Below are 57671 nucleotides of genomic sequence, written 5' to 3'. Positions count from 1 at the left end.
GGTGACCGTACGGGAGACATGGACCCGCAGGTCCCACCCCCGCCGGTCGGAGATCTCGTCGAGCTGGCCGGCGGCCAGCTCGCACCAGGGCCACTCGGTGGCCCAGTGCGCCGCGTCGAGCAGCGCGAGAGGTGAGTGGGCGCCGTGGGCGCGGTCCGCGATGAACTCCGACGCCGGGTGATGGCGCAGGTCCGCGGTGAGGAAGGCGTCGACGCCGGCCGCCCGGACGTGATCGAACAGGCTGTCGCCGGAGCCGCCGCTGACGGCGACGGTCCGCACCAGCGCCTCCGGGTCCCCCGCCGCCCGGATGCCCTGCGCGGTGGCGGGCAGCCGCTCGGCGGCGCGGGCGGCGAACTCGCGGACGGTGAGCGGGTGGTCGAGTTCGCAGACGCGCCCGAGGCCGCGCCGCCCGGCGGGGTCGCTCGGATCCGGCACGAGAGGCCGTACGACCCGCAGGTCGAGCGCGCCGGCGAGGGCGTCGCTCACGCCGGGATCGGCGGTGTCGGCGTTGGTGTGGGCGACGTGCAGGGCGATGTCGTTCTTGATCAGGGTGTGCACGACACGGCCCTTGAAGGTGGCGGCCGCGACGGTCGTCGTCCCGCGCAGATACAGCGGATGATGGGTGACGAGCAGATCGGCGCCGAGCTTCACGGCTTCCTCGACGATCTCCTGGACGGGATCGACGGCGAACAGAACCCGGGAGACCTCCTGCTCGGGGTCGCCCACGACGGTGCCGACCGCGTCCCAGGACTCGGCCCGCTCGGCGGGCCACAGGTTCTCCAGCGCGGTGATGACTTCAGACAGACGGGGCACGGGGAAAGGCTACCTGGCCGTCTCACCGGCCCGTACCCGTGCCGCCGACGCCGCCACGACCACCGCGGTCGCCGACCGGCGGTGAGCGGGGAGCCGATGCACACGCCTCCCGCCACCCTCAGGCGAATCGCTTCTGCGCCACTCTTATGAGGGAAGTAGACCGCCCGGCGGTCCCACGCCCGTGCGTACGAAAACTAGCTTCGTCGCCGGAGGTGACCGAACGATGACGATGCCGGCCTGTGCGATCGAGCCCACCGCCGCGGACGGGGAGGACCCCGAGGACGGCGCCACCGAGCCCACGCCACCCGCGGAACCGCACCCGGAGGAGCACACGAGCCACGCGATCACGGCCGCTCCCGCGCTCATGGCCGCTCCCGTGAGCACGGCGGATCCGGTGAGCATGTCCGACCCCGTGAGCGCAGCCGATCCCGTGAGCATGCTTGATTCCGTGAGCGCGGCGAATCCCGCGAGCGCGGACGATTTCGTGAGCGCGGCGGAACACGCGATCGCGGCGGATCAGCTGATCATGGCCGATCTCATGACCGTGGCCGACCGTGGGAGCGGGGCGGACCAGGCTCTCATGACCGACCGTGGAAGCGCGGCGGGCAGCGCGATGACGGCCGGCCACGGGAGTGGCGCGCACAGCGCGATGGCGGCCGTCGCCGGAAGTGGGGCGGACGGCGCGATGGCGGCCGGCCGGGAGAGCTACGCCGACCACGGCATCACGCTCACGGCCGACCGCATGATCACTACCGGCCGTGTGATCACTACCGGCCATGGGAGCGAGACGGACTGTGTGATCACGGCCGGTGGTGCCTACGCGGCGCGGCTCGCCCGGGCCGGTGACTCCTGGTTCCCCGAGCGGTGGACCCTGGACGGCCCCGAGCCGTACGCCGTACCGCTGCCCGGGAACCAGCCGGAGGAGCCCGGCACCGAGGTGCAGCCGATGGCCGACGGCCGGGTCCTGATCCGGCGGCCCATCGAGGGGCGGCACGCCTTCTCGCTGCTGTATCCGACCGGTCCCGGTACGGGTGAGCTGCCGCTGGGCGCCGTCGAGTGCCCGGACGAGGGCACCCGGCTGCACCTGCTCCCGCCGGCCCCCTGCGGCGAGCGCGCGTACGCCCTCGCCGTCGGTCACGGCACGACGACCGTGTGGCTCGTGGCGGGCGGCACCTTCGGGCCCGAGTACCTCGCCGAGATCCCCGGCCGCTGCTCGGGCGGCGTCTGGCTGGACCGTACGGGCCGCATGCTCGCGCTGGACCGGGAGGCGGGCGGTCGCACCAAGACGATCGTCGTGGATCTGGAGCGCGGCGGCGAGGTGTCACCCCTGTTGCAGATCGCCGCCGACAGCGACGACCGCCTGCTGCTCGCCGACCCCGACAGCGGGCTGCTGCTCATCCGCTCGGACGCGCCCTCGCCGGGCGAGGCACGCCTGGGCTGGGGCGTCCTCGGCAGCACGCTGCCGATCCGCTTCCCGGAGTCGTTGCACCCGCCGGACCTCGCCCTCACCCCCTTCGCGAGCCAGCCGGGTCAGGCACTCCTGCCCGAGGCCTGCGCGGTGGCGCTCCGCATCGACAGCCCCTTCGGCACCTGGGTGGGCGTATGGCGTCCGGTCGAGCGCCGACTGCACCAATTCCCGGCGCCCGACGGGTGGTTGGCGGGCAGTGGACTGTGGACCCCGGAGGGTGTGCTCCGGCTGCCGTACGCCACGGAGGCGGAACCGTGCGGGGTGGCGCCGCTGACGGCGCCGATCATCGCACCGCCGTCGTCGCCCTCACCGTCTCCCTCGTCGATGTCCTCCGAAGAGGCCTCGCCACGCGTCGAACCGCCGCGGTCCACGCCCGCCGTCGCCCGTCCGGTCCCCCTTCAACAAGCCCCGCTCGGCCGACTTGTAACGAAGTCGCAGCGGTTGGCGTGGCCGCCTGGATCACCCCCTCGGTGTGCCGGATAAAATCGCCCGGCTGTAAAGAAAGATCATGTTGACGGGGTGAATTCTTCCGATGAGCGACACAAGCACCAGGCATCCGCTGTCCGCCGCCTCCCAGGAGACGGCCGGACACGGCCGGCACCGGGGTCCGGTCTCGTCCCAGGACGGTGACTCGGCCCCGCACGGCCGACACCGCAAGCCCGCCGAGAACAGGCCCGACAACCGGGCCGACAGTCGGGCCGAGAACAGGGCCGAGGCGACTGTCTGACGGTACGCCGTACACCGAGGGGCTCCGGTCGTCCATGGACGACCGGAGCCCCTTCGCGTATGTCTCACCTGGCCCGCGCACCACGCCCTGGACGGTAAGTCCCGCCCTACTCCTGCCCTCGCCGTAGTCCCAGCACCTCCGCCGCGGCGAACGTCTCCCCGCGGGGCCGGTCCGCGAAGTGTGCGCCGAGCACGGCGTCCAGCTCCTCGTAGCCGAACACGTCCTCCTTGCTGTCGAACTTCGCCCGTACACGCGGCCGTTCGACGACGGCGACCATGCCACCGTGGGCGACGAGCAGCTGTCCGTTGATCCGGGCGGCGGCCGGCGAGGCCAAGTAGCCGACCAGCGGCGCCACATGCTCGGGCGCGAGGGGGTCGAGTACGCCCTCGTCCGGCTGCGCGATCCCGGCGAAGACGTCCTCCGTCATCCGGGTGCGGGCGCGCGGGCAGATGGCGTTGGCCGTCACGCCGTACTTGGCCAGCGCGAGCGCCGTGGACGTCGTCAGCCCGACGACTCCGCCTTTGGCCGCCGCGTAGTTGGGCTGCCCGGCCGAGCCCGCCAGGAACGCCTCCGAGGAGGTGTTCACGATCCGCCCGTACACCGGTCCGCCCGCCGCCTTGGACCGGTCGCGCCAGTGGGCGGCGGCGAAGCGGGTCGTGTTGAAGTGCCCTTTGAGGTGGACCCGGACGACCGCGTCCCACTCGTCCTCGGCCATCGAGAAGACCATGCGGTCCCGCAGGATGCCCGCGTTGTTGACCAGAACGTCCAGCTTGCCGAACTCGCCGATCGCCAACTCGACCAGTGCACAAGCCTGTTCGAAGTCGGCGACGTCCCCGGTGTGGACGAGCGCGGTGCCGCCGGCCGACCGGATCTCCCGCACCACCTCCTCGGCGGGGCCGGCCGACGCCTCGCCCGAACCGTCCCGGCCGGGCCGGCCGTAGTCGTTGACGACGACGGCCGCGCCCAGCCGCGCCAGCTCCAGTGCCTCGGCCCGGCCGAGCCCGCGACCGGCGCCGGTGACGATCGCGCTCAGCCCCTCAAGTGGCAGTGCCATCCGGACGGTCACCCCTCAGATCTCGATGCAGGTACGGAGCGCCGCCCCGGTGCGCATCTGGTCCAGTGCCTCGTTGATCTCGGTGAGCGCCACGCGGTGGGTGATCAGGCCCGACAGGTCGATCCGGCCGGCCCGCCACAGGCCGATCGTCCGCTCGTAGGAGCGCAGGACGTCCCCGCCGCCGTACATCGAGGGCAGGATGCGCTTCTCGTCGAAGAACAGCTCGAACATGTTGAGCTGGAGGAAGTCGTCCATGGCGCCCGCGCCGACGACGACGAGGGTGCCGCCGCGCCGCGTGTTGTCGTATGCGGTGCGGGCGGTGGCGGAGCGGCCGACGACCTCGAAGACGTAGTCGAACCCCTCGCCGCCGGTGACCAGTTGCTTCGCTCCGGGCAGCTCCTCCGGCGAGACGGCCTGCGTCGCGCCGAACGCGAGGGCGGCCTCCCGGCGGGAGGCGACCGGGTCGACGGCGACGATCTCGGCGGCGCCCTTGAGCCGCGCGCCCTGGATCGCGGAGATGCCGACGCCTCCGCAGCCGATGACGGCGACCGACGAACCGGCTTCCACGTCCGCCGTGTTGAGGGCGGCGCCCAGGCCCGTGGTCACGCCGCAGCCGATGAGCGCGGCGATGTCGAAGGGCACGTCGTCGGGGATCGGGACGGCGCAGCCCGCGTCGACCACGACCTCCTCGGCGAAGGTTCCGGTGCCGGCGAAGCCGAAGATGTCGCCGCCCGGGCGGCGGAAGTTGGGGGTGCCCGCGTTCATGAACCCGGCCAGGCACAGTTCGGTCTGGCCGCGCCGGCACGCGGGACACGCCCCGCAGGCCGGCAGCCAGCAGACAACGACCCGGTCGCCGGGCTTCACCCGGGTGACACCCTCCCCCACCTCCAGCACCTCGCCCGCCCCCTCGTGACCCGGCACGAAGGGCGCGGGCTGCGGCAGTACGCCGCTCATCGCGGACAGGTCCGAGTGGCACAGGCCCGTGGCCCGCACCCGGATCCTGACCCGTCCGGGGCCGAAGCCCACCGCCTCGACGTCGTCGAGGACCTCCAGCTTGTCCTGGCCGATCTCGTGCAGTACGGCTGCGCGCATGGTGCGGCTCCCCTCGGGTCCCCTCGGATGCTGGGCGGTTCTGGAGGTGAATCAGCTGCTGCCGGAGGTGAATTCGGCTACTGCCGACGCTGCTTCAGGTGATTCGGGTGGTTGGTCAAGGCTGTTCAGGTGATGCGAATGGTCGGTCCGGGCCGGTCAGGCGGTTCAGGAGTGGTCGACGAGGGTGTCGGCGAGGACGGGCGCGTCGGCCCGTTCCACGGCGCTCACGGCCACCCGGAATGTCCCCTCACCGCGCCACATGCGGATGCGCAGCGTCTCTCCCGGGAACACCACCCCGGCGAAGCGCGTGGCGTAGCCGCGCACCCGGGTGACATCGCCGTCGAGCAGCGTGTCGACGACCGCCTTGAGCGTGATGCCGTAGGTGCACAGGCCGTGCAGGATGGGCCGGTCGAATCCGGCGAGTTCCGCGAACTCGGGGTCGGCGTGCAGGGGGTTGTAGTCCCCGGAGAGGCGGTAGAGCAGGGCCTGGTCCTCGCGGACGGTCCGCTCGACCAGCTTGTCGGGCTCGCCGGCGGGCGGGTCGAGCCGGGTGGAGGGGCCCCGGTCGCCGCCCCAGCCGCCTTCTCCCTTGACGAAGATCTGGGCGTCGTTGGTCCACAGCGGTCCGTCCGGGTCGGCGACCTCCGTGCGCATGACGAGAACGGCGGCCTTGCCCTTGTCGTACACGGCGGCGATGCGTCCGGTGGCGGTCGCCCGGCCTGTCACCGGGATGGGACGGTGGATCTCCAGACGCTGGCCGCCGTGCAGGACGCGGGCGAGGTCGACCTCGACGCCGGGCATGGACAGTCCGCTGATCACGCCGGGCGAGCCGGACCCTGCGACGGTGGCGAAGCTCGGCAGGACGTGGAGCCGGGACTCCAGCGTGTAGCGGAGTTCGTCGGGGTCGGTGGCCGGGACGCCCGCGCCGATGCCGAGGTGGTACAGCTGGACGTCCCGGCGGTCCCAGGTGATCTCGCCGGTCCGGGGTTCGGCGGCGAGCGCCTTGGCTGCGTCGATGGGCATGGAGCTCCTGATCGCTCGGATCGATCGGATCGATCGCATCGTTCAGAGACCTCGGCACGGCCGTCCGCACCGATCGGCCGCACCGAGGCCGTCACGGGGCCGCGGAACCCGCCCTGCCCAGAACGGATCTAGAACGCGTTCCAGTGCGGCGACCCCCTGTATAGCCCAGGCCCCGGCAGTTGTGAAGACACCTGACGGCATGTCAGATAAGGGTGCCGATGACATTTGTCCTGCCCGACCGCGTACATCCGGCACTGCCGCGAGCCGACGCCGGGACGTAGCGTCGAAGACAGGCACACCGCCCGGCGCGGAAGGTGCGCACGCAGAGACGGGGGACGGACATATGACCAGGTCATTCGAGGACCGGCGCCGCGCGGCGGCCTGCCGACGGGACTCCTGGCGCTCGGCGTTCCGTGCGGCGCGGGAGCACCGGCGGAACTGGAGGGCGGACAAGGAGCGCTGCAAGGCCGAGCTCCGGAGCGCCCGCCGGTCCGGGCACGTTCCCGAGGACCCGGGTCCACCGGCCAACGGCTTCACCCTGCTGCCGTGGCTGCTGATGGGGATGGGCGCGTTCTCCAACCTCTTCCAGGGCGAGGCGAACCCGTGGATCGGCGGCCTGGGCCTGCTGACGTTCAACTCGCTCTACATCTACGTCTCTTTCCGTGCCTTCGTGAAGCAGACCCGCGAGGCGCCCTCCACGCGGGTGGCGCTGGTCCTGCTGGGCCTCGTGACCTGCGGGCTCGCCCTCGGCTACGGCGGCAGCTGGCTGCTCTTCCTCCCGCTGTTCGGCCTCGCGACGGGCGCCGTACTGCGCGGCCCCCAGCTGCGGACCATCGGCACCGCCGTCGCCGTCCTGGCGGGCGCGGTCGCCTGCGCCCGGGACGGCTGGGACGGCCTCACCATCGCCTACGCGACCTGGATATCGACGATGGTGACGGCCGCGATCCTCTCCCTCTCCGAGGCCGTACGGGAGCTGCGCGCCGCCCGTGAGGAACTCGCCCGCCGGGCCGTGGAGGAGGAGCGGCTGCGCTTCTCGCGCGATCTGCACGACCTGCTCGGCCACACCCTGTCGGTGATCGTGGTGAAGTCGGAGGCGGCCCGGCGGCTGGCACCGCGCGACATGGGCGCGGCCCTCTCCCAGGTCACCGACATCGAGGCGGTGGGCCGCCAGGCGCTGACCGAGATCCGCGAGGCGGTCACCGGCTACCGCGAGGGCAGCCTGGCCGGCGAGTTGGACCGGGCCCGCTCGGCCCTGACGGCGGCGGGCGTCGAACCGTCGGTGAGCCGGTCGGGGCCACCGCCGGACCCGAGGACCTCGGCCCTGCTGGGCTGGGTGGTGCGCGAGGCGGTCACCAACGTCGTCCGGCACAGCGAGGCGAGCCACTGCGGGATCACCGTGTCGGGCACATCGGAGCGGGTCCGACTGACGGTGACGGACGACGGCGGTACCCACGGCACCGGCAGCCACAGCCCCGGCACCGGCAGCCCCGGCATCGACCGCGACTGTGGCGACTCGGGCGGCGACAGCTGCTGCGCGCCGGGCGGCGGCACCGGACTCACCGGCCTGCGCGAGCGCCTCGCGGCGGCGGGCGGCACCCTGACGGCGGGCCCGGGACCGCGCGGCGGCTTCACGGTCACGGCGGAACTGCCGGTGGAACTCCCGACCTCCCACACGGTCACCGACACCGACGCCGACACCGGCCATGGCGCCGGCTGCCCTGGTACCGGCGGCGGTGCCGCATCCGAGGGGATACGGTCCCCCGCGGTGGCTCGGCCCTCCGCGGTGCGACCCGCGAAGACCGTGCCGTCCGTGGCCGGCGGATCTAACCTGGGCCCGTGACCGAGATGCCGGGTTGGCCCGTGGACGAGATGCCCGACGACCACCGCCCCACCAAGTCGATCAGGGTGCTGCTCGCGGAGGACCAGGGCATGATGCGCGGGGCCCTGGCCCTGCTGCTGGGCCTGGAGGCGGACATCGAGGTCGTCGCGCAGGTGGGCACCGGGGACGCGATCGTGGACGCGGCCCTTCTCCACCGGCCGGACGTCGCGCTCCTCGACATCGAACTCCCCGGCATCAGCGGGCTGGACGCGGCCGTCGAGCTGCGCGACCAGGCACCCGGCTGCCGGGTGCTGATCCTGACCACGTTCGGCCGGCCCGGCTATCTGCGCCGGGCCATGGAGGCCGGGGCCTCGGGGTTCCTGGTCAAGGACGGGCCGGTGGAGGAGCTGGCGGCGGCGATCCGCCGGGTGCTGGCCGGCGAGACGGTCGTGGACCCGGCACTGGCCACGGCCGCGCTGAGCGCCGGCCCGAACCCGCTCACCGCCCGCGAGTGCGACGTCCTGAAGGCCTCGGTGGACGGCGCGACCGTCGCCGACATCGCCGCCAGGCTGCACCTCTCGGAGTCCACGGTCCGCAACTACCTGTCGTCCGCGATCGGCAAGACGGGCACCCGCAACCGGATGGAGGCGATGCGCGAGGCCCGGCAGCAGGGCTGGCTGTAGAGGTCTGGACCGCCGCTGGCATAGTGCCCGCATGCCCTCACCGATACGGGCCCTCCGGGTCCTCAGGCTTCTCCGGGGCCGAAGGCTCCTCAGGCGTCCGGCCGCGCTGGCGGCGAGTGTCGCGGCGCTGTGCGCGACGGCGGTGGCGCCTGCCACGGCCGACGGCTCCGAGCAGGTCGTGATGCGGTTCGAGACCCCGGCGACCTACGTCATGTACAACGCCGATCAGGGATCGCGTGCCTCGAACGGCGACTTCCCCGTCCCCGTCTTCGTCGAGGCGAGCAAGGGCGGCGAACCGGCCCGCAACGTCCGGGTCGTGGTGGACGCGTCGGGTCTGGGGAGCGTCGCCCGGCTCGGCGACGGGGGAATGTGTAAGGCCGAGGGCCCGGTCTACACCTGCGAGTACGGCGACCTTCAGAACGGCGACGGCGAGAGTTACAACCCCCTCCCCCTCCTCGGCGTGGACGGCATGGAGCCGGGCGACAGCGGGACGGTGACGTACACCGCGACCGCCGACAACGCGCCCACCATCACCGGCACCACCCGGATGACCGTCGGCGGTCCGACGCTGACCGCGCCCGGCCAGGAGAAGGGCGTGAGCGGGCTGGCGCCGGGGAAGTCCGCGAACGTGACCGCGCGGCTGGCCGACAACACCCGCTTCCCCACGGAACAGGGCGTCGCCCTCCAGGTCGACGTGTCGGAGGGGCTGACACTCACCGCCCTGCACGGCAACTGCTTCTACGCGGGCCCCGCGCCCACCTCCGCCTGGTGCACCTTCCCCACGAAGGCCGCGGCGGGCGCCGCCTACCGCACCAGTGCGCCGCTGGTGTACACGGTCACCGGGGCCGGGACGCTGGCCGGCGAGGTGACCTACACCTGGTCGTCGCCCCCGGTCCGCCCCGCCGACCACACCGTGCGCGGCACCGGCGCCCCGCTCACCCTGGTCCGCACGGCGCCGCAGGGCTTCGCCGACAGTCACGGCAGGATCGGGATCACCACCACCGTGCAGGTCGACTACCGTCCGGTCACCGCCACCGTGCGGGGCCGGGTCGGCGACACGGTGAAGGTGCGGCTCGGGCTGGAGGACCTCGGCCCCGGCCGGATACGGGACGCCGAGGATCAGGGCCGTTTCGAGGTGGTCCCGCCGGAGGGCACCACGGTCACCTCGATCCCGTTCAGCTTCGAAGGAGACCCCGGGAAGTGGGCTTGCCGGCGGCCGGAGAAGCCGGGCGGGGCGTTCGTCTGCGAGATCGGCTACGACGGGCTCTACGAGGCGCGGCGCGAAGGGGGCACGACCGCGATCGACTTCCACATCCGCATCGACCGGCAGGTCCCCGGTGCGAAGGGCAGCATCCGCACGTACAACCCGTTCGACCGCACCCCTGCCGACGACGTCGCCGTCATCGCGCTCGACGCCTCGCCCGCCTCGCCCTTCCGCGTCTCCAGCCACCCCTGGGCGTGGACCGCGGGCGCCCTGACCGTCGTACTCCTGGCGGTGGCCTACCGCCGTCACCGCCGCAACGCGAAAGCGTCGTGAGCACGACCCACCCGGAGCGCTTCCGCCGGGGTGTCCCGCCCCGGAGGTGTCCCGCCCCGGAGGCGTCCTAGATGCCCGCGCCCGTCCGGCGCAGGACCCGCAGGGAGCCGGTGTCCGAGACCTCGGTGAAGGCGCCGGATGCCAGGGCGCGCAGGTAGACGCGGTAGGGGGCCTGGCCGGTGAACTCGTCGACCGGGTCGGGGAACACGTCGTGGATGACGAGGAGCCCGCCCTGGGCGACGTGCGGCGCCCAGCCCTCGTAGTCGGAGGTGGCGTGCTCGTCGGTGTGGCCGCCGTCGACGAAGACAAGGCCGAGGGGCGAGTTCCAGAAGGCGGCGATGCGCGGCGAACGCCCGACCAGCGCGACCACGTGCTCCTCCAGGCCCGCGCGGTGCAGGGTCCGGCGGAACGTGGGCAGGGTGTCCATGAGGCCGACCTCGGGGTCGACGGTCTCCGGGTCGTGGTACTCCCAGCCCGGCTGCTGCTCCTCGCTGCCCCGGTGATGGTCGAGCGTGAGCGCGCTGACCCCGGTCCGGCGGGCCGCGTCAGCGAGCAGGATCGTGGATCGCCCGCAGTAGGTGCCGACTTCGAGCAGCGGCAGCCCGAGCGCACCCGCCTCGACGGCGGCCGCGTACAGCGCGAGTCCCTCGTCGGCCGGCATGAACCCCTTGGCCGCCTCGAACGCGGCCAGGATCTCGGGCTTGGGTGCCGCGGGCATGGGGTCCTCCGGTGGTACGAGCGTGCGGGTGCGCGAGGGTGCGGGTGCTCCGTGCGTGAGGGCGCCCATGCTGCCGCACCCCCGGCCGCCGAGGCGACAGGGGGTGCGGAAACGGCTAGCCGGGGCGCGCGGAGGGGGCGGGGCGGCGGGGTCAGGCGTCGACCGTCTCGCCCGGCAGGGCGAGGTCCAGGTCGACCGTACGCTCGTCGCCCGCGTGGCTCGCGGAGCTGGCCAGCGGGCCGTGACCGGCGGCCTTGGCGGCGAGGACGTAGGCACCCTGAGTGGGGACGGCGAGGGCGTAGCTGCCGTCCTCCTGGGACAGGGTGGCCCCGGCCTGCCGGCCGCGACGGTCGATGAGCGTGACCTTGGCGCGGGCGACCGGGACGCCGCCGGCGTCCAGGACCCGGCCGCGGAAGCCGCGCAGGACCTCCTCGGCGCGCTCCAGGTTGGCGTCCTCCTCGCTGCTGGCGCGCAGCTGCGACACCGTCGAGGCGCGCTGCTGCCGGGGCAGGAAGAGGGCGAGGACCAGGCCGACCGCGACGGCGGCCGTGGCGATCAGGAAGGAGACGCGGAAGCCGTGCATGGTCGGTACGGCGACTCCGCCGACGTCGTTCGCGGTGTTCGCCAGCACCATGCCGATGACGGCGCTGGACACCGAGGTGCCGATGGACCGCATCAGGGTGTTGAGGCCGTTGGCCGCGCCGGTCTCCGAGGCCGGGACCGCGCCGACGATCAGCGCGGGCAGGGACGAGTACGCGAGGCCGATCCCGGCGCCGAGGACGACGGCGATCACGAGGCTCTGCCAGGCGGCGCTCATCAGGCCGAGGCCGGCGCCGTAGCCGATCGCGATGATCAGCATGCCGAGGATCAGGGTGAACTTGGGGCCGTACTTCGCGGACAGCTTGGCGTAGACGGGCGCGGTGAACATCATCGTCAGGCCGAGCGGCGCGACGAGCAGACCGGCGGTGACCATCGACTGGCCGAGGCCGTAACCGGTGGCCTTCGGCAGCTGGAGCAGCTGCGGCAGCACCAGGGAGACGACGTAGAACGAGACGCCGACCATGATCGAGGCGAGGTTGGTGAAGAGGACCGCGGGACGGGCCGTGGTGCGCAGGTCGACGAGCGGGGCCTTCAGCCGCAGCTCCATCACGCCCCACAGGACGAGGACGACGGCCGCGGCGGCGAAGAGGCCGAGGGTGGTGCCGGAGGTCCAGCCCCAGTCACTGCCCTTGGTGATCGGCAGCAGGAAGAGCACCAGTCCGGTGGAGAGGCCGAGCGCACCCGCGACGTCGAAGGTGCCCTCGGCGCGCGACGGGGACTCGGGGACGACGAGGAGGGTGAGGGCGATGGCGAGGGCACCGAGGGCGGCGGCGCCGTAGAACAGGGCGTGCCAGTCGGCGTGCTGGGCGATCAGGGCCGCGAGGGGCAGGGCGAGGCCGCCGCCGACGCCGATCGAGGAGCTCATCAGGGCCATGGCCGAGCCGAGCTTCTCGCGCGGCAGCATGTCCCGCATCAGGCCGATGCCGAGCGGGATCGCGCCCATCGCGAAGCCCTGGAGGGTGCGGCCGACGATCATCGTGATCAGGTCGCTGGTCAGGGCACTGACCAGAGCGCCGACGACCATCACCGCGAGGCTGGCTATCAGCAGCCGCCGCTTGCCGTACAGGTCGCCGAGGCGGCCCATGATCGGGGTGGCCACGGCGCCCGACAGCAGTGTCGAGGTCAGGACCCAGGTGGCGTTGCTGGGCTCGGTGCCCAGCAACTGGGGCAGGTCCTTGATGACCGGGACGAGCAGGGTCTGCATCACCGCGACCACGATGCCCGCGAAGGCGAGCACCGGGACGACGGCTCCGCTCGCTTCGCGGGTGGGCCGGTCGGTCGTCGTGTGCGTCATGAGGTGGGGCCTCCGGGACAGGTCGTTCGGGGATTACATGCGAACTGAACCTGTATGCATGGGCAACTATTCCGATGCTTTGGCGTACTAACGATTTCTTTATCGTCTCTTGAACAAAGCACCCGGCAGACGACCGCGGCCCCAGCGGTCGCGGTCGCGCTGGGGGCTGGCGGTCGGCAGACGGCGGTCGGCAGACGGCAGGCGGACCGCGAGCACTTCAGGGGGCAGGTCGGCAGGTCAGCGGGCCGGTCAGCGGGCCGGCGTCTGGAGGATGCCGCTGAGCAGGACGTCCAGGGCCCACGTGTCGCGGTCGCCGGGCGCGAACAGGGCCGGGCGCAGCGCGGTGATCATGGGGTAGCGGTCGGCGGGCAGGGCCGCGTAGTGGCGGTCGGCGTCCGCGACGGCGACCTCCTCCTTGCCCCCCTTGGTGTTGTAGGCGCTCTGTTCGGCGGCGGCCGCCGCGCTGTACATGTGCAGCAGATCGACGGCCCAGGCGGCGGTGACGTCGTCCAGGCCGCCCTCCTTGAGCAGCGCGAGCATGCGGTCGATGACGAGCAGGGCGTTGGCGCCGGTGGGGATCGCGCCGAGCGCGACGGCGGCCAGCCCTTCGTGCCGGCTCATGGCCTCGACCGTCGCCGCCACCAGGGTGTGCAGCCGCTCCCGCCAGGTGCCCTCCGAGGTGAGCGGGACCCGGGCGAGCGCCTCGTCCAGCATCGCGGCCATCAGGTCGTCGCGGTTGGCGACATAGACGTAGAGCGAGGCCGGTCCGGTGTCGAGCTCCTTGGCGACACGGCGCATGGTCAGCGCGTCGAGCCCGTCGCGGTCGAGGATGGCCAGCCCGGCGCGCACGATCGCCTCGCGGCTGAGGGGGGCCTTGGCGGGCCGCGCGCGGCGGCTGATCGGCTCGGGGGTCACGGAGGTCACGGGGAGAGGGTATCCGGCACGAACGTCGATCGCCACGAACGACGATTGCCACGAACGCCGATCGCGACGAACGCTAAACGTGACGAACGCTGTTTGACACGAACAGTGTTCGTTCCCTAGTGTCTGGCCATGGAAGCTTCACGAACGCCGTTCGCCACGAACCTCGTTCGCGCATCGAGACTCGCCACTCGCCGTTCGCACCGTCCAGCAGAGGACCCGTCATGATCCTGATCACCGGAGGCCGCGGCGCGGTCGCCACCCGGCTGCTCGCCCTCCTCCACGCCGACGGCGTACCCGTCCGGATCGGCTCCGCCGCCCCCGCCGACCTCGCCCCGCCTCCCGGCGTCGAGGCGGTCACCCTCGACCTCGGCGACCCCGCGACCTTCCCCGCGGCCCTGGCCGGCGTCACCTCCGTCTTCCTCTACGCGAACCCCGCCCACGTCACCGCCTTCGCCGACCACGCGCATCGGGCCGGCGTCACCCATGTCGTGGTGCTGTCCAGTTCGAGCGTCCTGGGCGTGCTCGGGTCCGAGCCGAAGGACGACCCGCTGGCCGGCTCCCATCTGGCCGTGGAGCGTGCGCTGCTCGCCTCTCCCATCGCCACCACCCTCCTGCGGCCCGGCTCCTTCGCCTCCAACGCCGCGTCCTGGGCCTGGCCGGTCAGGGCGGGACTGCCCGTCAGCCTGCCCTTCCCCGGCGCCCACACCGACCCGCTCCACGAGACGGACCTGGCCGAGGCCGCCCACGCCGTCCTCACCGACCCCCGCCACCGCGGCGGCCGGTACACCCTCACCGGACCCGAGTCGCTGACCTTCGCCGAGCAGATCGACCGGCTCGCCACCGTCACCGGGCGGGACATCGCGGTCAAGCACGTCACCGCCGAGGAGTGGAAGGCGGAGACCGACGGCCACATCCCCGCGGTCTACGCCGACGCCCTCCTCGCCTGGTGGGCGTCCACGGACGGCAGGCCCGTCGCCCTCACCCGCACCGTCGAGGAACTCACCGGCCACCCCGCCCGCCCCTTCACGGTCTGGGCCGCCGACCACATCACCGACTTCACCGCCTCCTGAGCCGCCCGCCGACCCGGGACGACCTCATCCCCGCACTCGGATCCATCTCCGGACGCGAGGGACGCCCTTCCACCCGGTGCGGGCCGCCCGACCAGCCGCCCGCCCGGCCGACCGACCGCCCGATCGAGCAACTGGTCGCCCCCGGTCGACCGTCCGGCGAGCCGCCCGTCATCCGTCCGGCCTCGTCCCGCTGAGAGCTCGTCGGGGTGGCCGTTAGGGTGGCAGACGTGTCGTACGCAGGCTCGAACCCCGGTCCCTTCGATCCCTCCGATCCCTCTGGCTCCTCCGACCCCTTCGGCCCCTCGCGGCCGCGCCGCTCGCCGCTGCGCCGCCCGCTGACCGTGGCGGTCGCCGCGCTCGTGCCGGTGGCGCTGCTGGGCTGGCTGGCGTACGACGCGCTGGGCGGGCCCGGGAGCGGCGGGGGGAACGGGACCTCCGGGTCGGGCGCGGCGCCGAGCGTCCTCAGCTCCCCCGCGGGCGACGCGGACAGCGCGGGTGGCGCGAACGGTGACGGGAAGACGGGGGCCGGTTCGGGCGCCGCGTCCGCCCCGGCCGGTTCCGGCGCGGACTCGCTCCAGGGCAAGGTCGTCGTCATCGACCCCGGTCACAACCCCACCAACTACCAGCACACCGCCGACATCAACAGCAAGGTGGACATCGGCACCAACCGGAAGGAGTGCGACACGACGGGCACGTCCACGAACTCCGGTTACAGCGAGGCGCAGTTCACGCTGGACGTGGCCCACCGGCTGCGCGCCCTGCTCCAGCAGCAGGGCGCCACGGTGCGGCTGACGCAGGACGCGGACCGGCCGTACGGCCCGTGTGTCGACGAGCGCGCCCGGATCGGGAACGCGGCGCACGCCGACGCGGTCGTCTCGATCCACGCCGACGGCGCCGGAGCGGGGCAGCGCGGCTTCCACGTGATCCTGCCGGGCGCGGTGCACGCGGGCGGCGCCGACACCCGTCCCATCGTCGCCCCGTCGAAGGACCTCGGGAAGCGGATCGCGGGCGACTTCGCCCGGGCGACGGGTACTTCACCGTCCAACTACCTCGGCGACGGCACCGGTCTCGTCACGCGTGAGGACCTGGGCGGTCTCAATCTGTCAACGGTTCCCAAGGTGTTCATCGAGTGCGGCAACATGCGCGATACGAAGGACGCGGCGCTGCTGACCAGTAGCGCCTGGCGGCAGAGCGCGGCGCAGGGGATCTCTGAGGGAATCGTGAGTTTCCTGCACGGGTCGTGATCAGGGCACACATCTCTGCGGACAGCGCGATCGTGGTGACGATAGTGTCGTCCCTACGATGAGGGGCCACCCCCGCGCTTCACACAGGGGCCTGACGGCGACATGGTGACAGCGACGCCTCTACCGATATGTGTATGCGTGTACCGATGACGAGACGACTGACGAAGGACCTGAAGTGAATATCCGCTCCCTCACTCGAGGCGACGGCGTGGTGATCGGAGCAGCGGTATTGCTGTTCATCGCGTCGTTCCTGGACACGTTCGACGGCTCCGGCAGTGACGTCCCGAACGCCTGGGACAACCTCGGCCTCGTAATGAGCATGTATCTCGGCGGAATCATCGGTGCCGCCCTGATCGTCGTCGCCCGCGCGCTCCCGCAGCCGCGCAAGGTGGCCGGCATCGACCTGGGACAGTTCGGTGTCGCCCTCACGGTCTTCGCCGCGTGGACGGCGTTCTGGACGATCATCGACCCGCTCGGCGCGTTCAGCGACACCTTCGGCAGCTCGGACGTCGACACCGGCTCCGGGCTCATCCTGGGTCTGATCGCCGCGCTGCTGCTGGCCGCCGGTGCGATCGCCACCCCGCTGGTGCCCGCCCTCCAGGCCGCTCTCGTCCCGGCGCCCAGGCCGGCGGCCCCGCAGCCCTACGGCGCGCAGCCGCCCGCAGGTTATGGCTACCCGGGCGCGCCGCAGCAGCCGTCGGCGTTCGGCGGTCCGCCGCAGCAGGGCCAGCCGGGTCAGCCGTCGTTCGGCGCCCAGCCGGGTCCGGCGCAGCCGTCGGGCGGGGACTTCTCCCCGTTCTGGTTCGCCGTGCCGGTGCCGCGTCCGCTGTTCGGGGAGGACGGCGCGCCGACGCCGATCGCCGAACTGGCGCCGGGTACCTGGTACCTCGCGGTCGAGCAGGGCGCCCAGGGTCTGGTCGCCCAGACCCAGGACGGCCGCCGCGGTGTCCTGCGGGACGCCTCCGGCATCCAGCGCGGCTGAGTCCGCCCGGCCGGGTCCGCCCGGCCGAGCCTTCGCTCCGCCTGCTTCACGCACGGCCCCTCGCCCTTCCGGGCGGGGGGCCGTTGTCGTACAGTCGCAGCCTTCCCTTGTCTGACACACCGTCAGGAGGCAGGCATGCGGCTCGGTCTGGCGCTCGGCTACTGGGGCCGCGGTCCCTCCCCCGACCACCTGGAACTGGCGTGTGAGGCGGAACGGCTCGGCTACGCGTCCGTGTGGACGGCGGAGTCCTGGGGCTCGGACGCCTTCACCCCCCTCACCTGGATCGCCGCCCGGACGTCGACGATCGGACTGGGCACGGCGGTCGCGCAGATGGCGGCCCGGTCCCCCACCACGACCGCGATGCACGCCCTGACCCTGGACCACCTCTCCGGCGGCCGGATGATGGTCGGGCTCGGCCTGTCGGGCCCTCAGGTGGTGGAGGGCTGGTACGGCCGGCCGTTCCCCGAGTCCCCGCTGACCGCGACCCGGGAGTACGTGGACGTGGTGCGCCAGGTGCTGCGCCGCCGGGCGCCGGTGGAACTGGACGGCCGCTTCCACTCCCACCCCTACCGCGGCCCGGACGGGACGGGTCTCGGCAGGCCGCTCAGATCCATCACCCACCCCCTGCGCGACGACCTGCCGGTGCTGCTGGGCGCGGAGGGTCCGCGCAACGTCGCCCAGACGATCCGGATCGCCGACGGCTGGCTGCCGCTGTACTGGTCGCCGAACCGTCCGGACGCGTACGGCCCGGCCGTGGCGGAACTGCCCGAGGGCTTCCGGGTCGCGCCCCTCGCCCAGGTGCGGATCTGTGACGACGTCACCGAGGGCCTGCTCCCCGTGAAGACCATGCTCGGCTTCTACATCGGCGGTATGGGCCACGCCACCCGCAACTTCCACGCCGACCTGATGGCCCGCATGGGATACGAGGAGGAGGCCCGGCACATCCAGGAGCTGTTCCTGGCCGGGCGGCGCGAGGAGGCGGTGCTGGCCGTCCCGGACGCCTTCGCGGACGAGATCTCCCTGGTCGGCCCCCGTGAACGCGTCGCCGAGCGGCTGGAGTCCTGGCGCAAGGGGCCGGTGACGGACCTGCTGGTCGTCGCCCCGGACCGGACGACCCTGCGGGTGCTGGCGGAGCTCAACTCATAGCCACGGGCGGACGGAGAGCGAACACTCCGTGTTTCAACCGGGATTCCGGGGCCAGACGGAAGTCATGTCTCGATATCGCAGTGGTTCCAACTCCGCCGGAACGGTCATAGCGGTCGTCGCGGACGTCATGGCCGTCATCCTCGGGCTGTGGATCCTCATGTACCTGCTGGACGCCAACCGGGGTAACGACCTGGTCCAGTTCGTGCATCACGCGGCCAACTGGCTGGCCGGCTGGTCACGTGACCTGTTCACGTTCGACGAGGCGTGGGCGCGCGTGGTGGCCGGGTACGGCCTGGCAGCGGTCGTCTACCTGTTCATCGGTCACGCCATCGCCAACCGGGTCCACCGCCACTGAGGCGGGTTCCCGCCGAGTCCCGGGACGCGTCTGCGACCCGCTCCCGGGGCGAGTCCGACCCCTTCCCGGGCGGGTCCTGAAACCCGCTCCGGGACCGGGTCAGGCGCAGCAGTCCGCCTCGAGTCCGGTCAGCCCGTACGGCAGCTGCTCCCCGCCGAACACGGCGCAGGTGGCCTCGTGACCACCGAGGGCCGCGACGGCCAGCAGCAGTGACCCCGCGGTCCAGGTGGTCAGCTCCCGGGGCCAGATCGCCTCGTCCTCGAACACGAACCCCGTCCAGTACAGGCCCGACTCCTCGTCGCGCAGATGCTGGATCGCCTGAAGAATCTCCAGTGCCCGGTCGGACTCGCCCATCGCCCACAGGGCCAGGGCGAGTTCGGCCGATTCGCCGCCCGTGACCCACGGGTTGGGGACGACGCAGCGCACGCCCAGTCCCGGGACCACGAAACGGTCCCACTCGGCCTCGATCCGGGACTTGGCCTCCGCGCCGGTCAACGCGCCGCCCAGCACCGGGTAGTACCAGTCCATCGAGTAGCGGTCCTTGTCGAGGAACCGCTCCGGATGCCGGCGGATGGCGTGCCGCAGCGCACCCACCGCCAACTCCCAGTCGGGCTGCGGCTCTTCGCGCTGCTCGGCGATCGCCAGCGCGCAGCGCAGCGCCTGATGGATGGAGGAGGACCCGGTGAGCAGCGCGTCGGCGGTCGGGGTTCCGTCGTCGTCGCGGCGCCAGCCGATCTGCCCGCCGGGCTGCTGGAGCCGCAGCACGTACTCGACCGCCGCGTAGACGGCCGGCCACATGCGGTCCAGGAAGGTGTCGTCGCCGGTGGACAGGTAGTGGTGCCAGACGCCCACGGCGATGTAGGCGACGAAGTTCGTCTCGCGCCCCCGGTCGGTGACGTCGTCGAAGGCGCCGTCCGCGTAGGCCGCGAACCAGGAGCCGTCCTCGTTCTGGTGCCGGGCCAGCCAGATGTACGCCCGCTCGGCGGCCTCGTGTTCGCCCGCCGCGTCCAGCGCCATCGCCGCCTCGGTGTGGTCCCACGGGTCCAGGTGGTGGCCCCGGAACCACGGGATGGCGCCGTCCTCACGCTGTGCGGCGAGAATGCCGGCGACGGTCACGGCGGCCTGCTCGGCGGTGAGGACCCCGGGCAGGACGAGGTGTTCTGTCCGGGGGGTGGTCACTTGACGCCCGCCCCGGTCTTCTCGCCCTGGCCGCTCTTCCTGCTCTTCCCGGGCTGTTCGGCCGGTTCGGCCTGTTCGGCGAGTCGCGGCAGGTGCGGCTTGGTCGCGTACGCCACGAAGCTCTTGCCGATGAGCGGGTTCAGCGCCTGCTCGGCGACCCGGGTCGCGAGGGGCTTCTTCATGATGTCCCAGACCAGCAGCTTGTGGTACGCCCGCACGGGCAGCGCCTTGTCGTTGTCGACGCCGAACGCGCACTTCAGCCACCAGTACGGCGAGTGCAGCGCGTGGGCGTGATGGGTGCCGTACGGCTTCAGGCCCGCCTCGCGGATCTTCGTGAGCAGTTCGTCCGCCCGGTAGATGCGGATGTGGCCGCCCTCGACCTCGTGGTAGGCGTCGGAGAGGGTCCAGCAGACCTTCTCGGGGCCGTAGCGCGGGACGGTGATGGCGATCCGGCCGCCCGGCTTGAGCACCCGCACCATCTCCGCGAGGACACCCTTGTCGTCCGGGATGTGCTCCATGACCTCGGAGATGATCACGACGTCGAAGGACTCGTCGGGGAAGGGCAGGGCGAGGGCGTCGCCCTCCATGGCCGTCGCGGTGGCACCCTCGGGGGCCTCGCCGGCCTCCTTCATCGCCGCGAACCACTTGGCGACCTCGCGGATCTCCTCCGCGTTCTGGTCGAGGGCCACGACCTGCGCGCCACGCCGGTAACACTCGAAGGCGTGCCGGCCGGCACCGCAGCCCAGGTCCAGGACTCGGTCGCCCGGGGCGAGCGGGAACCGGGAGAAGTCGACGGTCAGCACGTGGCCCTGCTTTCGCGATCGCGATCGGATGCTTCGGATACGGCGTCGATGCCGGCGCCGATGCCGGCGCCGGTCCCGGCACCGACGGACTCGACGGCTTCGGGGGCGGCGGCAGCCGCTGAAACCTCGGCGACCCGTGGGCGACCGCGCTCGGCTATCGCCTCGCGGTAGCGGGCCACGGTCCCCTCGGCGGCTCGCGCCCAGGTGAACCGCGCGAGCACCCGCTGGCGTCCGGCCGCGCCGAGCCGGGCCCGCAACTCCGGGTCGCCCAGCAGCCGTCCGAGACCCGAGGCCAGCGCCCCGGAGTCGCCCGGCGGCACGGCCAGGCAGGTCTCGCCGTCCCGCCCGGCGACCTCGGGGATCGCCCCGCCGGTCGTGGCGAGCAGCGGGGTGCCCGTGGCCATGGCCTCGGCGGCCGGCAGGGAGAAGCCCTCGTACAGCGACGGCACGCAGGCGACCTCCGCCGAGCGGACCAGGTCGACCAGTTCGGCGTCGGAGATGCCCTTGACGAACTCGACGGCGCCTTCGAGGCCGTACCGCTCCATCGCCTGGGCGACCGGCCCCTCCTGGGGGCGCTTGCCGACGACGACGAGGTGGGCGTGCGGGTGCTCGGTGCGCACCTTGGCCAGCGCCTCGACGAGGAACACCAGTCCCTTGAGCGGGACGTCCGCACTGGACGTCGTCACGATCCGGCCCGGCACGACGGCCACGGCGGGGTTCGGCGAGAACAGGTCGGTGTCGGCGCCGATGTGGACGACGTGGATGCGGTCGTCGCGGACCCCGAGGTGGTCGACTATCTCCTGGCGGGAGGTGCCGGAGACGGTGAGCACGGACGGCAGCCGGCGCGCGACCCGCTTCTGCATCCGGGTGAACGCGTACCAGCGGCGGACGGAGAACCGCCGTCGCCGTCCCTCGGCGGCGTCCAGTTCCAACTGCCGGTCGACGGTGATGGGATGGTGGATGGTGGTGACCAGGGGCGCGCCGATGTCCCCCAGCAGCCCGTATCCCAGGGTCTGGTTGTCGTGCACGATGTCGAACTCGCCGCTGCGCGCGCGGAGATGACGGCGGGCCCGCAGCGAGAACGTCAGCGGCTCGGGGAAGCCGCCGGTCCACATCGTGGCGACCTCGAGGGCGTCGACCCAGTCGCGGTACTCGTCGCGCTTCGGGGTGCGGAAAGGATCCGGCTGGCGGTAGAGGTCGAGGCTGGGCAGCTCGGTGAGGGACAGGCGGTCGTCGTGGCCCGGGTCCAGCACCGGATAGGGCTGGGAACCGATCACCTCGACGCGGTGCCCGAGACGGACGAGCTCGCGCGAGAGATGCCGGACGTAGACGCCCTGGCCCCCGCAGAACGGGTTCCCCTTATACGTGAGGAGCGCGATGGTGAGCGGTGGCCCGCCGTCGGCGGCGAGGTCGTGCCGGGGCCCTGCCTGACTGGCCTCAGCGGTCACTCCGGGCCCCCTTCTGCCTGCATTGTCCCGCGAGACTACGACGGGACGCTAATCTAGAACAAGTTTCAGACTTGATCGTTCGGGAGGCTCTGAATCTACCGGCAGGTAGGAGAGCTGTGAGCAGTGGATCAGGTGATTCACGCCACGGCCTACCGCCCCGTCGAGCTGTGTGCCCACTGAGCCTCACCGACTGTCACGGAACGGGACCCATGTCTGCGGAAGCCAGCTCTCAGCGCCCTGCGCACTCCCCGCTCACCGAGCGGCAGGAGGCGCGCCGCCGCCGCATCCTGCACGCGAGCGCGCAGTTGGCCAGCCGGGGCGGTTTCGACGCGGTACAGATGCGCGAGGTCGCGGAATCCTCACAGGTCGCCCTCGGCACGCTGTACCGCTACTTCCCGTCCAAGGTGCACCTGCTGGTCGCCACGATGCAGGACCAGCTGGACCACATGCACGGCACGCTGAGGAAGAAGCCCCCGACGGGCGAACGGGCGGCGGACCGCGTCGCGGAGACCCTGATGCGCGCCTTCCGCGCCCTCCAGCGCGAGCCGCACCTGGCGGACGCGATGGTCCGCGCGCTGACCTTCGCCGACCGCAGCGTCTCACCGGAGGTCGACCAGGTCTCCCGCCAGACGACGGCGATCATCCTCGACGCGATGGGGCTGACCGATCCCACCCCCGAGCAGCTCTCGGCGGTCCGCGTCATCGAGCACACCTGGCACTCGGCGCTCATCACCTGGCTGTCGGGCCGCGCCTCCATCGCCCAGGTCCGGATAGACATCGAGACGGTGTGCCGGCTGATCGACGTGACGGACCCGGGACACACGAGCGAGGCACACGGCTAGGACACGCGAGCGGTGCAAGGGGGACGGAGCGGGAGCGGAGCCCACACGATTGCCGCACGCGATTGCCGCACGCAAGCGTTGGCGCACGCAAGCGTTGGCGCACGCAAAGGACCCACGAGACGACGAGGGTTTCCCTCAGATCCTGTCCCGCGATCTTCAGGTCCCTCGGTCCGTCCGTCGACGTCGGCCTCGGCGGATGCCTTCGCGTCACGCAGAAGTCGGCTACTCCGGTCGGACCCCCTCATTCGCCTCGTAGGCCACTACCAGGATAAAACGTCTTAAACGTGACGCAATACCCTGCCGGGAGATTTCTTTACTCCTCCGGCGGGAACACCGCCTCCCCGCTGCCCACCAGCGTGATCATGATCGCCTCCACCGGACAGCTCTCCGCCGCCGCGAGCACCCGCTCGTTGGCGTCCATGTCCGGGTGGCCCGGATGGGACTGGCGCGCGGTGTCGAGCCGGAAGCCCTCGGGCGCGTGGTGGATGCACTGGGCGGAACCGATGCACAGGGACCGGTCCACCTCGACGTGCCACCGATCCCCCATGGCCCGTCAGCCCTCCCATCCCGCCGGCAGGTGGATCATCTTGTGCTCGAGGTACTCGCCGAAGCCCTCGGGCCCGAACTCCCGCCCCAGGCCGGAGTTCTTGTAGCCGCCGAACGGGCCGAGCATGTCGAGGCTGAACGTGTTCACCGAGTACGTCCCGGTACGGACCTGCCGGGCGACCTCGACGCCGTGGCCGACGTCGGCCGTCCACACGCTGCCGCTGAGTCCGTAGTCGGAGTCGTTCGCGATCCGCAGCGCCTCGGACTCGTCGCCGTAGGGCAGGAGGCAGATCACCGGCCCGAAGATCTCCTCGCGGGCGATCCGCATGGAGTTGTCGACGTCCCCGAACAGGGTCGGCTCGACGTACCAGCCGCGGTCCAGGCCCGCCGGACGTCCGCCGCCCGTGAGGATCTTCGCGCCCTCCTCCTGCCCGATCCGGATGTAGTCGAGGTTGCGGCGCTGCTGCCGCCGCGCCACCAGCGGGCCGACCTGCGTCGCCGGGTCCAGCGGGTCGCCGACGACCAGCGCGGCCGCCGCGGCGGCGAAGGCGTCCGCGAACTCGTCGTAGCGCGAGCGCGGCAGAAGGATGCGGGTCTGGGCCACACAGGCCTGCCCGTTGTTCATCCAGGCGGCCGAGACGATCCCGGGGACGGCCGTGGCGATGTCCGCGTCCGGCAGCACGATCGCCGCCGACTTGCCGCCCAGCTCCAGGGTCACCCGCGTCAGGTTCCGCGACGCCACCTCCATGACCCGCTTGCCGGCCGCGACCGAGCCGGTGAACGACACCTTGTCGACGCCCGGATGCCCGACCAGGTACTCGCTCACCTCACGGTCGGCCGGCAGGATCGACAGCACCCCCTCCGGCAGCCCGGCGTCCCGCGCGATCTCGGCCAGCAGATACGCGTCCAGGGGCGACTCCGGCGACGGCTTCAGCACCACCGTGCAGCCGGTGAGCAGCGCGGGCGCGAGCTTGGCGGCGGCGACGAACTGCGGGACGTTCCACGGGACGACGGCCGCGACCACGCCGACGGGCTCGCGCCGCACGAGGATCTTCCCGAGCACGCCGTCGCGCCGCTCCTCGAAGGTGAAGCCGCGCGCGACGGTGATCGCCGCGTCCCACACCATCATCGCGCCGAGGGCCTGCGCGAGGACGCTCCATGAGTACGGGGAGCCGTTCTCCGAGGAGATCACCCGGGCGATCTCCTCGTGGCGCATCGCGATGCCGTCCTTGATGCGGGTGACGACGGCGATCCGCTCGTCGAGCGACAACCGGGGCCAGGGCCCCTCGTCGAAGGCCCGCCGCGCCACTGCGACCGCCCGGTCCACGTCGCCACCCGACGCGTGCGGCACCCGCCCGATGACCTCCTCGGTGTGCGGCGAGACCACCTCGATGACGTCCTTGCCAAGGGGGTCGGTCAGTTCCCCACCGATGAACAGCTGTCCGTGTTCCACGAGCTCGGCCATAACCACTGCCTTCGTCTACGTTTCTGACGGTGTTTCAGGAACTGATACCAGTTCTAGTTATAGTGGGCAATGGCCGTGTGACGGAGGGCAGATGAAGAGTAGTCCGGGTGGAGTCGGAGCCATCACGTACGACCATGGCGGTGGCGTCCGCTCGTTGCGGGTGCCGATCCCGGACAATCCGTTGGGCCACACCCTGGTGTACGTCGTCGACACCGACCGCGGGCCGGTGCTGATCGACACGGGTTGGGACGATCCGACGTCCTGGGAGGCGCTGGACGCCGGGCTGACCGCGTGCGGTACCTCCGTCACGGAACTGTGCGGGGTCGTGATCACCCACCATCACCCCGACCACCACGGCCTCTCCGGCCAGGTGCGGGAGGCTTCCGGGGCCTGGGTGGCGATGCACGCGGCGGACACCTCCATCGTGCGGCGGACCCGCGAGACGCGGCCCGAGCGCTGGTACACGTACATGGCGGCGAAACTCACCGCCGCCGGCGCCCCGGAAGAGCACATCGCCCCGCTCCGCACGCCCCCCGCCCGCCGTCGCCCCCTCCCCGGTCTGGCGCCCGCCCTCCCCGACCGCGAGATCGTCCCCGGCGAGTTCCTCGACCTCCCCGGTCGCCGGTTGCGTGCGATCTGGACGCCGGGCCACACCCCCGGACACGTCTGCCTCCACCTGGAGGAGGAGCATCCCGCTCGACTACCGGGCCATGGACGCCTGTTCTCCGGTGACCACCTGCTGCCGGAGATCACCCCGCACATCGGCCTGTACGAGGACCCCGACGACGCCACCGTCACCGACCCCCTCGGCGACTACCTCGACTCGCTCGAACGCGTCGGCCGGCTCGCCCCCGCGGAGATCCTCCCCGCCCACCAGTACGCCTTCACCGACGCCCCCGCCCGGGTAGGGGAATTGCTCACCCACCACGAGGACCGTCTCACCGGCCTGCTCGACCTCCTCGCCATTCCCCTCACGCCCTGGCAGCTCGCGGAGCGTATGGAGTGGAACCGTCCCTGGGCGGACATCCCCTACGGCTCACGGACCATCGCGGTCTCGGAGGCCGAGGCGCATCTTCGGCGGCTGGTGAAGCAGGGGCGCGCGGAGGCCGTCACCGGGAGCGATCCGGTGACGTATGTGGCGGTGTAGGGCGTCCGTGGTGGTGTGAGGCGGCACTTGGCGGGTTGATTCGCTCGCGGCGGGCGGGGGCCCTTGATGGCAACACCCTCATGGACCCCTTGCAGCGGCTGCTCGCCGAACGCGCCTGTGAGCGTCTCGTCGTCGACTTCGTCCACCGGCTGGATCTCCTCGAACCCGCCTCGGTGGCCGAGCTGTTCATCGAGCACGGCACCTGGGAATGGCCGGAGGGCGGGCGGCTGATCGAGGGGCGGGCGGCGCTGCGGGAGTACTTCGGTTCACGTCCCGCCGACCGGCTCTCCCGTCGGCTCATGTCAACATCCTGGTCACCGTGGCCACGCCGGACACGGCCCTGGCCACCTCGTACTTCTCGGCATACCGGGTCGACGGCTACGAGGGCGGCGCCGTCCCCGCCGGGCCGTCCGTCCAAGTCGGGCATTATCAGGACGCGTTCCGCCAGGTCGACGGGGTGTGGCTGCTGGAGAGCCGGAAGCTGTTCCCGCCCTTCGGCGGACCGACACCCCGCGTAGGCTGCCGAGTCGATCAGGTCGTCGGATCATGGGGTCGGGGATCACGGGGATCATGGGGACGAGGGGGGACCAGGGCCGATGAATCATGCGACCGAGGTGTTCCAGCCGCTACAGGCGGACGATCCGCCCCTGGTGGCCGGTTACCGTCTCGCCGCCCGGCTCGGTGCGGGCGGGATGGGACGGGTCTACCTGTCGCACACGCAGGGCGGCCGGCCGCTCGCGATCAAGGTGGTACGCCCGGAGCTCGCCGACGACCCGGCCTTCCGACGGCGGTTCCGCAGGGAGATCAAAGCCGCCCGACGGGTCCGCGGCGCGTACACCGCCGAGCTGATCGACGCCGACGCCGACGGCGTACCCCCCTGGCTGGCCACGCTGTACGTGCCCGGGCCCTCACTGGCGGAGGCGGTCGCCCGGCGCGGACCGCTGCCGGTGCCCGCGGTGCTGTGGCTGATGGCGGGGGTGGCGGAGGCACTCCAGGCCATCCACGGTGAGGGCATCGTGCACCGGGACCTGAAGCCGTCGAACGTGCTGCTGGCCGCCGACGGACCGCGCGTGATCGACTTCGGCATCTCGCTGGCGTCCGACACCACCTCGAACACCGCCACCGGCCTCGCCGTCGGCACCCCGCAGTTCATGGCTCCCGAGCAGGCGACCGCGGGTGAGGTCACCGCGGCGACCGACGTGTTCGCGCTCGGGCAGACGGCGGCGTTCGCGGTCCTGGGCGAGCCGTTGTACGGGGACGGTCCCTCGGTCGGCGTGCTGTACCGGATCGTGCACTCGGAACCCGACCTGTCCCGGCTGCCCGAACCACTCCGTCCGCTGATCGCCCGGTGCCTCGCCGCCGACCCGGAGGAGCGGGTCACCCCGGCGGAGGTCGTCGAGTGGTGCCGGCGTCGTCTGGACGGAGACGCGGACGACGGCGCCGGGCCGGCCGTCTGGCGGGAGGTCACCGGGCCGGAGGTGGCGGTGCCGTCCCCGGTACCCGATCCCACCCCGGTGCACACGCTGCCCTTGATCCCGCGGCCCTCGCACAAGACACCCCGGCACCCGGCAGACTCCGACCCCACGAGCTCGGACCCGGCAGCCTCGTACCCCTCGCCCTCGCCCGCGGCGCCCTCGCACCCGATGTCCCAGCCCGCGATGCCGTTGATCGCGCCGGTGCGGTCGCAGCTCACGAGGCCGGACGCGCGGCCGGTACGCCGTCGGCGTGCCGCGTCGGTCGCGGCCGCCGCCGTGACCGCGGGCGCGCTGGTGCTGACCGGTCTGGTGTGGACGGTCGTCGAGGCGGCGGACCGGCTCGGCCACCGGGACACCGCCGGGACGTCCTCGACGCCCGGCCCCTCCGAGTCCGCACGGTCGTCGGCGTCCTCGGCCGCGTCCTCGTCGACGGGCGGGTCCGACTCCGTCGCCGGTGACCGGACATCGGAGGAGTCGAGCGCCGCCTCGACGGTGCCCAAGACGCCGCAGGCCACGGCGTATCCCCTCCAGTGGCTGGACGCGAAGACCTCGGTGGACATCAAGGAGCCGGTCCGGCGCGAGGACGCCAAGGGGGACATCCGCTTCTCCTGCGAGACGACCGGCTGCGCGCTGGAGAGCGAGACCAGCGTGTTCAGCATGATCTACGGCGACCCCGGCGGCTCGATCGACTCGTGCCGCATCGTCCTGACCGGCGCCAAGAGTCGTCGCCTCCCCCTCGCCGCGGCGGCGGCAGGCAGCGAGATCTGCGTGAAGCACCCCTCCGGGGACATCGCGCTGCTCGTCATCCAGGTGAAGTCGACGGCGCTGCCGGACATCGCCTTCGTCACCGCGGACATGACGGTCTGGCGGGCGTCCTAGTCAGCGACCCGCCGTCGACCTGATCAACTCGGCTGCCGGTACGAGGAGTTCGGTCTCCTCATGGCTCATCGTCGGGTTGGCCGCCCGCCTCCGCAGGGCCTGCGCGAGGCCCTCCTCGGTGAGGCCGGAAGGGTCGGCGAGCAGCGCGGTCAGCATGGCCCGGGCCGGGTCGGCGATCGGCTGGGCGGAGGCGGCGACCTGGGCGAGGATCACCGCGGACATGCCCCAGTCGAGCCCGGGGTCGCCCTCCTCCGCGTTGGCCCAGTCGATGACCCGGGGGCCGTCGGGCGTGAGGATCACGTTGTCCGGGTGGAGGTCCAGGTGCAGGATGCGGGCGTCGGCCGAGATCCGTCCCGGCAGGCGGTGCAGCTCGCGCAGCAGCCGGGCGAGGACGGTCCCCGCCTCCTCGGCGCCCAGGGTGCCCGCGCCGAACGCGTGGAGCATCGTCGGGCCGTCCAGCCGCTCCATGACGAGGTCGGCCCGTGCGCCGGAGGGCGATGGCCGTACGGCGGGCGCGGGATAGCCGTGCCGGCGCACGTGTGTCATCACCGCCGCGAGGACGGCCGGGTCCTCCCGGCCCTCCCGGTCGCGGCGCAGCACCCACGCGTCGTCGATCTCGTACACGTCGGCCGTTCGGCCCGAGCCGATCAGTCTGCCCGGCAGCCCGCCCGGCGGCTCACCTGGCAGCCCACGCGGCGGCCCTCCCGGCAGCCCACGCGGCGGTCCTCCCGGCAGCTCGTCCGGCAGTCTCTCCGGCGCCCTCCCCGTATGGGTCATGGCCAGAACATATCGGGGGTTCCCGCCCCGGGCGGGGCGCTTTCACAGGCGCCCCTCAGGCGCCCGGCTACCTGCCGGTAGAGTGGCCGCGTCGTCATCACGCCCGTACGGGGGGAAGCCGGTGCAATTCCGGCGCTGACCCGCAACCGTGAGCCGCCGAGCCGTCCCACCGGGCGCCGTGGCAAGCCGGATCGCCCGGTACGGGACCGTGACCGGCTCACGTGCGTCGGCAGCCCCGCCGTCGCACGGCACCGTCGAGGTCTACGGAGCCGAGCCGCCGGGATGTCCCGTGCTGCCCGGCCGCGTGACCTCACCGACCGGGAGAGGCACCCGCCGATCATGAACATCCGCCGCAGCGCCACTGCTCTGGCAGCCGCCACCGTCGTGCTGGGTGCCGCCGTCCCCGCCGTCGCCGCCACCCCTTCCCCCACCCCGTCGGTGGCGATACCCGACGGGCTGTACGGCACCGCCGACCCGACCTACGACGGCGTCTGGCGCCAGTCGCTGGCCCTGCTCGCGCAGCGGACGACCGGCGTCACCCCCGCCGACCGGGCCGTGACCTGGCTGACCGGGCAGCAGTGCGCGAACGGCGCCTTCGCCGCGTTCCGCGCGGACACCGCCAAGGCGTGCGACGCCAAGCTGTTGGTCGACACCAACAGCACGGCGGCGGCCGTCCAGGCGCTGGCCACGCTGGGTGGCCACCAGGCCGCGACCGAGAAGGCCGTCACCTGGCTGAAGTCCGTCCAGAACGCCGACGGCGGCTGGGGCTACGCTCCCGGCGGCGCGAGCGACGCGAACTCGACCTCCGTCGTGGCGGGCGCGATGGCGGCGGCCGGACAGCAGCCGACCGAGGTGAAGAAGGCCGGGAAGTCGCCGTACGACGCCCTCCTCAAGCTTTCCATCCCGTGCGACGACGACGTCGAGGGCGGCGCGTTCGCGTACCAGCCGGACAAGAAGGGCGCCCTCGCGGCCAACGCGGACGCGACGGCGGCAGGAGTGCTCGGCGTCCTCGGCAAGGGGTTCGTGACGACGGCCGGGAAGACGTCGGCTGCCCCCGCGTGCGACTCCGCCACCGCGGACACCCCGAGCGGACTCGCCCGCAACGGCGCGGCCTACCTCGCCGGAGCGGTCCTCGCCGACGGCTTCCTGAAGTCCGCCCTCCCCGGCGCAGAGGACCAGCCCGACTACGGCAACACCGCCGACACCGTCGTCGCCCTCGCCGCGCAGGGTGCGACCGCGCAGGCCGAGAAGCCCCTCGCCTGGCTCGAGTGGAACTCCGCGGCCTGGGCGAAGCAGAGCGGTCCCGCCGCCTACGCCCAGCTGATCTTCGCGGCCCACGCCATGGGCGCCGACCCCCGCCACTTCGGCGGCGCCGACCTCGTCGCGCAGCTCGACGCGACGGGCCCGGCCCCGCAGTCCACGAAGGCCACCGGGGCCGACACCGAGGCCGACGAGAAGGACGACTCGGATTCCGGTTACGGCGTCTGGTGGACCGTCGGCGTCTTCCTCGTCGCCGGTATCGGCATCGGATTCCTGATCAGCGGCCGGGGCAGGAAGCAGCAGCCGTGACGCGCCGGTGCGCCGCCCTCGTCCTCGCCGCGCTGGTGTTGTCCCTGACCGGCGCGGTCCAGTCGGCGCAGGCCGCCGGCTACCGCTACTGGTCCTTCTGGGACCGCTCCGGCGACGGTTGGACGTACGCCACCCAGGGCCCGTCCACCGCCCGGCCCTCCGACGGCGACGTCCAGGGATTCCGGTTCGCGGTGAGCGCGGACTCCCAGGACGCGTCGCAGCCGCGCGGTGCGGCCTCGTTCGCGGCGATCTGCGCGAAGACGCCCGCGCGGGACGGCGCGAAGCGGGTGGCTCTCGTCATCGACTTCGGTACGGCCGCCGACGCGCCGGGCGGCGAGACCCCGCCGTCGCCGCGCACGGCATGTGCCCGGGTCTCCCCCGACGCGACGACGGCCGAGGCCCTCGCGTCGGTCGCCAAGCCCCTGCGCTACGACACGAACGCCCTGCTGTGCGCGATCGCGGGGTATCCGCGGACGGGCTGCGGCGAGCAGGTGTCCGGGCAGGCGCCGGGAACGGACGGCTCCGCGTCCGCCGCGCAGCCGGAGCGGGAACCGGCGAAGGACGAACCGGAAGACGACGGCGGGCCGTCCGTCGGCCTGTACGCGGGCGCGGCGGCGGTGGCCGTACTGGGCGCGGCGGCGGTCCGGCAGGCCCGGCGGCGAGGGTCCCGCAGGGATGGCTGAGGGCCGTCCCCGCGCAGGGAAGACCGCCGGCCGCCGACACACTGGGCCGGCCGAGAGCCCTCCCCACGCGGGGAGGGCCGACGGCCGCCGACACACAGAACAGGCCGAGAGCCACCCCCGCGCAGGCAGGACCGACGGCCGCCCACCCACAGAGCCGGCCGACGGCAGCCCCCGCACCACGTTCGCGCAGCACACCCAGCACGGCCGGCCGGCGCAGCGCACCCCACGTGCCCCGCTGCACCCCGCAGCCTGGTGGCTGTGGGCCCTCGGCCTCGGCACCGCCGCCACCCGCACCACCAATCCGCTCCTCCTCGGTCTGCTGTTGGGCGTCTCCGCCTACGTCGTCACCACGTGCCGCCCGGAGACGCCCTGGTCCCGTTCCTACTCCGCGTTCCTCAAGCTCGCCCTCGCCGTCCTCGTCATCCGTCTCGTCTTCGTCGTCGCCCTGGGCTCACCGATCCCGGGCACGCATGTACTCGTGACCCTCCCCGAAGTCCCGCTCCCCCACTGGGCGCAGGGCATCCGGCTCGGCGGCGCGGTCACGGCCGAGGGCCTGCTCTTCGCGTTCTACGACGGCCTGAAACTGGCGGCGCTGCTCGTCTGCGTGGGGGCCGCCAACGCGCTGGCCAGCCCGTCCCGCCTCCTCAAGACGCTGCCCGGCGCCCTGTACGAGACGGGGGTGGCGGTGGTCGTGGCCCTCACCTTCGCCCCGAATCTGATCGCGGACGTCCACCGGCTGCGAGCCGCCCGCCGGTTGCGGGGCCGCCCCGACTCGGGTCTGCGCGGCCTGCTCCAGGTGGGCCTGCCGGTCCTGGAAGGCGCCCTGGAACGGTCGGTCGCCCTCGCCGCCGCGATGGACGCCCGCGGCTACGGCCGTACCGCCGACGTCCCCGCCCCCGTCCGCCGGACGACTGCGGCCCTCACGCTCGGCGGTCTGCTCGGCGTCTGCGCGGGAACGTACGGCCTGCTCACCGCGGCGGGCGGCACGTACGGCTTCCCGGTGCTGGGCGCCGGAGCCGTCGCGGCCCTCGCCGGACTGCGGCTGGGCGGGCGCCGCTCCCCGCGCACCCGCTACCGTCCGGACCGCTGGACCCCACGAGCGTGTCTCACCGCCGCCTCCGGGGTCGCCGTCGCGGCCCTGCTCACCGTCGCCGCGTCCGCCGACCCGGTCGCCCTGCACCCGGGGGTGGTCCCGCTGACCGCCCCCGTCCTCCCGCTCTGGCCGGCGGCGGCCGTACTCCTCGGCCTGCTGCCCGCGTTCCTCTCCAAGGAGCCGTCGTGATCCGCTTCGAGAACGTCTCCGTGACGTACGACGGGGCCGCCGAACCCACCGTCCAGGACGTCGACTTCACCGTCCCCGAGGGTGAACTCGTGCTCCTGGCGGGTCCGTCGGGCGTCGGCAAGTCGACGCTCCTCGGCACGGTGTCCGGTCTGGTCCCGCACTTCACCGGCGGCACCCTGCGCGGCCGCGTCACGGTCGCCGACCGCGACACCCGCACCCACAAGCCGCGCGAACTCGCCGACGTCGTGGGAACGGTAGGGCAGGACCCGCTCTCGCACTTCGTGACGGACACGGTCGAGGAGGAACTCGCCTACGGCATGGAGTCGTTGGGCCTGCCCCCGGAGGTGATGCGCCGCCGGGTGGAGGAGACCCTCGACCTGCTCGGTCTCGCCGCCCTGCGCGACCGCCCCATCGCCACCCTCTCCGGCGGCCAGCAGCAGCGGGTCGCGATCGGCTCGGTCCTCACCCCGCATCCGCGCGTCCTCGTCCTGGACGAGCCGACCTCCGCGCTCGACCCGGCGGCCGCCGAGGAGGTCCTCGCCGTCCTCCTCCGACTCGTTCACGACCTCGGTACGACGGTGCTGCTGGCGGAGCACCGCCTGGAACGCGTCCTGCAGTACGCCGACCGGGTCGCGCTGCTGCCCGCCCGGGGCGCGGCCCCGCTGCTCGGCACCCCGGCGGACATGATGGCGGTGTCCCCGGTGTTCCCGCCGGTGGTGAGCCTGGGCCGGCTGGCGGGCTGGTCCCCGCTGCCACTGACCGTGCGGGACGCCCGCCGCCGCGCCGGTGACCTGCGGGAACGCCTGGAAGGGCGAGCGGCCCCCCGGGAGCCGGCCGCCCCCGCAGCACTCCCCTCCGGACTCCCTTCCGGGTCCTCGGCCGGGCTCCCCGTCGCGCCCTCGGCCGGACCCCCCTCCGGACTCCCCTCCGGGTCCCCGGCCGGGCTCCCCGTCGCGCCCCCGGCGATCCCACCCGTCCGCCGCCGCCTCTTCCGCCGCCCTCCCCCCGCGCCGTCCGTCGCGGCGGCCCCCGCCGAGGTCCGCTCGCTCTCGGTGCGTCGGGCCCGCGTCCAGGCGCTGCGCGAGGTGGACCTCACCGTCACGCCCGGCGAGACCGTCGCGCTCATGGGCCGCAACGGCGCCGGGAAGTCGACGCTGCTCGGCACCCTCGTAGGCCTCGTCGAGCCGTCGGCGGGAACGGTCCACGTGGGCGGCCTGGTGCCGCACCGCACCGCGCCCCGGGACCTGGTCCGCCGCGCCGGTCTGGTCCCGCAGGAGCCGCGCGACCTGCTGTACGCCGACACGGTCGCCGCCGAGTGCGCGGCCGCCGACGGGGACGCGGGGGCCGCCCCCGGCAGCTGCCGGGCCCTGGTCTCCGACCTTCTCCCCGGCATCACGGACGGCACCCACCCCCGCGACCTCTCCGAGGGGCAGCGCCTCACCCTCGCGCTGGCGGTCGTCCTCACCGCCCGGCCGCCCCTCCTCCTCCTGGACGAGCCGACCCGGGGCCTGGACTACGCGGCGAAGGCCCGCCTGTCCGCCGTCCTGCGCGGGCTCGCCGCCGCCGGGCACGCGATAGTGCTGGCCACCCACGATGTGGAGCTGGCCGCGGAGCTCGCCGACCGGGTGGTGCTGCTCGCGGAGGGCGAGGTGATCGCCGACGGCCCGACGGCGGAGGTGGTGGTCTCCTCCCCCTCCTTCGCCCCCCAGGTGACGAAGATCCTGGCCCCGCAGAAGTGGCTCACGGTCACGCAGGTGCGCGAGGCACTGCGGGAAGAACCGCAGGACGAACTGCGAGGAGAACTACAGAGAGAACGACGGGGAGAACTGCCGGAAGAACTGCGAGAAGAACTGCGCGAGGACCCGCGATGACGATGTCCAGGCGGCGTCCCGTCCCCCTCGGCCCCCGTTCGCTCGCCGCGTTGGCGCTGGTCAGCGCCGTGGGCGTGGCCGCGTTCGGCTGGCCTTTCCTCGCTCCGCCCACCTCCGCGCTGAACGCGCACGCCCAGGACGCGCCCTGGTTGTTCGCGGGCCTGCTGGTGCTGCTGGTCGCGGTCGTGACGGCGACGATCTCGGAGTCGGGGCTCGGCGCGAAGGCGGTGGCGATGCTGGGCGTGCTGGCGGCGACGGGCGCGGCCCTGCGTCCGATCGGCGCGGGGACGGCGGGTATCGAGCCGATGTTCTTCCTGATGGTGTTGAGCGGCCGGGTCCTCGGCCCGGGCTTCGGGTTCGTGCTCGGCTCGGTCACGATGTTCGCGTCCGCGCTGCTGACGGGCGGGGTGGGCCCGTGGATGCCGTTCCAGATGCTGGCGATGGGCTGGTTCACGATGGGCGCGGGCCTGCTGCCCGGGGCGGACCGGCTCCGTGGCCGTGCCGAGTCGGCGCTGCTCGCGGCCTACGGCTTCCTGGCCGCGTTCGCCTACGGCACGGCGATGAACATGGCCGGGTGGCCCTTCATGGGCGCGCTGGCATCCGGCGTCTCCTTCGATCCGGACGGGACGGTGCCCGCGAACCTGGCCCGCTTCGCCGCGTACTGCGTGGCGACCTCGCTGGGCTGGGACCTGGGCAGGGCGGTGGTCACGGTCCTGCTGACCCTCACGCTCGGCCCGGCGGTGCTCAGGGCGCTACGCAGAGCCACCCGCCGCGCGGCGTTCGAGACCGCGGTCACATTCGAGGCCTCGCGGAAGGCCCCAGAGGGCCGTTGACCGGTGAACCACCCCACATGACTCACATCACCTACTACCTGACCTAGTCGGACAAACCGGACGCCATGCCCACGCCATAAGGGCCTCTGACCTGGTCATTGAGAGCCAGCTCACACGAAGCGCCAACCTCCCGAATACGACCACAACTAGCAAAAGGGGTCTTTGCGGACGGCGCTCGATCCTGTTTCTCTGGATGACGTCGCAGGGTGCCGACGAGCCCACGGGTTCCGGCACCACGGCATGCAGCCACCCACCGCAACCACACGGTGCGGCCACGTACCGCGTGACTCCGGCATGCAAGCGACCACAAACGTCCCCGAGGAAAAAGGTTCTCCGTGTCCGTCTCCGTCATCCGTCGCATCGCTTCCCCCAAGAAGGCCCTCACCGGCATCGCCGTGGCCGCCGCCACCGCGGGGATGGCGCTGTCCGCCGCCCCCGCCCACGCCGCGACCACGTCCTCCGCCGCCCAGGCCCAGGCGATCGCGCACAAGATGATCCCGAACGCGGCGCAGTACAAGGCCTTCTCCAACATCGTGAAGCACGAGAGCGGCTGGAACGTCAGCGCCACCAACTCCTCCTCCGGCGCCTACGGCCTCGTCCAGGCCCTGCCCGGCTCCAAGATGGCCTCGGCCGGTTCCGACTGGAAGAGCAACGCCAAGACCCAGATCAAGTGGGGTCTGGACTACATGAACTCCCGCTACGGCAGCCCGGTCGCCGCCTGGAACTTCTGGCAGGCCAACGGCTGGTACTGAGCCACCCCACCGCGCTGAACAAGCGCCCCCGTACCGTCGAAGGCGGCGGCCCCCGATCCCCGGGGCCGCCGCCTTCGGCGTTTCTCACCTTGCCGTGCTCCACTGAGCGGATGACCGGCACCGATCACCCGACCGAGCCCCCGGAGCCCGCGAAACCCTCGGAGCCCGCGGAGCCGTCCCGGGACCCGGAGGCACGCGGCGTCCGCCTGGTCCCCGTCCTCCTCCTGCTGACCGCCATCAGCGGCCTGATCGACGCGGTCACCTATCTCGGCCTGGGACACGTCTTCACCGCCAACATGACCGGCAACGTCGTCGTGCTCGGATTCGCCGCCGCCGGCGCCCCGGGCTTCTCGGTCCCCCACACGACGACCTCGCTCGTCTGCTTCCTGGTGGGCGCGGTCGTCGGCGGACGGACGTCCCGCCGTCCGGAAGCCGGCTCCCGCCGCAGCTGGACCAGGATGACGCTGGCGGCGGAGGCGGTACTGGTGGGGATCTCGGCCGCCGTGGCCTTCGCCGCCCCGGACCACGCCCCCGTCACCGTCTACTCGGTCATCGCCCTGACCGCGTTCGCGATGGGTCTGCGCAACGCGACCGTACGCAAACTCGGCGTGGCCGACCTCACGACCACCGTCCTGACGATGACCCTCACCGGCCTGGCCTCCGACTCCCGGGCGGGCGGCGGCGCAGGCACCCACTCCCCGCGGCGTACGGCATCGGTGATCGCCATGGTCGTCGGCGCGACGCTCGGCGCGTGGCTGGTACTCCGCCACGGAATCGCCGTCCCGCTGCTGGTCGGGGCGGTGGTCGTGGCGGTACTGGCGCTGACGGCGTCCGGCCGGGAGTAGGCCGGGAGCAGGCCGGGAGCGAGAAGGCTCCCGGCCGCACGTCACCCGGCGCTGACCCGGAGCTCCTTGACCCCGTTGATCCAGGCGGACCGCAGCCGCCGGGGATCGCTCACGAGCCGCAGGTCGGGCAGGGCATCGGCGATGGCGTTGAAGATGAGGTTGATCTCGAGCACGGCGAGCGACTTGCCGAGACAGAAGTGGGGCCCGCCGCCGCCGAAGCCGAGGTGCGGATTCGGATCCCGGGTGACGTCGAACTCGTCGGGCCGCTCGAACACCTCGGGATCACGGTTGGCGGAGGAGTAGAAGAGCCCGACCCGGTCCCCCTTCCTGATCTGCTTCCCGCCGAGTTCGGTGTCCTGGGTGGCGGTCCGCTGGAAGGCGATGACGGGCGTGGCCCAGCGCACGATCTCCTCGGCGGCGGTGCCGGGCCGCTCGCGCTTGTACAGCTCCCACTGCTCGGGATGGGTGAGGAGGGCGTGCATGCCGTGGGTCGTGGCGTTCCGGGTCGTCTCGTTCCCGGCCACGGCCAGCATCAGCACGAAGAACCCGAACTCGTCGGAGTTGAGATTGCCCTCGTTCTCGGCGGCCACGAGCGTCGAGACGATGTCGTGAGCGGGGCACTGCTTCCGCTCGGCGGCCATGTTCATGGCGTACGCGAGGATCTCGGCGGCGGACTGCTGCCCCACCTCCGCCGTGATGGCGAACTCGGGATCGTCGTACCCGATCATCTTGTTGGACCAGTCGAAGATCTTCGACCGGTCGTCCTGGGGCACGCCGATCAGCTCGGCGATGGCCTGGAGGGGCAGCTCCGAGGCGATGGACGTCACGAAGTCGAAGGAGCCGTCCTGCGCGCCGGCCCGTTCGACGATCGCCGTGGCCCGGTCGCGCAGCCGTTCCTCCAGCGCCCGGATGGCCCGTGGCGTGAATCCGCGCTGGACGATCTGCCGTACGCGCGTGTGCTCGGGCGGATCCATGTTCAGCAGGATGAGCCGCTGGGCGTCGATCGAATCCCGTTCGATGTGCTCGTTGAACCGGATGATCGCGGTGTTGAGGTGGGAGGAGAAGATCTCGGGGTGGGTGGAAACGTATTTCACATCCGCATGGCGGGTCACCGCCCAGTACCCGTCGTCCTGGAAGCCGGCGACATTGCCCGTCTGAGGGATCCAGCGGACCGGTTCGGCGACGCGCAACTCGGCGAACTCCGTTAGCGGCACTTGGTGTTGCAGCAGGTCGGGATCGGTGAAGTCGAACCCCTCGGGAAGCGCTGGACAGGGCATCGGCGGCTCCAGCCATCTGACGATGCGATCTGACGGTTCATCAGAAATAGATGCGGTGAAGGTAGTTCAGGACCCTCGAGGCTGCAAGACCCTTGCGGTGACGCACATCACGTAAGCAGACTGCACACAGCGAAGAACTAGAACACGTACTAGTTCCGAAGGGATCCGCACCCATGGCCGCCGAACCCGTGATCGTGGAAGCAGTCCGCACCCCCATCGGCAAGCGCGGCGGCGCGCTCGCCAACCTGCACCCCGCCTACCTACTGGGCGAGACCTACCGCGAACTACTCGGCCGCACCGGCATCCCCGCCGACGCGGTCGAGCAAATCGTCGGCGGCACGGTGACCCACGCCGGCGAACAGTCCATGAACCCCGCCCGCACCGCCTGGCTGACCGTGGGCCTCCCGTACGAGACGGCCGCGACGACGGTCGACTGCCAGTGCGGCTCCTCGCAGCAGGCCTCGCACATGACGGCGAACATGATCGCGGCCGGCGCCATCGACGTGGGCATCAGCTGCGGGGTCGAGGCGATGTCCCGCGTCCCCCTCGGCTCGGGCTCGAAGCACGGCCCCGGCAAACCGTTCCCGGACGAGTGGAACGTGGACCTCCCGAACCAGTTCGAGGCGGCGGAACGCATCGCCCGCCACCGCGGCCTGACGCGGCAGGAGGTCGACGGACTCGGCCTCCTCTCCCAGGAACGGGCGGCGGCGGCCTGGTCCGAGGAACGCTTCAAACGCGAGACCTTCGCCGTCCAGGTCCCGACGACGGAGGACGAACAGGCGGCGGGCCAGGGCATGTGGCGCCTGGTCGACCGCGACGAAGGCCTACGGGACACCTCACCGGAAGCCTTGTCCCGCCTCAAGCCGGTCATGCCGACGGCGATCCACACGGCCGGCAACTCGTCGCAGATCTCGGACGGCGCGGCGGCCATCATGTGGGCGTCGAAACGGATGGCCAAGGCCCTGAAACTGAAGCCGAGGGCGAGGATCGTCGCCCAGGCCCTGGTCGGCGCGAACCCGCACTTCCACCTGGACGGCCCCATCGACGCGACCCATGCCGTCCTCGGCAAGGCCGGCATGTCCCTGAAGGACATCGACCTCGTCGAGATCAACGAGGCTTTCGCGTCGGTGGTGTTGAGCTGGGCGAAGGTCTTCGACCAGGACCTGTCGAAAGTCAACGTCAACGGCGGCGCGATCGCCCTGGGCCACCCCGTCGGCGCGACGGGCGCCCGCCTCATCACGACGGCCCTGCACGAACTGGAGCGCACGGACAAGGAGTTCGCCCTGATCACCATGTGCGCGGGCGGCGCACTGGCGACGGGCACGATCATTCAGCGCCTGTAACGCCACCACCGGTCCAGGCGACGAACGTCGAGAAGGCGGCGGGCTCGATGGTGAGGATCGGGCCCGCCGGGGTCTTGGAGTCGCGGACGGCGACGGTGGCGAGGGTCTCGGCGATCTCGACGCATTGACCACCCTGGTCGCCGCTGTAGCTGGACTTACGCCAGTTGATCTCCATAACGTTCCTCCATTACGCGCCGGATCAGCTCCGCCGAGTCCCTGAGGGAGAGGGCAGCGGCCCGAAGATGATCGTAACGGAGCGAGCAGTCCTTGACCGTGTCCGGGTTGGCGGTGGGATGCCCGCTGCCGTACCCCTCGGTGTAGACAATGGTCGGGTCGCCGACGAAGCGGTAGACGTCGAACGAGCCTTGAAGTCCCACGTGCACCCCGGCCGTGAACGGCAGGATCTGGATATTGACTCGGGGGTCGTCCTCGAAGGTCAACAGGTGCGCCAGTTGGCCGCGCATGACATCCCGGCCGCCAATCTCCTGATGAAGGGCGGCCTCGCTGAGGACCGCCCAGAAGACAGGTGAGTCCTTCTTCTCGAAGATGCGCTGGCGGGCCATACGAACCGCCGTGCGGTCGTCGAGGTTGCTCCGGTCCAGCGCGCCGAGCACCGCGCGGGCATAGGCGCCGGTCTGAAGGAGGCCGAGGACCATGTGGGACTGGAATGAACAGATCTCGACGGCACGCGCCTCCAACTCCCCCACCTGTTGGAACCAGGAGGGAAGTTGAGAACGGAGCACCAGCTCCACCAGCCGCGAGAAGACGCCACCGGTACCGAGAGCCGCGTCGACCCGCTCGCTGAACTCGGGGGTGGGCACCTTCCTGGCGGTCTCCACCTGCCCAACCAGCGAGCCGGTGTAGTTGAGGATGTCCCCGAGCTGCCGCTGCGTAAGCCCAGCCGCCTCCCGCAGGCGCCGAAGCTCGAAGCCGTAGTAGTCGAGCGGTGAAGCTCCGGGATCAAGGACGTTGATATGGGTCACGCAGGCCCTCCCACAACACCACGACACAACGGGTTGTATTCAATGCGTAGCCCAGAGTAGCCACCGCGCCTCACGCTCGTACCGTGAACGGATACTTCCCCTCGATCTACGCCTCCCCCATCGCCACGCAGTACCGCATGACCCTGACGGTGGGAGCCCACTCGGCTCATCACATCCGCAGGATCGCCCGCATGCACCTGGAGAACTGGAAGCTGCAACACCTGACGGAAACGGTGGAGTTGGCCCTGACGGAACTGATCGCCAACGTGTTCCGCCACGTCCCGGACAGCCGCTGCACGGTACTCCTGCTGAAGCGGCAGAAGGGCGTGAGAGCCGAGGTGACAGACGCCTACGGCGGGTTGCTCCCGGCCCCGGCGGCGAGGCCACACCCGGAGTCGGAGGCCGGCCGAGGCCTGCTCCTCCTGGAAGCACTGAGCGTTTTCAGTGTGGCCACTGATCGGGTGACGGGGGCGGTGCGAGGTCGGGGTGCGCAACGGACAGGGCTCCCGTGCCGTTGAGGGAGGTGTTCGACGTCTCAACTCAGCAGCACAGGAGCCCTGTTGGTTCCCTATCCTGCCGCACTCGACCTGCCCCACGCCTTGGTCGAGTGGGTCACGATGCTCATCGTCACCCGTGAGGGTGACCGGCGGTGCAAACTCCCGCCGCACCGCCGTGCGCTGGTCGCACTCGTGTACCTGCGCCGCCATGACACCCTCGCCCGTATCGCCAGAGCCTTCGGGATATCCGTCGGCACCGCACACGCCTATGTCACCGCGGTCACTGGTCTGCTCGCCGAGCAGGCCCCCGGCCTGCTGAAGACGCTGCGCGTGCACGACCCGGACTTCGTCCTCCTGGACGGCACGCTCGCCGAGTGCGACCGCGTCGGCGACGGCAGGGCCGACTACTCCTCGAAACACAAGCGGCACGGGGTGAACGTGCAGGTCGTCACTGACCCGGCCGGTGAGATTCTGTGGCTGTCGCCGGCACTGCCGGGCCGGACCCACGATCTGACGGCCGCCCGCACCCACAAGATCCTCCGGATCTGTGCGCGCCAGGGCGTCCCGATCCTCGCCGACATGGCCTACACCGGTGCAGGCGACTGGGTCACCACCGCCAAGCGCCGCCCGCCAGGCGGTGAACTCACCCTCACCGAGCGGACCGAGAACCGGGCCCTGTCCGTGGCCCGGGCACCTGTCGAACGAGGCATGGCACGGCTGAAGTCCTGGCAGATCTTCCGCAGATCCCGCATCAGCCCCAACCGCATGAGCGTCATCACCAAGGCCGTCCTCACCCTGGAGAAGCAACGCTGAAAACGCTCACTGGTCGACAGATGGGGAGTGTCACCGACCACCGGGGGCGGAAAGACGGTGTGGTTCGAGTGCACCGACCACCCCAGCGTGCGGGGCAGCAGTACCCCATGACCGCAATGAGGCCGAGCGAATGCAGCCGTGACTCATTCGTATATTCGTGCCGCCATGACCATGCCGGCCAGGAGACGCCAGTCAGGCTGCTCCGGGACCGCCTCACCGCGGTTTGCGCACCATCCGGGCATAGAGCCCACCCAGGCCCCCCATGCCTCAAGAAAGTTCTCGAGCGTGCGGTTCTCCCACTCCTCAGGCCGATCCTGAAGGTCAGCCAGAGCGGCAGCGAGGAAGGCGACGAAGTCCTCACGCGTGACGACTCGATCCACTTGATCATACAAACTCATAGCCACGCCCGAAGAGTACCGTCGACGAGAACGTTTCTGCTTCAGCCAGGCAGCAGCGCAGACGAACGCCAGGAGTCCGGCACCGAAAGCGGGAGACCACAGCCAACCCCTTGGAAGGTCCTTATGGGGAGCTATCAGCCAGAACATCCCTGATGTGACCGCCCACGCGCCGAACATCCGCAGAATCACCACGCGCCGCGAGAGAGGCTTTGCCCGTAACGCATTCTGCCGCACCTCCTCGTATCTGCCCGTCCTCGTGTAGTAGTCGTGCAGCCATCGAGTATTGCGGCACGCCGCCCAGGCAATCAGCCCAAACCCCGCACCTATCAGGGTCACCTCAAACAGGATCACGGGATCATCGAAGCCGGACAAGGCCGCAGCGATCACCACTGCCATCACAGTTCCGCTCGTTACCCCGACACGCACGGGATGACGAGCCGCAGCCAGCTCCACCCGGGAAGGCGGCTCCCCCGTCCCCAAGACCCGGTCAACCGCCAGCAACACCTTTTCCCAACGACGCACGCCCACCCCCCTCGACGTCTGCGCTCCAACCAGAAGGACGGACTGCTCGGAGCCCGAGAACCTCAGCCTTCGTTGATACAGAGCGCAGATTAGCCTACCGGACCCTGCGCTCCCTCAGGGATCCCCACAAACTCGCCGTATCGGCGGCGGTCGAGGGCGTACGAGACCAAAAGCTCACGATATTGAGAGCCGGAACGGCCGATTCGTTCGTATTGGAGAGTTATACCTCCGGCCTATTTCACCCTGGGCACCGCACTACCCATCCCGCCGCTCGAGATAATCGCTCCCCGACCCGATGAAACCGTTGTCATCGTCCACTACACAGGGCCATCTTCCGCAGACCGCAGCCACGACTAGGTCTGCGACGCCAAGCGTCCGATAGTCGATAACGAAGCCGGCCCATTCTCCGATTAGCTTTTTGATGATCGCAAGCTCATCCGGCTCATATTCCCGATCCAATTCACCTCCCGCGTCACCTTCCACCCAGACCACGGACCCCCCATGAGAGACGATTATCCGACCATCTCGAAACTCCACAACCATGCCACATTCGGCCAATCTGGCATGGATATCTTCGATAGTTACGAATCTTGGAACACATACGATAAGTGCGTTCATGGCGCAATCAGCCCCAACAGATCTTGCATGGAATCGACACCGATTGCGCCTCGCCCGTTCACTTCTTTGATGACGCTCGGACGCAGTTTCGGACCGTATACAATCACAGGCTTGTCCGTACCCTCCTGAGTTCGCGTGACCTGAGCTCCGGACCCTTTCCCCGGGCCCGATTTAACTTGAATAACCGCATTCTTCAACTCAATATCGAAATCGGTCAACGTTGATCCGTCCGCACGACTTACGTGAACATTTACATCCTCTACGAGGCCAGGATACTTCGCCTCAATAGAGTTTGCGAGATCACCCACGAGCGGATCGTCTGAGTTGAAGACCCTCGACCCTGTCGATGACCCGGAGGATTCGCCGCTGGTTTCACTGAGCGCTTTACCAAGCCCCTCATTGATGTGGCCGATACCATCAGCCGTCCCAGCCGCACCTATGCCGACCAAGGCTGTGCCGCCCGCTGCGGCAGGTACCCCGACAGTGCAGCCAACGAGCGTCAAAAGACAGGCAGCACCGCCGCCTATGACCATATCGCCACCTAGGCCCATGAGGGCCATGCTCCCGCCGACCTCGGCAGCACCCCACCAGACTTCCGGCTTCGAGAAGATGGCATAGCCGTAATCAACAACGACATGAGTAGCGCTCTTCACCCATCCCATGAGGTCGCCGCTGTCCCCGTTTCCGGAGGTGGAGTTACCGCCGCAGTTGTAGCACTCGTCATTCTCCTTATAGATCGTGTTGGCAGATTTCTTCTTCGTAGGAGCTTTACCTGGCGTGGTGTTCTCGTATCCCGCCCCCGGCCGAGTGGGGCAATCGAAGTCCGCGCAAAGTCCCGATGGATCGCTGACGGTGACGGGGTTGTTGTTGGCGTAGCTGTAGCCGTGGACCTGCTGGGGGTTCGTCAGGACCAAGACAGGGTCGACACTGATGAAACGGCCGGTCACGGGGTCGTATTCGCGTGCCCCTAGATGAGTCAGGCCTGTGTCAGTGTCCTTCGTGCCGCCGACGAAGCCCTTGTCCCCCGCCCAAGGGGAGGACTGTGTGCCACGAGCAGTTCCGAAGATTCCTGTCTTGCGGCGGGTGATGGCCTGGGGGGCGTCGGCGGTGACCTGCGTGGTGGTCGTGCCGTGATGGTCTGTGAGCAGGAAAGTCAGCTTGCCGCCGGTACGCATGGCCACGGTCTGACTACCTGTGCCGTAGTAGCGGGTGCCGGTGGCCTTGCCGGCCTTGTCGACGTTGAGCTCATTGCCACCGGGGAGGTAGAGCGTCGTGCCCGTGGAGTCGGTGCGGGTCAGGCGCTGGCCGTCGGTGTCGTACGTGTAGCTGGTGGTCTGGCCGTTGCTGGTGACGGTCTTGAGGTGGTCTTCCTCGTCCCAGACCAGGTCCTGGCTGAGCGTGGTCGTAACGCCCTGCTTGTAGGTACGGGTCTTGGTGCCGCCGGTCTCGGTGTAGGTGTAGGACTCGGTGCGCGGATCGGTGCCGGTCTGGGTGACGCCGGGCAGGTTGTGCTTGCCCGTATCGGGTGCGGCGTAGGTACGGACCGTGTCGGCGGTGGGACCCCCGGCGGTCTGGTGCTGGGTCTCGGTCTTGCGATTGCCCACCGCGTCGTACGAGTAGCTGGTCCAGTACGGGTCCTGGCCACCGACCACGTCACCGGAAGGAGTAGCGGCGCACGTACTACCCGTGTTCGTCCAGGCTTCGGTGATGCGCGTGAGCGCGTCGAGGGTGAAGCACTGGGTATCGGTGGTACGAGCCGCGTCCTGACCGTAGTTGGTGGTGATCTGCGCGATGTTACCGGCCGGGTCGTACGTGTAGTGGGAGTCCTCGATCCTCTGCGGTGCGGTGTCACGGTCGGTGTAGGCGTCGGTCAGCGCGCCGGTGTGGTCGTCGTAGACGCTGGTGGTCTTCAGGTGCTGGGCGAACTTGCCGTATTCGAGGACGGTGTTACGCCCGTAGTGGTCGTAGGTCGTGTTCGAGATCAGCGGGTCGCTCTGCGCGCTGAGAGTCCGCAGCAGGCCGGCGCTGTCGTAGTTGATGTGGACCGATTCCTCGGGCAGGCCACCGAGTGCTGGATGCTCGGTCTCCATGAGCTGGCCTGTGTTGTCGTTGTAGTAGCTCCACCACTCGTAGCTGCCGGCGGGCACGCCCAAGCCGGCAGGGACGGTGACCTTGGTTCCGGCCGGTTGGTCGAAGGCGCTGTAGTCGGTGATCTCGGTGACGTAGGCCTTGCCGTCGATATAGCGGGTCGTGGTGGCGAGCTGGCCCTTGGCGACATCGTCGTAGGTCCAGGCCGACAAGGTAGTGGTGCCGTTCTTGACCGAGGTGCGGCGGCCCAGATCGTCGTAGTCGGTGTGCAGGGTGATGTTGCGGGCGTCGGTGGTATCGGTGACGCGATCACCTGCGTCGTACTTGGTGTGGGACTCTCCCTTGTCCGGGTCGACGACGACGGTCTGGCGACCACGAATGTCGAAGCCGTAGGTCCACTTGGCCCCCGACGGGTCGGTGACCTCGTCGAGGCGGCCGAGTTTGTCGTAGTGGTAGCCCATGGACTGTGAGGTCGTGCGTTCGGCGTTCGTGTACTCCTTGAGCTGCACCGTGCGGCCCAGGGCGTCCACCACTGTCGTGGTCGCGGTGCCGCCCTTGGGCGGGATGACGGTGGTGCTGTCGCCCGTATAGGTGGTCGTGATGCGCTTCGTCTCGTCGCCGAACTTCTTGGCGATCACCGCCGTCGGCCGGCCCGCACCGTCGAAAACGGTCTCGGTGGACGACGGGTACTGCGTGTCCTGTCCGGTCACCAGCACAGGCTCGGCGGCACCGGTGCTGTAGAACGTGCCTGAAGAGCGCCATGCCTCGCCACGGGTGTTGTAGAACGCCTCCGTCACCAGGCGCCCAGCCAGGTCCGGGGACTTGGCCTGAGTCTGGCGCTCGCGCAGCAAACCGTCGTAGAAGGCATAGCTGGTCTGGTACTCGGAGAAGTGGTCGAGGAACTTGGTGGTGACGACGACGGGACCGTCAGTGCGGACCTGATACGTGTAGGAGTAGTTAGGCGCGTCGGGGAATTCGGTGGCCGAGCGGGTCGGAAGCCAGACCTTGGCAGCTCGGCCAAGGCCGTCGTAGGTCGTTGAGGTGACCCGACCGTTGGCATCGGTCACCTCGAGCGCCTGGCCTCGCAGCGGGTCAAGTCTGGTCGTGATGGTGTGGCCGAGCGTGTTGGTCACCGTTGCGGTGGTCGGGTTCTCGCCCACGGGAGGGACGTACGACGAGACGGTGACCTTGCCGAAGGCGTCCGCTGTCGCCAGCGGGCGACCGTACTGGTCGTAGCAGAGTTGGTTCTTGGTCGCGCCGCAGGCGTTGGGGATAGAACTGGTTGTGTCGTATCCGGTGCCGCTGCCGTTGATCCGCTCGGTTCTGGTGATCAGACCCTTGGTGGGCGCGATACCGAACGCTGCGCCGTCGTAGGAGACGCGGGAGTCATCGATGATGTCGTCGGGGCGCTCGACAGTGGCGTTGCACAGCGCGGCTACCGTCTCTGTGCGAGAGATCGTGCTGAGGATCCAGGCCGATGTATTGCGCAGGTAGGTGGTGGTCGTGCAACTTTCGTCACCGACGGTGGTGCCGTCCCCGGTCTTGGCGGTGTCGCCATGTTGGGAGACCTGGGTGACCATGCCGTAGGCGTCGAAGCCGCGGCTGGTCTTGGTTGTACGGATACCGCCAGTGACGGTTGTGCGGGTCTCTTCCGTCGCCGTGCCCGTGTGATACGCCTTCAGGTCGGGCAGTTCGGCTTCACTGCGTGCCCGTGTCGCGGTCTCTGCCGAACGCCACGGGGTGTAGGAGGTGGCGGAGACGAGCGCGCCTCCGTCCCCGTTGTAGGTCGCGCTTTCTCGCACCGCGCCGGCGAACTGCTCCCGGTCGACGACCGCGACGCCTGCGGAGTCCTTCACTTCGGCACCGTCGATGCCTCGGAAGTAGCGAGTCTCGGTCAGAGTCCGAGCGTCCGCGCCGGCGCCCTTGCGGGTCTGCACGCGCTCATAGCCGCGCGAGACGGAGTAAGTGCGATCCTTGGGCTTGGTGAACTCCTCCGTGCTCTTCGCCCACTTGGCGCCGCCGACATACGTGTACTGAGTGACAGTGTCGGGAGACTCGACGAGGTTGTCACCTTCGATGACCCGCTGGACCGGGTAAATGTTGAACCAGTCCTGCTTGGCGTCTTCCCCCTCGAAGGGCCACTTGACCGGGTAGCAGCGGGTGGTATTGGTGCCGTCGGCCGGAGGAAGGGTGGTGGCAGTGCAGTCCGGCGTGTAGTAGTCGACACCGATGGTTCCGCCGGTCTCGGTCTTGATCTGCGACATACGCAGCCGGATGAACGGGGCCAGGCTGTCGTAGAGCTTGTCGACACGATTGGGCTTCTGTACGCCTTCGAAGGTGACCGCAGGCAAGGTGACGGCGGAACCAGCCTTGCCAGTGTGCTGGATGGAGGCAAGCCACATCGGGGTGGAGATGCCGTCCCCCGAGGAAGGGAAGGTCTGCGCGAGAGTCCAGCTGTCGACGTCCTTGTACGCGCCGCCCGTGAGGACCTTGGTGGTGATGGACGCCAAGCGCTTCTGGGACCAGAACGTCGGGGAGTACTGGTCTTTGCACTCGGTGGAGCCGTCCTTGCAGTACTGGTCGTAGGGGACGTCCGGCCAGTTGGCGGCGTTGACCTCGTCGAAGGTGCAAGACGTGAGGCAGCGGGAGGTCACGCCGAAGTGGACCTGGCCCATGGCCTTGGCCGAGTAAGCCGTGTCGAAACGCAGGCCGTAGTCGACGCGCTCGAGCCAACCGCCACGCACATAGGGAGTGACGGTGGCCTTGCCGGTCGTCTCGGAGACGTTCCGGCCGTAGTTGTTGGACTCCTTGGACCAGTAGTAGGCCATCGCGTTGCCGCGTGGGTCTACGACGTAGTCCAGTTGCCAACGCCAGGCCTGCTGGCACCAGCCGGAGGCAAACGAGGAGTTGTAGCAGGGCTCGCCCGAGTGATTGCCGAAGACCGGAGCTGTCCACGCCGAATTGGTCACCGGGTCGTCGGCGGCGGTGCCGTTGTCGCTCCAGCCCGGAAGCTTGTTGCGGCCGAAGAAGTACTGGATGCCGTCGGCCGTGGTGACCTTCCAGTACTCACCCTTGCCGTCGATGCCTTCCGTTCCGTCGTCGCCGTTGGCGGCACCTGTGAGCTTCTCGACCTTCTCGTTCGCGTCGGAGACCGGGTGCCATCCGCCGTCCGCACCGTGGACGAGTTCGACCGTCTTGCCACCCAGCGACAGAGTGGCGTTGTCGCTGTACCAGCACTGATCGCCGACCTTGGTGGTGTTGGTGGCGCCGTCCTTGTCCTTGTCGACCTCGCAGGACTTGTAGCGGCGCTCGATGTACCCGGGTTCCCAGTCCCAGCCGTCACCGATCCACGAGGGCTGATTATTGGAGGCCGAGGTGCGGCCGTCCACAACCTGCGAGTTGTAGCCGAGCGACACGGAGGGTTTGAGCCCGCCCGGAACCGCAGGCGTGTCGATCGGGTACGACCAGGAGAATCCGCCGGTCGAGCCTCCTGCGCTCCAGGCGCCCGACGCCTGCAAAGAGGTCGCCTTGTAGTCACCGCTCGCACCCGAGGCCGCAGCGGTGGCTGCCAGCACTGTCGCTCCGGACATTGCCGCCGCCTTGGCGCCAGAGGGCGACGTGGCGGTGGCTGCGGACAGGGTGGCCGTCGCGGTGAGCGTGCTCGTCTTGGTGTCGTTGGTGGTGGGTAGTGGTTCACCGATGCGGCAAGCGGGCTTGTCCGGTGTGGTCAGCGCGCAAGCCGGCAGCTGCACCAGATGCAAGCGGGTTGCCCAGTCACCGCCGTAGGCGCCCTTGAAGGAGTTGTAGTCGACCTGTACTGAGGTGGCGCCTGCGGCAGAGCTGCCGTCAGCCCGAGCGACGGAGAACAACAGGCCCTCGACGCCTGCTTTGCGGGCGGTCTTCTGGTCGGCGAGCGTGACGGTCGCCTTGCCGGGCGGCTGGGCACCGGACCGTTGGTCAGCCGGCGGGATTGTCAAGGCAAGAGGGAGCGAACCAGCCCTCCTGGCGCCTGACTTGGCGGTCGCCGAGTTCAACTGCACGGTGGCAGTACCGGGCTCCGGCCAGGTGACCTTGGGAGCCTTCCAGGGGCGCGCCTGATCGGGCCGATCGTCCGTGGTACCGACAGCCATCCGCTTCACTGCCACGGTAGGCGGCTGCTTCGGCTCGGGAAGACTGACTCCCTTACCGGATGATGCAACCGCCACGCTGTTCGCAGGAAGCATTCCCAGTATGAGGGCAGCAGAAATAAGGCCGCCCCATCTACGCGCGCCGTACCGGCTCACGCCCCACCCCTCGTTAAGGCAAACAAAGCCCACAAAAGGTAACAGGAAGATCAGCCGCGGGAAATAGATTCCCCACTCGATGCACGCCGAAACAACCCGAAACCTGAACCTGCCGACGCGGCATTTGAGAGGGATGTGAGATTTCTATGGATCGGTAAAGTTCCAGTTCAGGCCATGTTTACTGGATCTGGTCACGTCGCCCAATTGTCCACCTTCACGCCCAATGAACATATTCTCCATACTTTTCCGTTGCCTCTCAGCGGCACAACTAGCGAGATGCCCGACCGCGTCACTTATAGAGTTGCGTGAAATCAGGACACAGGGATAGGGGATTGAATCGTGTCCAGAGAACATGAGGGCGGGGCGCTTTTCCGAAGGCGCAGATTCCGGTTGCTGACAGGTCTCGTCGCCGTTGCCATCCTGGCTCCTATATCACCTGCCGAAGCAGCCGAGGCCACACCTGCACAGACAGCAAAGACGCTCACCGCAGCCTCCGATCCAGTCGCCGACGGTTCGATGACCGAGAAGGACAGGGCCGTTGCTGATGCCGAGGCTTCCGGTCAGCCCATCGAGGTGATCTCCGCTCGCACGGAGTCGAGCGACACCTGGGCCCAGCCGGACGGCTCGTTCTCGGTCAAGCGGTACGGCAGCGCCGTGCGGGTATGGCGGAGCGGGGCGTGGGTGGGGGCCGACCCCACCCTCGCGTTCGCCACCGACGGCGCCGTGGTTCCCAAGGCAGCAGCGGTGTCGGTGCGCTTCTCCGGCGGTGGCACCGGCCCCATGCTCACCGGAAACCGCGACGGACGCACGCTCTCGCTGACCTGGCCCAAGGCGTTGCCCACTCCCACACTGGTCGGCAATGTGGCCACCTACGCCGAGGTGCTACCCGGCGTGGACCTTCAGCTGAAAGCCGAGGTGGAGGGCTTCTCTCAGCTGCTCGTGGTCAAGAACGCCGAAGCCGCCAAGAACCCGGAGCTGACCCAACTCCAGTTCGGCATCAACACGGTCGGTCTCGATGTCTCCAAGGACAGTGAGACCGGGTCCCTGGAGGCAATCGACCCGGCCGGGCAGACCGTGTTCACCAGCCCGACCCCGATGATGTGGGACTCGAGCCAACCCACCAGTGCCCAAGCGCGGCAGTTGATGTCCGCCTTCACCACGACCGCGTCGACCACGGAGGACGTCTTCGACCCCGGGGCCGGGGCCAAGGACGCGGCCATGGAGACGTCCGTCAGCAGCGACACGCTGACCATCACGCCGGAGCAGGACCTTCTGACGGGGGCTGGGACGACCTACCCCGTCTATATCGACCCGACCTGGTCCAGCAACGTCCGCACCCACTGGACGAGGGTCTACCAGGCCTACCCCAACACATCGTTCTGGGACGCCAAGGAAGTGGTGCGCGTCGGGTACGAAGCCGAGACCGGCGGCCTGAACCGCATCTCGCGCTCCTTCTTCGAGCTCGACACCAGCGCCGCGCAGGGGGCGCAGGTCAAGTCTGCCACCTTCCGGATCCACAACACCTGGTCCTGGTCCTGCCAGGCCCGCGAGGTCGAGTTGTTCGAGGTCGGTGACATCTCCGACAAGACCACCTGGAAGAACCAGCCCGCCCGGATCGGGTCCGTACTGGATACCGTGAATGACGCAAAGGGCTGGAGCAGCGACTGCCCGGCCGGCAACCTGGAGTTCAATGCCACGAACGTCGTCCGCAAGGCGGCTGCCAATGGCGACGTGAGCGTCAACCTGGGCATGTACGCATCCAGCGAGACAGACACCTTCAGCTGGAAGAAGTTCGACCCCAAGACGGCCGTCCTGGAGATCGTCTACAACCACCCTCCCAAGGTCCCAACCGGCCTGGGCACCTATCCGAGCAGCAGTTGCACTGCGGGCAGCACCATCGGCAACACCTCGGTCAGTCTCTACGCGAAGGTCGACGATCCCGACGCGGGCAACCTGACCGCCGAATTTCAACTCTTCGCCTCCGGCTCCACCACACCGTACGGAATCAGCGTGCCAGCGTTGCGCGGGCGCGTCGCCACCGTCGCACTGCCGACGGACAAGACGCCCAGCGGGACCTACACCTGGAAGGTGCGGGCAAAGGACTCGGACGGTGCCTATTCGGCGTACAGCAAGACCTGCACCTTCAGTATCGACCGCGCTCGGCCGAGCAAGCCCCCCGTCATCACTTCCGATGGCAACAAGTACCCCAATGGGGACAACGGCTGGCCCTCTCAGACGGGGCCGGCTCGTACCACCGCTCGTTTCCTGCTCGCCCCCAACGGTGTGACCGACGTCAAAGCCTATTACTGGTGGACGGACACCGACCCCAACCTCAACGAAGCCTCTACGGAGGCTGCCTGGGCAGACTTCCCCGTCCCCTCATACGGCCCGCATCTGGTGTACGCATATAGCGTCGATGCAGCCGGCAACCGTTCCGACACAGCCACCTACCTCTACTACGCCACCCGATCCGCGGACAAGGATCAGCCCGGCGACCTGAACGGCGACACCTTCAAGGACATCTGGAGCACTGACTCCAACGGCACCCTCCTCGCCCACGCCGGCCAGGGGGAAAGCCAGTTCTACGCCGCAGCCAACGCAGGCGGGACCTTCCCGGGCCAGCAGGTTGGGCTGTCCGGTGACTGGACGGAAGACGGCTACAACGACCTCGTCTCCCTCGAGTACAACGCCAACACCAAGAAGAACAACCTCCGCGTCTACGACAACAACGGCAAGGGCAGTATCGATCGCGATCAGTACGTAGAGCTGCAGGTCAGTTGCCCGGTCCCCAGGAACGGAAAATGCAAGGCCAGGCCTGGCTGGGAGGGTGACGACCACTGGTACAACGCCGAACAGGTCACCACAGGAGGCGACCTCAACGGCGATTCCTTCCCTGACGTCCTTGTCAAGCAGGGCACCAAGCTCTGGGCCTATTACGGCGATACCGCCGGCGTTCTCGACGGCGTCGCACCCCCCTCCCTCGTGGGCACCATCGACTGGGGCAAGTTCACCGTGGTCGCCCCCGGCGATCTCAACGGCGACGCCGTCCCCGACCTGCTGCTCCGTGACGGCGCGACCGGCGAACTCTTCCGCTCCTACGGAACGAAGATCGCGGACGACGGCAAGCTCAACCTCGCCACCTGGGGAACCGACCGCACCAAGATCGCCACCGGCTTCAAGAAGGCCGACTACCCCACCCTGGGTACCTCAGGTGACCTCACCGGTGACGGCGTCCTCGACCTCTGGACGCGCAAGGCCGACAACACGATGGCCGGCTGGCCCGGCAAGGTCACCAATGGTCAGATCGCCGGTTTCGGGAGCGCCTTCACCATCGACGGCATCACCGGCGGCATCCGCATCGCGCCCGGCACGCAGCTCACCTCCGGCCAGTCCATCACGTCCAACTCCGCCACCCTGACCATGAAGGGTGACGGCAACCTCACCGTCACGTCCAAGGCCGGCGTGGTCGTCTGGCAGTCCAAGACCTCGGGGAACCCGGACGCCACAGCCCGGGTGGGGTCCAACGGCAACCTCACCGTCTACAGCGCGGACGGCCTGACCAAGCTGTGGACCACCGGATTGACCGCCGACACCAACCCCAACCTGACCGGCGAGGGCTACGTCCTGCTCCAGGACAAGGGCAATCTGGTCGTCTACAACGCCAAGAGCCAGGCCCTGTGGTCCAACGGCTCCGGTATGCGCCACGACTACAACGGCGACGGACGCAGCGACCTGGCCTGGTGGAACGACTTCGCCGCCGGAACGGATGCCACCTACAGCCTCCTGACCAACTCCGACGGCACCTTCAAGGAACCGCTGAAGTCGTACGCCGCCGCGGTCGGCGTGTACGAAGCCAAGTACATGAAGTTCGTCACCGGCGACTTCAACGGTGACGGGCGCGGCGACATCGCGGCGCTCCACCCCAAGCCGGACACCAGCCTGGAAATGCTGACCTTCCTGGGACAGGCCAACGGAGGCTTCGCCGCGCCGCTGACCTCCTGGACCGTCAAGGCCAACGTCATGCACGCCACCTACATGACCCCGGAGGCCGGCGACTTCAACGGTGACGGACGTGACGACGTCGCCATCTGGTACGCGTACCCCGACGGCACGACCAAGCTGTTCACCCTCACCGCCAACGTGCGCGGCGGCTTCGACAACCCCTTCGAGTCCTTCTCGGCACCCGCGGGCACCTGGCTGCGCAGCCGATGCAAGTTCACCACAGGTGACTTCAACGGTGACGGGCGCGACGACCTCTCCGTCTTCTACGGCCAGGGCGACGACACCATCCGCACCCACACGTTCCTCGCCGGCGTCACCGGCGGTTTCCAGAACCCGACGTCCTGGTGGTACACCGGCTCCCTCGACTGGGATCAGGCCACCCCGCACGCAGGAGACTTCAGCGGCGACGGACGCGATGACATCATGATCTGGTACGCCTACAACGACGGCAGCGACAAGGTCTCCACCATGCTCGCCGAGTCTCTCTCCGGCCAGGACCAGTTCGGTTCGGCCAAGGTCACCCTCGACGGCAAGCTCAGCTGGAACATCGCCCAGACCCAGCTCGCCACCGGTGACTTCAACGGCGACGGATACGACGACCTGGCAGCCCTGCGCAAGCAGGACACCAACATCCAGACCTGGACCTGGACCTGGTCCGGCGCGGACGCGACCTTCAAGGGCGGCGTCGCGGGCTGGTCCGCACCCACCAGCACCTATCCCTACGAGCCCATGAAACTGGTCACCCCCTACAACTGAACCTCGCCTTACCTGTACGGGGCACGCGGCACCACCGCGTGCCCCGTACGCTTTTCCCGGCATCGCCCTGACCATGAAGGACGCCCATTGCCCGCCGTACCAGCACCCACACCCGCCCCCGGTCGCGACCGGCTGCCGTCGCTCACCGGGCTTCGGTTCTGGGCCGCGTTGCTTGTCGTGCTGTATCACCTGTCCCGGCAGGTCGGGAGCGTGCCGGGGGTCAGTGATGCGGTGTGGTACGGGCGGAGCGGGGTGACGTTCTTCTTCGTGCTGTCCGGTGTCGTGCTCGCCTATACCTACGAGGGGGCCGGCGTCGCCGTACGGGTGTTTCTGTGGCGGCGGTTCGCTCGGATCTGGCCGTTGCTCGCCGTCAGTGTCGGGGCGTCCGTCGGGGTGTGGTGGGCGGTCATGGGCCGGGCCGTGTCGGTCAAGGCGGTGGGGGCGACCCTGCTGCTCGTGCACGCGTGGTTTCCGCAGCCGGTCATCTTCACCGGGGGGAATCCGGCCGCCTGGTCGCTGAGTGACGAGGCCTGGTTCTATCTGACGTTCCCCGTGTTGCTGGCCGTGCTCGCCCGGCGACGCGTCCGGGTGTGGGGATGGACGGCCCTCGGGGTCAGCCTCGTCGCGCCGCTGCTGTGGGTCGCGCTGTCCGGGCTGTCGGCCACCACCCGCACCTGGGCGCTCGACTATCTGCCGCTCACCCGTTCCCTTCAGTTCGTGCTCGGCGTGGTGGCCGGGCTGGCGCTCAAGCGCGGTTGGCGGTCGCCCGTGTCGCTGCCGGTGGCCGTCGGGCTCGTCGTCGGCTGGCATCTGGTGCTGATCCCGTGGTCGGGCGCGGTACCGGATGCCGTCTGGTACAGCCCTTACTCCGCCTCCCAGTTGTTCTCCGCGCCCCTCTTCGCCGCTCTGATCTGCGCCGCTGCCCGTGCCGACCTCGATGGGCGGCGGACCGGGCTGGGCGGGGCCTGGATGATCCGGTTGGGGCACTGGTCGTTCGCCTGGTACTTGCTCCACGAGATCGTGATCCGGGTGGCCGTGTTCGAGTGGGGCAAGCCCGCGCCCGGCGGTGAGACGCTCGTGTTCTGGGCGGGGGTGCTGGTCGTCAGTCTCGCTCTCGCGGCGCCTGCCTATCACTGCGTCGAGCAGCCCGCGGAGCGCCGGCTGCGAGGCCTCGTGGGGCGACCCTCCGCAGTCGCCCGCCCCTCCGTCGAGGTGACCGCCAGGTGAGGGTGAGCCGACGCAATACGGCCGCCGTCCGCCGTCGGCGGCTCAGAGCGCCGAGGTCGGCCGCCGTCGCTGCCAGAGCCGCCGCAGCCGGACGAGTGTCGCCCAGACCGCCGCGATCAGGCCGCCCACGGCGAGGAACGCCAGCAGGACCAGCATCGGGTTGACCCAGAACGGCACGAGGTCGTACGCGGCGTTGCACTTGTCGTGCAGTGGGAAGACCTGCGACGGCTCGCGCCAGTGCTCCGCCCGGTAGGCGTCGTCATAGGGCTCGCCTTCGATGAGCGTGCAGGTCTCCTCCACGTCCAGGCCGCCCGAGAACGCCCCCCAGATCCAGACGAAGAACATCACGGCGCACGACAGCGCCGAGAGCAGCAGCCAGAAGAGCGGGCTTCGCCGCATGAACCACACCCTCGCGGTCGCGAAACTCGCCTTGGCCGCACTCGCCTTGGCCGCACTCGCCTTCGCGACCCTTGCCTTCGCGACCCTTGCCTTCGCGACCCTCGTGTTTCCGCCCATCCCGTGATTCTCCCCGCCCGGTGATCAGAAGGCTCCGTCACCTCCAACTGCCGTCTGTACCATGCGTTTTGTCCCGCGTGCGGACAGCGGGTCAGGCGACCACGGGGAGGGGACCGGACATGCTGAGCGAGGCGTTGACCGCGGCTGCGGCCGGTGGGGGGATGGCCGTCGTGCAGTCGGCGGGGGCGGACGGCTGGGCCTGGTTCCGGGTGCGGTGTGCCCGGCTCGTCGGGCGGGGGGACGCCGACGCCGAGCGGGAGGCGATCGAACGGCTCGACCGGACGGCGGCGGTGCTCGCCACCGTCGACGAAGGGGAGCGGGAGCGGCTGCGGGCCGTGCACGCGGTGTTGTGGCAAGGGGAGTTCGCCTCGCTGCTCGAGGCCCTCGCGGACGACGAGCGGGAGCGACTCGTCGAGCAACTCGTGCAGCTGAGGAGGGAGTTCGGCGCCGAGGACGGACCGGCCCGTGGCGCCGTCGGCGGCAACACCTTTCACGGGCCCACGGCCGTCCAGACCGGCGATCACAACCGGCAGGAGAACCACTTCGGGTCCGGCGGATGACCGACGCCGGCAGCGCCGAGGCGGACCCCGGCGACAGAGACTCGGGGGGCAAAGACTCGGGGGGCAGAGACACCGGCGACGGAGAGACCGGCCTCGGTGGCTCCGGCGGCGGTGACTCCTTCCCCCGTCGACCCGTGTCCGATCACCCCGTCTCCGGCAACTCCGTTTCCGGCAACTCCGTTTCCGGTAACGCGTTTCACGGGTCCGCCGCCTTCCAGGTCGGTGACCACAACACCCAGAACATCCATCACCACATCACCCACTCGCCGCCCACCCACACCTCGTCCACCACCGTGGACCCCCTCGACATCACCGCCGACGAACTCGCCCGTGTCGTCGGTGCCCAGTGGCAGGAGGAGGCCGGGCTGCGGCGGTTGCTGGAGCCCGCGCCGCTGCCCGTGCGGTGGCGGGTGAGCGATCGGAAGGTGGCGGGGCGGGTCGTCGGGGCGACGGGGGAAGGTGCGGGGCGGGCGCGGTTCGGGCCGTTGCCGGGGGTGGGGGCGATCACCCGGGAGCGGCTCCGCGACGGCGGCGGTCTGCGTGAACTGCACGCCGTCTACGGCGGGTTGGCCTCCGGGCGGCTGTTGCTCGTCGGGGCGCCGGCCGCCGGGAAGACCGCCGCCGCCGTGCTGCTGCTTCTCGACGCGCTCGTCCATCGGGCCGCGCAGGTCGCGCCCGCCGACCGGGCTCGCGTGCCCGTGCCCGTGCTGCTGTCGCTCGACGGGTGGAACCCCGGTGAGGAGACCGCCGTCGAGTGGGCCGCCGACCGGCTCGGCCGCGAGTACACGCTCTTCCATGGGAAGGGCGGACGCGCCCGCGCCCGGCAACTGCTCGAACAGGGGC

At 70.3% G+C, this 57671-nt stretch carries 47 protein-coding genes, 1 pseudogene and 1 riboswitch (2 of these 49 cut by a window edge); of the genes and pseudogenes, 29 read left to right on the top strand and 19 right to left on the bottom strand.

Going from position 1 to position 57671, the window contains the following annotated elements; all coding sequences use genetic code 11:
• Window positions 1-813: the 5' portion of a Nif3-like dinuclear metal center hexameric protein gene (locus OG440_RS26390; RefSeq protein ID WP_406009262.1), read on the bottom strand. The gene continues 63 nt to the left of window position 1, outside the view; the window shows 813 of its 876 coding nt (coding positions 1-813); its start codon is at window positions 811-813; the stop codon falls past the left edge of the window.
• 742 nt (window positions 814-1555) lie between these two features.
• On the opposite strand from OG440_RS26390, the gene OG440_RS26385 reads away from it, so the two are divergent.
• Window positions 1556-2764 carry a hypothetical protein gene (locus OG440_RS26385; RefSeq protein ID WP_406011464.1) on the top strand — a complete coding sequence of 403 codons (1209 nt, stop codon included), beginning with the start codon at window positions 1556-1558 and terminating at the stop codon, window positions 2762-2764.
• A gap of 49 nt (window positions 2765-2813) precedes the next feature.
• Window positions 2814-3008 carry a hypothetical protein gene (locus OG440_RS26380; RefSeq protein ID WP_406009261.1) on the top strand — a complete coding sequence of 65 codons (195 nt, stop codon included), beginning with the start codon at window positions 2814-2816 and terminating at the stop codon, window positions 3006-3008.
• Window positions 3009-3114: 106 nt separating this feature from the next.
• On the opposite strand, the gene OG440_RS26375 is transcribed toward OG440_RS26380, so the two are convergent.
• The 3 genes from OG440_RS26375 to OG440_RS26365 form a co-directional block, all read right to left on the bottom strand.
• Window positions 3115-4062 (bottom strand): 3-oxoacyl-ACP reductase, encoded by a 948-nt coding sequence (locus OG440_RS26375; protein ID WP_406009260.1) that lies wholly within the window; start codon window positions 4060-4062, stop codon window positions 3115-3117.
• 15 nt (window positions 4063-4077) lie between these two features.
• On the bottom strand, window positions 4078-5154 hold the full coding sequence (locus tag OG440_RS26370) for a Zn-dependent alcohol dehydrogenase (RefSeq protein WP_406009259.1): 1077 nt from the start codon (window positions 5152-5154) through the stop codon (window positions 4078-4080).
• Window positions 5155-5319: 165 nt separating this feature from the next.
• Window positions 5320-6177, bottom strand: a complete 858-nt coding sequence (locus tag OG440_RS26365) for a MaoC/PaaZ C-terminal domain-containing protein (RefSeq protein WP_406009258.1) — start codon at window positions 6175-6177, stop codon at window positions 5320-5322.
• 343 nt (window positions 6178-6520) lie between these two features.
• Between OG440_RS26365 and OG440_RS26360 the strand changes: the two genes are divergently transcribed.
• From OG440_RS26360 to OG440_RS26350, 3 genes are read left to right on the top strand one after another with little or no spacing between them, the layout of a single operon-like run.
• Window positions 6521-8017: a sensor histidine kinase gene (locus tag OG440_RS26360; protein WP_406009257.1), complete on the top strand. Its 1497-nt coding sequence runs from the start codon at window positions 6521-6523 to the stop codon at window positions 8015-8017.
• A 29-nt stretch (window positions 8018-8046) separates the two neighbouring features.
• Window positions 8047-8679, top strand: coding sequence for a response regulator (locus tag OG440_RS26355; protein ID WP_406011463.1), 633 nt, complete (start codon window positions 8047-8049; stop codon window positions 8677-8679).
• A gap of 31 nt (window positions 8680-8710) precedes the next feature.
• Window positions 8711-10216, top strand: a complete 1506-nt coding sequence (locus OG440_RS26350; protein WP_406009256.1) for a hypothetical protein — start codon at window positions 8711-8713, stop codon at window positions 10214-10216.
• A gap of 67 nt (window positions 10217-10283) precedes the next feature.
• Here OG440_RS26350 and OG440_RS26345 read toward each other — a convergent pair whose 3' ends face one another.
• The 3 genes from OG440_RS26345 to OG440_RS26335 all read right to left on the bottom strand — a co-directional run bounded on the left by OG440_RS26345 (window position 10284) and on the right by OG440_RS26335 (window position 13752).
• Complete coding sequence (locus OG440_RS26345; protein WP_406009255.1) at window positions 10284-10934, bottom strand: class I SAM-dependent methyltransferase; 651 nt, start codon at window positions 10932-10934, stop codon at window positions 10284-10286.
• A 151-nt stretch (window positions 10935-11085) separates the two neighbouring features.
• Window positions 11086-12828 (bottom strand): MFS transporter, encoded by a 1743-nt coding sequence (locus OG440_RS26340; protein ID WP_406009254.1) that lies wholly within the window; start codon window positions 12826-12828, stop codon window positions 11086-11088.
• 249 nt (window positions 12829-13077) lie between these two features.
• The gene (locus OG440_RS26335; protein ID WP_406009253.1) at window positions 13078-13752 is read right to left on the bottom strand and encodes a TetR/AcrR family transcriptional regulator; all 675 of its coding nucleotides are present in this window, start codon (window positions 13750-13752) and stop codon (window positions 13078-13080) included.
• 221 nt (window positions 13753-13973) lie between these two features.
• Here OG440_RS26335 and OG440_RS26330 point away from each other — a divergent pair, with 221 nt between their 5' ends.
• From OG440_RS26330 to OG440_RS26310, 5 genes are all read left to right on the top strand, one after another.
• Window positions 13974-14822: an NAD(P)H-binding protein gene (locus tag OG440_RS26330; RefSeq protein WP_406009252.1), complete on the top strand. Its 849-nt coding sequence runs from the start codon at window positions 13974-13976 to the stop codon at window positions 14820-14822.
• Window positions 14823-15049: 227 nt separating this feature from the next.
• Window positions 15050-16066, top strand: coding sequence for an N-acetylmuramoyl-L-alanine amidase (locus OG440_RS26325; protein ID WP_406009251.1), 1017 nt, complete (start codon window positions 15050-15052; stop codon window positions 16064-16066).
• A gap of 175 nt (window positions 16067-16241) precedes the next feature.
• On the top strand, window positions 16242-17048 hold the full coding sequence (locus OG440_RS26320; protein ID WP_406009250.1) for a hypothetical protein: 807 nt from the start codon (window positions 16242-16244) through the stop codon (window positions 17046-17048).
• Window positions 17049-17183: 135 nt separating this feature from the next.
• Window positions 17184-18194, top strand: a complete 1011-nt coding sequence (locus OG440_RS26315) for an LLM class F420-dependent oxidoreductase (RefSeq protein ID WP_406009249.1) — start codon at window positions 17184-17186, stop codon at window positions 18192-18194.
• A gap of 64 nt (window positions 18195-18258) precedes the next feature.
• Window positions 18259-18549, top strand: a complete 291-nt coding sequence (locus OG440_RS26310; RefSeq protein WP_406009248.1) for a hypothetical protein — start codon at window positions 18259-18261, stop codon at window positions 18547-18549.
• 99 nt (window positions 18550-18648) lie between these two features.
• On the opposite strand, the gene OG440_RS26305 is transcribed toward OG440_RS26310, so the two are convergent.
• The 3 genes from OG440_RS26305 to OG440_RS26295 are packed head-to-tail and all read right to left on the bottom strand — an operon-like array spanning window position 18649 to window position 21979.
• Entirely contained in the window at window positions 18649-19728 is a 1080-nt protein-coding gene (locus tag OG440_RS26305) for a prenyltransferase (RefSeq protein WP_406009247.1), read from the bottom strand.
• Window positions 19725-20531 (bottom strand): class I SAM-dependent methyltransferase, encoded by an 807-nt coding sequence (locus tag OG440_RS26300; protein ID WP_406009246.1) that lies wholly within the window; start codon window positions 20529-20531, stop codon window positions 19725-19727. The genes OG440_RS26305 and OG440_RS26300 overlap by 4 nt, the downstream gene beginning before the upstream one ends.
• Window positions 20525-21979 carry a glycosyltransferase family 4 protein gene (locus OG440_RS26295; protein WP_406009245.1) on the bottom strand — a complete coding sequence of 485 codons (1455 nt, stop codon included), beginning with the start codon at window positions 21977-21979 and terminating at the stop codon, window positions 20525-20527. The genes OG440_RS26300 and OG440_RS26295 overlap by 7 nt, the downstream gene beginning before the upstream one ends.
• 209 nt (window positions 21980-22188) lie before the next feature.
• On the opposite strand from OG440_RS26295, the gene OG440_RS26290 reads away from it, so the two are divergent.
• Window positions 22189-22821: a TetR family transcriptional regulator gene (locus OG440_RS26290; RefSeq protein ID WP_406009244.1), complete on the top strand. Its 633-nt coding sequence runs from the start codon at window positions 22189-22191 to the stop codon at window positions 22819-22821.
• Between the two features lie 313 nt (window positions 22822-23134).
• On the opposite strand, the gene OG440_RS26285 is transcribed toward OG440_RS26290, so the two are convergent.
• Both OG440_RS26285 and OG440_RS26280 read right to left on the bottom strand, forming a co-directional pair.
• Window positions 23135-23368 carry a ferredoxin gene (locus OG440_RS26285; RefSeq protein WP_406009243.1) on the bottom strand — a complete coding sequence of 78 codons (234 nt, stop codon included), beginning with the start codon at window positions 23366-23368 and terminating at the stop codon, window positions 23135-23137.
• A 6-nt stretch (window positions 23369-23374) separates the two neighbouring features.
• Window positions 23375-24832, bottom strand: coding sequence for an aldehyde dehydrogenase (locus tag OG440_RS26280; RefSeq protein WP_406009242.1), 1458 nt, complete (start codon window positions 24830-24832; stop codon window positions 23375-23377).
• A gap of 91 nt (window positions 24833-24923) precedes the next feature.
• Between OG440_RS26280 and OG440_RS26275 the strand changes: the two genes are divergently transcribed.
• The 3 genes and pseudogenes from OG440_RS26275 (at window position 24924) to OG440_RS26265 (ending at window position 28333) form a co-directional block, all read left to right on the top strand.
• A complete protein-coding gene (locus OG440_RS26275) occupies window positions 24924-25979 on the top strand; it encodes an MBL fold metallo-hydrolase (protein ID WP_406009241.1) in 1056 nt (351 codons plus the stop codon).
• An 80-nt stretch (window positions 25980-26059) separates the two neighbouring features.
• A pseudogene (locus OG440_RS26270) lies at window positions 26060-26496 on the top strand (nuclear transport factor 2 family protein); the annotation flags it as partial.
• Window positions 26497-26575: 79 nt separating this feature from the next.
• A complete protein-coding gene (locus OG440_RS26265) occupies window positions 26576-28333 on the top strand; it encodes a serine/threonine-protein kinase (RefSeq protein WP_406009240.1) in 1758 nt (585 codons plus the stop codon).
• Here the strand turns inward: OG440_RS26265 and OG440_RS26260 are convergent, their stop codons facing one another.
• Window positions 28334-29110 (bottom strand): phosphotransferase, encoded by a 777-nt coding sequence (locus tag OG440_RS26260; RefSeq protein ID WP_406009239.1) that lies wholly within the window; start codon window positions 29108-29110, stop codon window positions 28334-28336.
• A gap of 111 nt (window positions 29111-29221) precedes the next feature.
• A riboswitch (cobalamin riboswitch) is annotated at window positions 29222-29307 on the top strand.
• A gap of 142 nt (window positions 29308-29449) precedes the next feature.
• Between OG440_RS26260 and OG440_RS26255 the strand changes: the two genes are divergently transcribed.
• The 7 genes from OG440_RS26255 to OG440_RS26225 all read left to right on the top strand — a co-directional run bounded on the left by OG440_RS26255 (window position 29450) and on the right by OG440_RS26225 (window position 36945).
• Window positions 29450-30679 carry a prenyltransferase/squalene oxidase repeat-containing protein gene (locus OG440_RS26255; RefSeq protein ID WP_406011462.1) on the top strand — a complete coding sequence of 410 codons (1230 nt, stop codon included), beginning with the start codon at window positions 29450-29452 and terminating at the stop codon, window positions 30677-30679.
• Window positions 30676-31362, top strand: coding sequence for an SCO2322 family protein (locus OG440_RS26250; RefSeq protein ID WP_406009238.1), 687 nt, complete (start codon window positions 30676-30678; stop codon window positions 31360-31362). The genes OG440_RS26255 and OG440_RS26250 overlap by 4 nt, the downstream gene beginning before the upstream one ends.
• Window positions 31355-32644 carry an energy-coupling factor transporter transmembrane component T gene (locus tag OG440_RS26245; protein WP_406009237.1) on the top strand — a complete coding sequence of 430 codons (1290 nt, stop codon included), beginning with the start codon at window positions 31355-31357 and terminating at the stop codon, window positions 32642-32644. Before OG440_RS26250 ends, OG440_RS26245 begins: the two co-directional genes overlap by 8 nt.
• A complete protein-coding gene (locus OG440_RS26240) occupies window positions 32641-34515 on the top strand; it encodes an ABC transporter ATP-binding protein (RefSeq protein WP_406009236.1) in 1875 nt (624 codons plus the stop codon). The genes OG440_RS26245 and OG440_RS26240 overlap by 4 nt, the downstream gene beginning before the upstream one ends.
• A complete protein-coding gene (locus OG440_RS26235) occupies window positions 34512-35348 on the top strand; it encodes an ECF transporter S component (protein WP_406009235.1) in 837 nt (278 codons plus the stop codon). The genes OG440_RS26240 and OG440_RS26235 overlap by 4 nt, the downstream gene beginning before the upstream one ends.
• A gap of 335 nt (window positions 35349-35683) precedes the next feature.
• Window positions 35684-36100, top strand: a complete 417-nt coding sequence (locus tag OG440_RS26230) for a transglycosylase SLT domain-containing protein (RefSeq protein ID WP_406009234.1) — start codon at window positions 35684-35686, stop codon at window positions 36098-36100.
• A 110-nt stretch (window positions 36101-36210) separates the two neighbouring features.
• Window positions 36211-36945, top strand: coding sequence for a YoaK family protein (locus tag OG440_RS26225; protein WP_406009233.1), 735 nt, complete (start codon window positions 36211-36213; stop codon window positions 36943-36945).
• 41 nt (window positions 36946-36986) lie between these two features.
• On the opposite strand, the gene OG440_RS26220 is transcribed toward OG440_RS26225, so the two are convergent.
• Window positions 36987-38222, bottom strand: a complete 1236-nt coding sequence (locus tag OG440_RS26220; protein ID WP_406009232.1) for a cytochrome P450 — start codon at window positions 38220-38222, stop codon at window positions 36987-36989.
• Between the two features lie 173 nt (window positions 38223-38395).
• Here OG440_RS26220 and OG440_RS26215 point away from each other — a divergent pair, with 173 nt between their 5' ends.
• Window positions 38396-39565: a steroid 3-ketoacyl-CoA thiolase gene (locus tag OG440_RS26215; RefSeq protein WP_406009231.1), complete on the top strand. Its 1170-nt coding sequence runs from the start codon at window positions 38396-38398 to the stop codon at window positions 39563-39565.
• Here OG440_RS26215 and OG440_RS26210 read toward each other — a convergent pair.
• The gene (locus OG440_RS26210; protein WP_406009230.1) at window positions 39549-39740 is read right to left on the bottom strand and encodes a DUF397 domain-containing protein; all 192 of its coding nucleotides are present in this window, start codon (window positions 39738-39740) and stop codon (window positions 39549-39551) included. The genes OG440_RS26215 and OG440_RS26210 overlap by 17 nt on opposite strands.
• Window positions 39721-40548 carry a helix-turn-helix domain-containing protein gene (locus OG440_RS26205; RefSeq protein WP_406009229.1) on the bottom strand — a complete coding sequence of 276 codons (828 nt, stop codon included), beginning with the start codon at window positions 40546-40548 and terminating at the stop codon, window positions 39721-39723. The genes OG440_RS26210 and OG440_RS26205 overlap by 20 nt, the downstream gene beginning before the upstream one ends.
• A gap of 83 nt (window positions 40549-40631) precedes the next feature.
• Between OG440_RS26205 and OG440_RS26200 the strand changes: the two genes are divergently transcribed.
• Together OG440_RS26200 and OG440_RS26195 are read left to right on the top strand one after the other, a co-directional pair.
• A complete protein-coding gene (locus tag OG440_RS26200; protein ID WP_406009228.1) occupies window positions 40632-41066 on the top strand; it encodes an ATP-binding protein in 435 nt (144 codons plus the stop codon).
• A gap of 42 nt (window positions 41067-41108) precedes the next feature.
• Entirely contained in the window at window positions 41109-41858 is a 750-nt protein-coding gene (locus OG440_RS26195) for a transposase family protein (RefSeq protein ID WP_331739441.1), read from the top strand.
• Window positions 41859-42001: 143 nt separating this feature from the next.
• On the opposite strand, the gene OG440_RS26190 is transcribed toward OG440_RS26195, so the two are convergent.
• Both OG440_RS26190 and OG440_RS26185 read right to left on the bottom strand, forming a co-directional pair.
• On the bottom strand, window positions 42002-42778 hold the full coding sequence (locus OG440_RS26190) for a hypothetical protein (protein WP_406009227.1): 777 nt from the start codon (window positions 42776-42778) through the stop codon (window positions 42002-42004).
• Between the two features lie 614 nt (window positions 42779-43392).
• Window positions 43393-49629, bottom strand: a complete 6237-nt coding sequence (locus OG440_RS26185; RefSeq protein WP_406009226.1) for an RHS repeat domain-containing protein — start codon at window positions 49627-49629, stop codon at window positions 43393-43395.
• Window positions 49630-50283: 654 nt separating this feature from the next.
• Between OG440_RS26185 and OG440_RS26180 the strand changes: the two genes are divergently transcribed.
• On the top strand, window positions 50284-54525 hold the full coding sequence (locus OG440_RS26180; RefSeq protein ID WP_406009225.1) for an FG-GAP-like repeat-containing protein: 4242 nt from the start codon (window positions 50284-50286) through the stop codon (window positions 54523-54525).
• An 87-nt stretch (window positions 54526-54612) separates the two neighbouring features.
• A complete protein-coding gene (locus OG440_RS26175; protein ID WP_406009224.1) occupies window positions 54613-55752 on the top strand; it encodes an acyltransferase family protein in 1140 nt (379 codons plus the stop codon).
• Window positions 55753-55794: 42 nt separating this feature from the next.
• Here the strand turns inward: OG440_RS26175 and OG440_RS26170 are convergent, their stop codons facing one another.
• Entirely contained in the window at window positions 55795-56151 is a 357-nt protein-coding gene (locus OG440_RS26170) for a hypothetical protein (protein WP_406009223.1), read from the bottom strand.
• Here OG440_RS26170 and OG440_RS26165 point away from each other — a divergent pair.
• The 3 genes from OG440_RS26165 to OG440_RS26155 all read left to right on the top strand — a co-directional run.
• A complete protein-coding gene (locus tag OG440_RS26165) occupies window positions 56150-56275 on the top strand; it encodes a hypothetical protein (RefSeq protein ID WP_406009222.1) in 126 nt (41 codons plus the stop codon). The genes OG440_RS26170 and OG440_RS26165 overlap by 2 nt on opposite strands.
• Before the next feature lie 112 nt (window positions 56276-56387).
• A complete protein-coding gene (locus OG440_RS26160; protein ID WP_406009221.1) occupies window positions 56388-56828 on the top strand; it encodes a hypothetical protein in 441 nt (146 codons plus the stop codon).
• 134 nt (window positions 56829-56962) lie between these two features.
• A protein-coding gene (locus OG440_RS26155; protein WP_406009220.1) for a hypothetical protein crosses the window boundary here: on the top strand, window positions 56963-57671 show its start. 1427 nt of this gene lie beyond the right edge of the window; only the first 709 of its 2136 coding nucleotides appear in the window; its start codon is at window positions 56963-56965; its stop codon lies off the right edge, out of view.

The organism is Streptomyces sp. NBC_00637 (genome assembly GCF_045161545.1).
In the GTDB taxonomy this organism is placed as follows: domain Bacteria; phylum Actinomycetota; class Actinomycetes; order Streptomycetales; family Streptomycetaceae; genus Streptomyces.
Note: the sequence above shows the minus strand (reverse complement) of the source record. Positions and strands in the feature narration are given on the sequence as shown.

What these genes read in the sequence shown, in the direction of transcription:
- OG440_RS26385 (WP_406011464.1), top strand. Translation starts at nt 1,556, where the DNA reads ATGATCACTACCGGCCGTGTGATCACTACCGGCCATGGGAGCGAGACG.
- OG440_RS26380 (WP_406009261.1), top strand. Translation starts at nt 2,814, where the DNA reads ATGAGCGACACAAGCACCAGGCATCCGCTGTCCGCCGCCTCCCAGGAG.
- OG440_RS26375 (WP_406009260.1), bottom strand. Translation starts at nt 4,062, where the DNA reads ATGGCACTGCCACTTGAGGGGCTGAGCGCGATCGTCACCGGCGCCGGT.
- OG440_RS26370 (WP_406009259.1), bottom strand. Translation starts at nt 5,154, where the DNA reads ATGCGCGCAGCCGTACTGCACGAGATCGGCCAGGACAAGCTGGAGGTC.
- OG440_RS26365 (WP_406009258.1), bottom strand. Translation starts at nt 6,177, where the DNA reads ATGCCCATCGACGCAGCCAAGGCGCTCGCCGCCGAACCCCGGACCGGC.
- OG440_RS26360 (WP_406009257.1), top strand. Translation starts at nt 6,521, where the DNA reads ATGACCAGGTCATTCGAGGACCGGCGCCGCGCGGCGGCCTGCCGACGG.
- OG440_RS26355 (WP_406011463.1), top strand. Translation starts at nt 8,047, where the DNA reads ATGCCCGACGACCACCGCCCCACCAAGTCGATCAGGGTGCTGCTCGCG.
- OG440_RS26350 (WP_406009256.1), top strand. Translation starts at nt 8,711, where the DNA reads ATGCCCTCACCGATACGGGCCCTCCGGGTCCTCAGGCTTCTCCGGGGC.
- OG440_RS26345 (WP_406009255.1), bottom strand. Translation starts at nt 10,934, where the DNA reads ATGCCCGCGGCACCCAAGCCCGAGATCCTGGCCGCGTTCGAGGCGGCC.
- OG440_RS26340 (WP_406009254.1), bottom strand. Translation starts at nt 12,828, where the DNA reads ATGACGCACACGACGACCGACCGGCCCACCCGCGAAGCGAGCGGAGCC.
- OG440_RS26330 (WP_406009252.1), top strand. Translation starts at nt 13,974, where the DNA reads ATGATCCTGATCACCGGAGGCCGCGGCGCGGTCGCCACCCGGCTGCTC.
- OG440_RS26315 (WP_406009249.1), top strand. Translation starts at nt 17,184, where the DNA reads ATGCGGCTCGGTCTGGCGCTCGGCTACTGGGGCCGCGGTCCCTCCCCC.
- OG440_RS26310 (WP_406009248.1), top strand. Translation starts at nt 18,259, where the DNA reads ATGTCTCGATATCGCAGTGGTTCCAACTCCGCCGGAACGGTCATAGCG.
- OG440_RS26290 (WP_406009244.1), top strand. Translation starts at nt 22,189, where the DNA reads ATGTCTGCGGAAGCCAGCTCTCAGCGCCCTGCGCACTCCCCGCTCACC.
- OG440_RS26285 (WP_406009243.1), bottom strand. Translation starts at nt 23,368, where the DNA reads ATGGGGGATCGGTGGCACGTCGAGGTGGACCGGTCCCTGTGCATCGGT.
- OG440_RS26280 (WP_406009242.1), bottom strand. Translation starts at nt 24,832, where the DNA reads ATGGCCGAGCTCGTGGAACACGGACAGCTGTTCATCGGTGGGGAACTG.
- OG440_RS26275 (WP_406009241.1), top strand. Translation starts at nt 24,924, where the DNA reads ATGAAGAGTAGTCCGGGTGGAGTCGGAGCCATCACGTACGACCATGGC.
- OG440_RS26265 (WP_406009240.1), top strand. Translation starts at nt 26,576, where the DNA reads ATGAATCATGCGACCGAGGTGTTCCAGCCGCTACAGGCGGACGATCCG.
- OG440_RS26260 (WP_406009239.1), bottom strand. Translation starts at nt 29,110, where the DNA reads ATGACCCATACGGGGAGGGCGCCGGAGAGACTGCCGGACGAGCTGCCG.
- OG440_RS26255 (WP_406011462.1), top strand. Translation starts at nt 29,450, where the DNA reads ATGAACATCCGCCGCAGCGCCACTGCTCTGGCAGCCGCCACCGTCGTG.
- OG440_RS26245 (WP_406009237.1), top strand. Translation starts at nt 31,355, where the DNA reads ATGGCTGAGGGCCGTCCCCGCGCAGGGAAGACCGCCGGCCGCCGACAC.
- OG440_RS26235 (WP_406009235.1), top strand. Translation starts at nt 34,512, where the DNA reads ATGACGATGTCCAGGCGGCGTCCCGTCCCCCTCGGCCCCCGTTCGCTC.
- OG440_RS26225 (WP_406009233.1), top strand. Translation starts at nt 36,211, where the DNA reads ATGACCGGCACCGATCACCCGACCGAGCCCCCGGAGCCCGCGAAACCC.
- OG440_RS26220 (WP_406009232.1), bottom strand. Translation starts at nt 38,222, where the DNA reads ATGCCCTGTCCAGCGCTTCCCGAGGGGTTCGACTTCACCGATCCCGAC.
- OG440_RS26215 (WP_406009231.1), top strand. Translation starts at nt 38,396, where the DNA reads ATGGCCGCCGAACCCGTGATCGTGGAAGCAGTCCGCACCCCCATCGGC.
- OG440_RS26210 (WP_406009230.1), bottom strand. Translation starts at nt 39,740, where the DNA reads ATGGAGATCAACTGGCGTAAGTCCAGCTACAGCGGCGACCAGGGTGGT.
- OG440_RS26180 (WP_406009225.1), top strand. Translation starts at nt 50,284, where the DNA reads ATGACCGAGAAGGACAGGGCCGTTGCTGATGCCGAGGCTTCCGGTCAG.
- OG440_RS26165 (WP_406009222.1), top strand. Translation starts at nt 56,150, where the DNA reads ATGAACCACACCCTCGCGGTCGCGAAACTCGCCTTGGCCGCACTCGCC.
- OG440_RS26170 (WP_406009223.1), bottom strand. Translation starts at nt 56,151, where the DNA reads ATGCGGCGAAGCCCGCTCTTCTGGCTGCTGCTCTCGGCGCTGTCGTGC.
- OG440_RS26160 (WP_406009221.1), top strand. Translation starts at nt 56,388, where the DNA reads ATGCTGAGCGAGGCGTTGACCGCGGCTGCGGCCGGTGGGGGGATGGCC.